The sequence below is a fragment of the Pseudomonas sp. UBA5706 genome, assembly GCF_002419965.1.
Lineage (GTDB): Bacteria > Pseudomonadota > Gammaproteobacteria > Pseudomonadales > Pseudomonadaceae > Aquipseudomonas.
This window is the reverse complement of sequence record NZ_DIHC01000048.1, coordinates 19,501-77,171: the sequence shown is the minus strand read 5'-3', so window position 1 is coordinate 77,171 and position 57,671 is coordinate 19,501. Positions and strand designations below refer to the sequence as shown.

Below are 57,671 nucleotides of genomic sequence, written 5' to 3'. Positions count from 1 at the left end.
CAGTGCGAAGAGAGGTGCACGTAACGCTTATAAAGCAGACGTTCTTCTGCCTCGCTCAGGCCGTAGGACGTGGTTTTGCCTTGGGCATAGGCCATCAGCTTTTGGGCGATGGGCACAAGTTCATCCGGCAGTGCCAGTCTTGTGTCGCTTTCGTCGATATCGTCAAAAGGCACGCCGTGTTGCACCGCTAGCTCGCGCATGATGCGCAGGTAGACGAGTGCCAGATCATTGCGCACCTCGCGCTGAACGCTGACGGCGGCATGAACCCGTTTGGCGCGGGAGCGGTCGCCTCTGACATTTGAAACGATGTCTTCATCCCACTGGCTTATTTCCAGCGGCAGGTCGTAACGGGAATAGCGTGCACGGAGTTTTTCCAGTTGTTCCTTGACGATTTTGTGAAGGGTGCTGCTCTTGAGCGCCGAGTGGAGCATTTCGTGGCTGGGTTTGCTGAGCAGCACGCGTTCGACCATGTCAGGCCGGTAACCGCCGCCCAGATCGGAATGCACGCCAGGCAAGGCGATGTCGGCGTCGGTTTTGTTCAGCGAGAAGTTGTAGCGGTGTTCGTCCTTGGCAATCAGGTGCACGATCTTTCTCGCGGCATTCGGCGACAGGCGGATATTGATGCCGGGGTTGTTGGCGTTATGGCCGCTGAAGTCCCCGTGCATCCAACCGGAAATCGCCGCGACCGTGTCAAAGATGCCGATGTAGTTGATGCAGAAGTCTGTTTGCGGCCGCCACACGAAGTTGTCAGCCAAAACAGGTGATCCGGCGGGCAAGGCTTTTGCCAGAATACTGCCATCGCCCTTTAATACCTCATTGGCAAAATCCCTGGCTGCCGCGGCGCCCCGGCTGAACCCGAAAATGTCGAATTCAATGCGTTTGATGCGCTTGTCGGGGTTATTCTGCCAAAAGGTTCGGAGGGCTTTGATGAAAAGTGCAGGACTTTCCTCTACGCGGGTTCTGACGCCTTGTGCGCCGAGCCCAGTGGCTGAGGAATATTTAGAGTCGGCTGTGGTGCTGCTGGTGCCAATGCCCTCAATGTAAATACGCAGTGATGCCTCTGTCTCCTCATCTGGAATTCGCGTATCGCTATCGTCCTTATAAAGCTCGTACAACTTAGCCACATTGCTGCTGTCGTTCCCATGACTGTCATCGGGCGCACTTCCGTTACCGTCAAAACCATATGTCGAACAGAACTGGCGAAGGGCCTCAGCCGACGCCCCCAGATGCACGTCGCGGGCAAAGCAGCTCTCGACCTTTTCAGTATTTTCCCGGTTGTTACCGGTGCCATCGAAAAACATGCCGATGCGCAGCGTGATCAACTGCTCCAGCTCGACTTCTTCTTCCTCTTCTTCTATCCCCATGTCGTCTTCGGTGAGTTCCAACAGCGGGCAAAAATCCGAGCCGAATCGTTTGGCTGCGGCCATGATGAACGGTGGTGCGAAGAGTCGTGGCTCGGATGGCGCCGGTCGCATTCCAGGTGCCGGCGCAACGGCAGCAGCGCCTTTGGCAGGCGCACCGCCGAGTTGTATCTCGGTGCTGCTGAATATCCCGCCCGGCCCGATGACGATGTGCTGACCACCACCTTTCAAGGTGATGCTCGCCCCGGCATCCAGAACGATGTTGGCCCCGGACTTGAGGTGCACCTGTTGTCCCGCCTCAACTACCAGCGTTTTCCCGACGCGGGTGTGGCTGCTCTGGGCCACGTCCAAATAATCATTGGCGTTGAGCTGGACCTTGCGGTCTGCCGTGACGGTACGTTGATCCTCGGCTTCCAGCACCACAATGCTGTTGCCCTTAATGGTTTCGTGGCGTTCGTTGCCCACTTCCAGCAGCGAGTCGTGTTCGACTTTCTGCTCAAGGTCACGCTGGGCTCGCAGGTAGATTTTCTCCTGCCCGGCACGGTCTTCGATCGACAGCTCGTTGTAGCCGCCGCTGGCCGGTGAACTATGGCTGCGCAGCACGGTTTTGGTTTTGTTGTCGGGCAGCGAATAGGGCACCGCCGTGACCTTGTTCGGCACACACCCGGTGATCAGCGGTTTATCGGGGTTACCTTCCAGAAAGGTCACCACCACTTCCATGCCGATGCGTGGAATGATCACCGTGCCAAAACCATCCCCCGCCCAGCTGGATGACACCCGTAGCCAGCAACTGCTTTTGTCGCTGCCTAGCTCGGCACGGTCCCAATGAAACTCGACCTTGAGCCGCCCATATTCGTCGCAGAAGATTTCTTCTCCGGCAGGCCCGGTCACTTGGGCGGTTTGGGCAACCAGCACGGGGCGGGGCGCGGGTATCGGGGGACGGTAGAACACGTGCCCGGCGATGGCGCTGAACGTGTTGCGATAGCCCTGGGTAAAGCCTTCCTTGGGGTTGTTGTTACCGGCGACCGACTCCTCAAGCGCCTGAGGTTGTTTGCCGGTGTGATGGACTCCGATCAACAGCCACAAGTCGTTGCACTTTTTGCGCGGGTGGTCGGTCAGGTCAAAAAAGTGGCCGCTGCGCAAAACGGGCTGATCGCTCTCACCTTCGGACAATTGATAATCGACACGGTGTCGTTCAAGGGCCTGTCGGGCAAGCAGGTTGCCGTGCTCTTCATTCTCGAACGGCTCAGGGTAGCGGTAGTCCTCGAGTGCAGGCTTGAAAGGGGCCTGGGATCGGCTTTCACGCAACAGGGTGGGGCGTTCGAAGGTGTAGTGCCGGCGAGTGGTACTGCTGGTACGGGTGCTGAAACGCATCGAAAACTGGCTGATCACCGGGTGATCTGCTGCCATGCCGGAGTCTTGCAGATAGGCCGTGGCGCCCAGTTTGGAAAACCCGGTCTGGTCATCGGTGAATATCAGGTGGTGGCCATCCGGGCTGTGCTGGTAATGCCAGGCAATCCCGTCCTCAGCGCACAAGCGCTGAATGAGCCGGAAGTCGCTTTCCAGATACTGCGTGCAGTAATCGCGCTCGGTGCTGGTCCTGGTGCGAAAGGTATACGCATCGGCCAGGATGCCATGCTGTTTGAGAACCTGCGCAATGATCTGCGGGACCGTCATCTGTTGAAAAATGCGCTGATTAAAGCTGAACTGCAGATAGTGCAGCACAGGCACCAAAGTCAGTTGGTACCGGGTCAAACGCTTGCCCGGCTCGCCGATTCGCACATTTTCGACGCGCCCGTGAATTCCCTCCCCATTTAAACCAAACTCAAGAAAAGCAGGCTGACTGAGCAGGCTTTCGAGATCGAAATCCGGGTACTCGCTGACCAGTTCGACTTCAATGGCGTAGAGGTCGCTGATGACTTCAAGGCCATCAAAAGCGAGCACTTTGAAGTCATTGCGTATGGCAGGGATCCGAAGCGTGAATTGCGCGGCGTTGAGAGGCGAGAACATGGGCTTGTCCCTAAGATTCAAGAAAAGACAAAACGCGATTCCCATGCCCGTCCGTGGCCTGAGCAAACTCACATTTGCGAGCACCCTAACAAGGAGGTTGAAGAAGGTATGCAGGACGTTTCCGAAAATTCGGAAATCGTAGATGAAGAGTCATTTCATCGGGTCAGAGGATGCGTTTGAGAGCGTACGCATCTGGGTGCTTGCCTCCAACAAGAGCAATCGCCAGACAAACAAAAACGCCCCGCCCGGCTTTCACCGGACGGGGCGTTTCAGGTCCCTAAACGTCAGGCGACGTTCATGGTCTTGTGGGTCTCTACCAGATGCGCCACCACGCCTGGATCGGCCAACGTGGAGATGTCACCGAGTGCATCGTACTCGCCGGTCGCAATCTTGCGCAGGATGCGCCGCATAATCTTGCCCGAGCGAGTCTTCGGCAGCCCCGGGGCCCACTGAATCACGTCAGGCGAGGCAATCGGGCCGATTTCCTTGCGCACCCAGTTGCGCAGTTCAATGCGCAGAGCCTCGTCCGGCACTTCGCCCCCATTGAGCGTCACGTAGACATAAATGCCCTGCCCTTTCAGGTCGTGAGGCACACCGACCACCGCAGCCTCGGCGACCTTCGGGTGAGCGACCATTGCGCTTTCGATCTCGGCAGTGCCCATGCGATGGCCGGAAACATTGAGCACGTCGTCCACTCGGCCGGTGATCCAGTAATAGCCGTCTTCGTCACGACGGGCACCGTCGCCGGTGAAGTACATGCCGCGGAACGTCTTGAAGTAGGTGTCGACGAAGCGGTCATGGTCGCCATACAGACTGCGCGATTGACCCGGCCAGGAGTCGAGAATCACCAGGTTACCCTCCGCCGCACCGTCGATAAGATTACCCAGATTATCCACCAGCGCTGGGATCACACCGAAGAAAGGACGGGTCGCCGAACCCGGTTTGAGCGCCGTTGCGCCTGGGAGCGGGCTGATCAGAATGCCGCCGGTTTCGGTCTGCCACCAAGTGTCAACGATCGGGCAGTTCTGCTTGCCGACGGTGTTGTAGTACCAGTTCCAGGCCTCGGGATTGATCGGCTCACCCACCGAACCCAGCAAACGCAGGCTTGAACCGTCAGCGCCTTCAACTGCCTTGGTACCCTCGGCCATCATCGCGCGGATGGCCGTGGGCGCGGTGTAAAGGATGTTGACCTTATGCTTGTCGACAATTTTCGAGACGCGGGTGATATCCGGGTAATTGGGCACGCCTTCAAACAGCAGCGTGGTCGCGCCGTTGGCCAATGGGCCATAGACAATGTAGCTGTGGCCGGTGACCCAACCCACGTCGGCGGTGCACCAATAGACTTCGCCGGGCTTGTAATCGAATACGCGCTCATGGGTCAGTGCGGCGTACAGCAGATAACCTGCCGTGGTGTGAAGCACGCCCTTGGGTTTACCGGTCGAGCCCGAGGTGTAAAGAATGAACAGCGACTCTTCAGCGCCCATTTCTTTCGGCGCACAGGTGCTGGAAGCCACTTCCAGCAAAGCGTGGTACCAGATGTCACGATGGCGGTTCCACTCGATGTCGCCGCCGGTGCGCTTGCACACGATGACTTTCTGCACGCTGCTGGTTTCAGGGTTGGTCAAGGCGCGGTCGACGTTGGCTTTGAGCGCCGTGCGCTTGCCACCTCGCAGGCCCTCGTCGGCAGTGATCACCACTTTGGATTCACAGTCGATAATGCGACCGGCCAGGGCCTCCGGCGAGAAGCCACCGAACACCACCGAATGAATCGCCCCGATGCGCGCGCAGGCGAGCATGGCGACCACCGCTTCCGGGATCATCGGCATATAGATGGTGACCACGTCGCCGCGGTGCACATCCTGGCCGCGCAGGGCGTTGGCGAACTTGCACACTTCTTCGTGCAATTCGCGGTACGTGATGTTGCGGCTTTCGGAAGGATCGTCGCCTTCCCAGATGATTGCGATTTGATCGCCGCGTTCGGCCAGATGACGATCCAGGCAGTTGTAGGAAACGTTCAAGGTGCCATCGGCGAACCACTTGATGTCGACGCGGTGATCGTCGAAGGAGGTCTGTTTGACGGTGGTGAAAGGCTTGATCCAATCCAGGCGCTGGGCCTGCTCACGCCAGAAGCCATCGGGGTTGACCACCGACTGCTGGTACATGGCCTTGTAGGTCGCTTCGTCAGTGAGCGTATTTGCTGCCACTTCAGGGCGGACGGGGTACAGGGAAGCCGCACTCATCTTTCTTACCTCGGTGAAAATGTTGTTGTTTTATGACCGTGTTGTATCTGCCGATGGCCCTGAAAGCCATTCGACGATGGTCTTACCGGACCTCAGCATAACGCTGAAACCCCCGGAAGTGCCCCGCTCATGGCAAATTCTTCATCCTGGCGCTACCCCCGAAAGCCGACCAGCGCCGCACCATCACGCAGGCTCAGCGATTGTTAACGAAACGCTCAACAGTCTTTATCAAAATGGTTTCTATATAACTTTCAGGCAGGGGCATAGAATTCATTCCGCCAACACGGCAACTGATTGACCCCCATAGCCCCCCACACGTCGGCTGGTCGATCACGCAACTTAACTTGCTAATCACTGGCTTCACACAAAGCCCTACAAGGGTTTTGCGCACCCGGCCGAACGCAATGGGCTGTTCGGCCGCGTTGACGAAGCAACTCAGAGGAAACTTGTAATGAAAGCTGCACTGGTTGTAATGGCTCTTTGTGGTTTCAGCGCCATGGCAATGGCAGAAGAATCTGGCGCCAAAGTTGCTGCACAGCAACAACGCGTCGAACACTACGCGTACTCAACCAAGCTGGACATCGCCAAGGTCATCTCGGTGGATGAGGTGCCCAATGTCTGCCGCGTCGTTCCACAGCACATGACATACGATGACTCTAAGGGCCAGCGCCATGTCATGGAGTACATGGTCATGGGCAACGGATGCAGTAATGGTTAATGACGGGTAGAACGTTAAGTGCTGTAACCGTACAGCTTGCCGACGGCGTTGTATTAACAATCGCCGCCTGGGCAAGCGGTACTGCAGCCAATCGGTTAATTGCAAGTTACGGCGACAGTTATTGGCGCCCGACTTCATAGTTCTTCAACTTATTGGCAATCGTTGTGTGGGATACACCCAATCGCTTTCCCAGTAACCGGCTGCTCGGGTGTGCGTTATAAAGTTGCTCGAGCACTGCTTTTTCGAAACGCCCGATAATATCTTCCAGCCCCCCCTCCAGTGAAAAATCTCCCAGTGGCTGACGCACGCCGTAATCCGGCAGGCGGATATGTTCGGCCTTGACCAGGCCTCCCTCACATAATGACACCGCCTGAAACAGCACGTTTTCCAACTGTCGCACGTTGCCAGGCCAGTGATATTGGCGCAGACGCTGGAGCGCAGCCGGCACGATATGGGGCAAGGCACAACCAATCTGCCGACTGGCCTGATCGAGAAAGTGCTGAACCAACGGGTCCAGGCCGTCGAGACACTCTCGAAGCGGCGGAATATGCAGCGAAAGCACATTCAGACGGTGATAGAGATCCTGGCGGAATTCTCCGCGCGCGCACAGCTCGGAAAGATCGACCTGGGTGGCACAAATGACCCGCACGTCCAGGTACACCTCTTCATCGCTGCCGACGCGGCGAAAGCAGCCTTCCTGCAGATAGCGCAGCAGTTTCGCCTGCAATCGCGCGCTCATTTCGGCTACGCCGTCGAGGAACAGCGTACCGCCAGCGGTCAGTTCCAGCAGGCCCAGCTTGCCTTCGGCCCGGGCACCTTCGAACGCGCCCGGCCCGTAGCCAAACAGCTCGGTCTCGGCCATGGATTCGGAAAGCCCCGCGCAATTGAGCGCCATCATCGGTGACTGGCCCCTAGGACTCGCCAGGTGGCAGGCCCGCGCCAGCAACTCCTTGCCCGTGCCGGTTTCCCCTTCTATTAATAATGGTGCATCCAATGGGGCCATGCGCCGGGCTTCACGCACCACCGCAGCCATCACCTTCGAACTCTGGAAGATACTGTCGAAGCCGCGCAGTTCCTGCTTGCGCACGTTATAAATGTGCTCTCCGACCCGATCGGCGCGATGCAGGGTCAGCACGGCGCCAGCCATCGCCTCGCTGTCTTCATGTTCGGATTGCAGCGGCGCGATGTCGGCAAGGAAAACGTCGCCCTTGACCTTGACCCGCAAGCCGTTGATGCGCGAACGATTGACGCGTATCAGTTGCGGCAGGTCGAAGTCTTCGGCATAGCGTGACAGCGCGATCCCGGGCACCTCGTCGACCCGCACGCCTAGCAGTTGCGCCGCCGCCCTGTTCGCCGCGACGATCGAGCCGCCCATGTCGATGGACAGCACCGGGAACTCCAGTGCACCAAGCAACGCATTCAGCTCCATGTGCCGACGCTCGCTAGGCATCAATCCCACGCGTTTAACGCCGAAAACCCCTGGGATCGTTTCAAACCTGGGCACCAAAGCCTGAAATTGCAGGTTGATCAGATTCGGGCAACGCAGATAGATCGCATCACCCTGCTCGCCCCCTACTTCGCCACTCAAAACGTTGACACCGTAGGCGACCAGCAACTCGAGGATATCGCGCAGAATACCGATGCGATTCTGACAATGCACTTTGATACGCATGCTGAGGCAACTCCTCTAAACGAGCGGACTTTTTGTAGTAATGCGAATTTTATCGTCAAGAAGTCGTTACAGCGCAAGGCCCCTCGATACCGGAATATCGCAGTGTCGCGCACGCAGGCCGTCATCTGTCAGGTTTTCTTTACGGCTGAGCCTGGATTGAACGGGCAGAACGAGAGAAGGCCGCCACCGCGAGCGGCTGTGAAAGGTTATTCATGGCGCTACGCAGGGACGAACCTGCACCCGCATTGCTCCAGATAAAAACAAGCCATTCAGGAGAGCAGCATGAACACGCAGTACCTCGCCCGTGAACCGGACGCCACCGGCTTCATCCATTACCCGGACACTGAACATGCAGTGTGGAACACCCTGATCACACGCCAACTGAAGGTGATCGAAGGCCGTGCCTGTCAGGAATACCTCGACGGCATCGAGCAACTGAATCTGCCCCACGATCGAATCCCGCAACTGGACGAAATCAATCAGGTGCTGGCTGCCACCACCGGCTGGCAAGTGGCGCGGGTCCCGGCATTAATTCCCTTTCAGACCTTTTTCGAACTGCTGGCCAGCAAGCGCTTTCCGGTGGCCACTTTTATTCGCACCGCAGAAGAGCTGGACTACCTGCAAGAGCCCGATATCTTTCATGAAGTTTTCGGGCACTGCCCGTTGCTGACCAACCCATGGTTTGCAGAATTCACCCACACCTATGGCAAGCTCGGCCTGGCAGCCAGCAAAGAGCAGCGCGTGTATCTGGCCCGCCTTTACTGGATGACCATCGAGTTCGGGCTGGTGGAAACCGCGCAGGGCCGCAAGATCTATGGCGGCGGGATTCTTTCCTCGCCCAAGGAGACGGTTTACAGCCTGTCGTCAACCCCGGAACACCAGCACTTTGACCCAATAGAAGCCATGCGCACGCCGTATCGGATCGACATTCTGCAACCCCTTTACTTTGTACTACCAGACCTCAAGCGGCTGTTCGACCTCGCTCAGCAAGACATCATGGGCATGGTTCAGTCCGCGACACAGCTGGGCCTGCACGCGCCACGCTTCGCCCCGAAAATGCAGCCACCTAAACCAAACGCCGCCTGAACAAGGACACCTTTTTATGACCGCCTCGAACACTAGCCCATTGAGTCAGGCCCGCTGTGAAGCCTGCCGCGCCGATGCCCCGCAAGTCAGCGAGGGCGAACTGCCGCAACTGTTGCGGCAGATTCCGGACTGGAATATCGAAATCCGTGACGGCGTGATGCAGCTGGAAAAGATCTTCACGTTCAAGAATTTCAAATTTGCGCTGGCGTTTACCAACGCGGTCGGCGAAATTGCCGAAGCCGAAGGTCATCACCCCGGTCTTCTGACCGAATGGGGCAAGGTGACCGTGACCTGGTGGAGCCATTCGATCAAAGGGCTGCACCGCAACGACTTCATCATGGCCGCCCGCACCGACGAGGTGGCCACAGGTGCCGAGGGCCGTAAGTAAATGCATTTTTCACTGATTCAGCGCGTACCCGACGATCCGATTCTGGGCTTGATCCAGGCCTATGCCAAAGACCCCAACCCGAACAAGTTCGATCTGGGCGTAGGCGTCTACAAGGACGCGCAGGGCTTGACCACCATTCCGCGCGCGGTGAAGTTGGCCGAGCAGCGTCTGGTGGATTCGCAGCCGACCAAGAGTTATATCGGTGGTCATGGCGAGCCACGCTTTGGCACGCTGATCTGTGAATTGGTCATGGGTGCCGATTCGTCACTGATTCAGCAAAAACGCGTTGGCGCCACCCAAACCCCTGGCGGCACCGGAGCGCTGCGCCTGTCGGCTGATTTCATCGCCAATTGCCTGCCGGGCAAAGGCATCTGGCTAAGCGATCCGACCTGGCCGATTCACGAGACCATCTACGCCGCCGCAGGACTGATGGTCAATCACTACCCGTACGTAGGCAGCGACAACACACTCAACGTATCGGCCATGCTCGAGACGCTGAACACGGTCCCGGAAGGTGACGTGGTGTTGTTGCACGCGTGCTGCCACAACCCCACCGGGTTCGACCTCAGCCACGATGACTGGTATCAGGTGCTGGAAATCGTTAAACGTCGCAACCTGCTGCCGCTGATCGACTTCGCCTACCAGGGGTTCGGTGAGGGTCTGGAAGCGGACGCATGGGCAGTTCGCCTGTTTGCCAGCGAGCTGCCTGAACTGCTGATCACCAGTTCCTGCTCGAAGAACTTCGGCCTGTACCGCGAACGCACCGGCGCGCTGCTGGTGTGCGCCGACAGCAGTGAGAAGCTTGCGGATGTGCGCAGCCAACTGTCGGCGACGGCACGCAACCTGTGGTCCAACCCGCCGGATCATGGCGCAGCGGTGGTCGCCGAGATTCTCGGCGATTCGCAGCTCAAAGCCTTGTGGACCGAAGAGGTCGAGGCAATGCGCACGCGCATTGCGCAACTGCGCAGAGGGCTCGTCGAGGCGCTGACACCGCTGGGTCTGGGCGAACGCTTCGCACACATCGCCGTGCAACGCGGCATGTTCTCCTACACCGGCATGAACGACGATCAAGTCGCACGCCTGCGCGATGAACACAGCGTGTACATGGTCGCAGCGGGGCGGGCCAACGTGGCAGGTATCGACGCTGCGCGGCTGGATGCACTGGCGGCGGCGTTTGCAGCGGTTTGTGCGGGCTGAAGCGTTTCTGAAGTCCCTGCCGCTTCTGCCCGGAGGGCGTGGCGGCCTGACTTGCCGGTGATCGAGTGGGGGACCGGCGGCGACATCAGCGACAGTGAACACTCTGACCCACCACCATCGCTGAGTTTGCTGCTGTTTCGCGCCAGATCGTCGGCAAGCCCGCCCCACGCCTCAGGGCAGAAACGGCGTGCATCGCGACCTGCGATGATGAAATTTGGCCACCAGATGACCAACGGCGCCGCATAAAAAGTCTGTTTGTCATTTGTTGTGCTGTATCCTCCTTTGGCGTTTTTGGACGCGCTGTGTGAATCAACAGCAAAAAAACTTGTGAGGAGCGACGATATGCATGAAATCCCAAACTTCCCCTTCCCAAGCCAAACCCAGCAAAGCGCAGCAGCCCGTCAGGAACTCGGTCAGCCGATCGAGATGAAAGCCGGCGCAAAAAGCAGTGAAAGCAAGAAAGCCCAAAGCCATCGCTGAAGGCTGATTTCAGCCCCTATGCAAGAGCGTCTATGAGGCGTACTTCCATAAGGGCTGAAACGTTCCGAGACCCGATACCCATGACCGAATTCACCGAAACCCAGGCCCAAGCCCTGATTGGCACGGCCGAGAAGATGATCGAAATCTGGGCCCGCCTGAGCCCGGAAAAACAGCAGGCTTTACTGGCACGCTTCGGCACCCAGGAAAACGCCCTTGCCGCCTTGGTGACCACGCAGCTTGTGGCACCCGCCGCCGAATAATGACTCCATTGGCTGCTTTCCACGCAGTTCAACCAACGGCTGCCATTAACGGAAAAGCGCCGTCATGTGCAGCATCGCTTGGCTTTCAAGCGTCCACGCTGCATTGAGCCTCTGCCCCGCTACACTTGCCCTGTCGTAATTCCTGGATTGATGCCCATGCCAGACGCTTCGAGCGCCGCCCCCCAACGACCTGCCGAACAAAGACCCATAGCGGTCACACTGCAAGTCGTCTCTATCGTTCTGTTCACGTTCATCGGTTACCTGAACATCGGCATTCCCCTGGCGGTGTTGCCAGGCTATGTGCACACCGACCTTGGCTTCGGTGCGGTAACCGCAGGTCTGGTGATCAGTGTCCAGTACCTGGCTACCCTGCTCAGCCGCCCCCACGCCGGGCGCATCATCGATAACAAAGGCCCCAAGAAAGCCGTGATCATAGGGCTGTTCGGCTGCGGCCTGAGCGGCGTGTTCATGTTGCTCGCCGGCTGGTTCGATGCCTGGCCGATGGTCAGCCTGATCAGCCTGTTCGTTGGCCGGCTGGTGCTGGGCAGCGCGGAAAGTCTGGTCGGCTCGGGCTCCATTGGTTGGGGCATTGGCCGGGTCGGCGCGGCGAACACGGCCAAGGTGATTTCCTGGAACGGTATTGCCAGTTACGGCGCGCTGGCCATTGGTGCGCCACTGGGGGTCGTGCTGGTCAACGCGTTGGGCTTGTGGAGCATGGGGGTCAGCATCATTCTGCTGGCGGCGCTGGGCATTTCCCTGGCCTGGAACAAAACCCCGGCACCGATCGTTCATGGCGAGCGCATGCCCTTCCTGCACGTGCTGGGTCGCGTGCTGCCTCACGGTACCGGCCTTGCACTGGGCTCGATCGGCTTTGGCACCATCGCGACGTTCGTCACCCTGTATTACGCCAGCCACACTTGGCCGAATGCGGTGTTGTGCCTGAGCCTGTTCGGCGCCTGCTTCATCGGTGCGCGACTGTTGTTCGGCAACATGATCAACCGTATCGGCGGCTTTCGCGTGGCAATCGCGTGTCTGTCAGTTGAGGCATTGGGACTGCTGCTATTGTGGCTGGCGCCCAATCCCAATCTGGCGCTGGCAGGTGCCGCGCTGACGGGCTTTGGTTTCTCCCTGGTCTTCCCGGCGCTGGGGGTCGAGGCCGTGAACCTGGTACCGGCTTCCAGCCGTGGCGCGGCGGTAGGTGCCTACTCACTGTTCATTGACCTGTCGCTTGGGATCACCGGCCCGGTGGCGGGCGCTGTGGCCGCAGGCTTCGGCTTCGCCTCGATTTTCCTGTTTGCGGCACTGGCGTCGCTGGCGGGGGTGGGGTTGAGCGTGTACCTGTACAAGCAAGCGAAAGCGATACGGGATAACGTCACCGATCTGTAATCCTGCCGGACCTAGGTAGCAGCACGGCATGCCGGCGGCAGCGTGTTTGAGATCGCCACCGGCAAGTAGCGCTGCTGCTATAGGGAATCTCGGCAGCCAGTCAGAAATCCACTTTGCCGCGCCCGGCCTTGATCGACCCGCGCTTGGACTTGGATTCCAGTCTGCGGGTCTTGGAGCCCAAGGTCGGTTTGGTAGGACGACGCTTCTTCTCCACCTTGGCCGCACTGACGATCAGCTCGCTCAGCCGTTCCAATGCATCGGCACGGTTCTGCTCCTGCGTACGGTATTGCTGGGCCTTGATGATCACCACCCCGTCGCCGGTGATTCGACTGTCACGCAACACCAGCAGCCGCTCCTTGTAGAACGGCGGCAATGACGACGCATGGATGTCGAAACGCAGATGCACCGCGCTGGACACCTTATTGACGTTCTGCCCGCCCGCGCCCTGAGCACGGATCGCCGTCAGTTCGACTTCATGGTCAGGCAGGTGAACGTTATTGGAGATAACCAGCACGGGCAGCCGCCTTACTTGATGATCGACGTTCGTTGCGCCATCGATTCTGCCTCGGCACGGCGTTTGTTCTTGATCACGTAGAACACCCACATCGCCACGAGCCAGACCGGGATCGCGTACACCGACACCTGGATCCCCGGAATCATCAGCATGATTGCCAGGATCAGCACCACGAACGCCAGGCACAGGTAATTGCCGTACGGGTACCACAGCGCCTTGAACAACGGCTGCAGGCCCTGGCGCGCCATGTGTTGACGGAACTTGAGGTGCGAGTAGCTGATCATCGCCCAGTTGATCACCAGTGTCGCGACGACCAGCGACATCAGCAGCTCCAGCGCGTTTTGTGGAATCAGGTAGTTGAGCAACACGGCAATCAGCGTCACCGCCGCCGACACCAGAATGGCTCGCACCGGCACTCCACGGCCATCAACCCGGGCCAGCGACTGCGGTGCGTCGCCCTGCTCGGCCATGCCAAACAGCATCCGCGCATTGCAGTAGGTGCCGCTGTTGTAGACCGACAGCGCTGCCGTCAGCACCACGAAGTTGAGAATGTGCGCAGCGGTGGTGCTGCCCAGCATCGAAAACACATGCACGAACGGGCTGCCGCTGTAGGCATCGCCTGACGCGCTCAAGTCAGCCAGCAGCGCATCCCACGGCGTCAGCGAAAGCAACACCACCAGCGAGCCGATGTAGAAAATCAGGATGCGGTAGATCACCTGATTAATGGCCTTGGGGATGATGACCTTTGGCTGATCGGCCTCGGCTGCGGTGAAACCGAGCATTTCCAGGCCGCCGAAGGAGAACATGATGAACGCCAGGGCCATCACCAGACCGCTCACCCCGTTAGGGAAGAAACCGCCGTGTGACCACAGGTTGCTCACCGCGGCATGGGGCCCTCCGCTGCCGCTGACCAGCATATAACTGCCCAGGGCGATCATGCCCAATATGGCCACGACCTTGATGATCGCGAACCAGAACTCGGCCTCGCCGAATACCTTGACGTTGGCCAGGTTGATGACGTTGATCATCACGAAGAACACTGCAGCCGATGCCCACGCCGGAATCTCCGGCCACCAGTACTGGATGTACTTACCAACGGCGGTCAGTTCAGACATGCCCACCAGAATGTACAGCACCCAGCAGTTCCAACCGGACAGAAAACCCGCGAAACCGCCCCAGTACTTATGTGCAAAGTGGCTGAAGGACCCGGCGACCGGCTCTTCGACAATCATTTCGCCCAACTGGCGCATGATCATGAAGGCAATGAAGCCGCATAGGGCATAGCCAAGAATCATCGACGGACCCGCCGATTTGAGAACGCCAGCCGAGCCCAGGAACAGGCCGGTGCCGATGGCGCCGCCCAGAGCGATCAGCTGGATATGACGGTTTTTGAGACCACGCTTCAAGTCTCCCGAATGGGACATGTGTTCACTCATTGAATAGTCACCTTGTTGTTCTTGTCTGTGACGGAATCGAACCCGACGCGCTCATGACGCGGCGGAGTGAAACGGAGCGGATAACCCCGAATTTTTGTGGCGTCCATACGCCGATGGATCACAGAAAAAACGCCGCGCATTGTACACCGTCACGCGTGCCGATGGCCGAGAAAACCTGCGCGCTCGGTCAGCCACAGGCGCGTCGAATGAGGAGGGTTTGCAAAGGATGTAAGTTACACGACAGATAACAGCCCGATAATATTAAATGCATCTGTTCTCTATTGTTTGACTAAACTGTGCTGCATAAACACTTATTTCATCGTGAACTGCGCTGCCCATGCATGGACAATGAAATGGGTCAAGGTATTAGGTTGTAAGGACCGTGACAGAAAGCTAATATTCGAATCGAGACAGCTGCCGCACGACAACATCATGGAGGAAATAAAAATGGCTATTTCGATAACCGGTGCAAATGTAAGCCTGAGTAAACAGGACGATGGGTATCACATCAAAAATCCCAACCAGGTCAAAACCGAATTCACAATCACATCAGAGTATGAAGCGGCTCGAACGCTGAAACTTAACAACCAAGAAAATATTAATGATTTAAAAAAGTTCTTGAAAGGCTATGACATGACTAACGTTAGCACCGATGAATTAAAAACAATCGCGGCCGCACTTTACAAACACGACCTGATAACTGATCGAGTTTGCGGATCCCTTATTGGAGGCAATCTGGCATTCGACGTTAACGGAGAGGAAACCGACACAGATAAAAAGTTTAACGCGATTGCCATGTTTAACGAAATGCTTGAAGACAACGTGGCATTTTTTAATGCATATCCTCAATATGCCAATCAGGAATCAGTCATCGTTTGCAGACAAAGTCTGATTGCGGTTAACCAGGCGATCAGCGCGTTGGCATATTTTGCTAACTCCAGCAACAGCACGCTGGCGGTCTATGAAAAAGCGTGAAGGTTGCAAAGTCAGTAGACGCGCCAAGGGCAACCCTTGGCGCCTCATATCAACCGTGATTACCGACCGTATCCGGTTGAGCCAGAGTAGGTTGTTGAGACAGTTTCGCGGTTCTCCTGGCGAACCCGATAAGTACCGAGCGGGCCCAAGTACGATGCGTTGTTGCCAGTATTACCCGCCACTGGTATCCAGCTGGCGCCCTGTTGGCGTTCAATATATAGCTTAGGCGTTGGCCCCACGCCAACAGCTGAAACGGATGCAGTAATGTTCGCCTGAGAACACCCATTCACACTGGTAATAGTGAAAGGGCCGTAGGCAACAATTTTCGAGTTAGCTGCCATGGTGCCGCTATAGCTGTTGGTAATTTTCAAACATAGGGCGGACGCTTGAAAAGAAAGTGCTGCCAGTGAAACAAACGATATGGCTAGTAAACGTTTCATGTAATGACTCCAATAATCAGGTGCACGTACGTGCTGAGCAAGCGTTATAACGTCGAGCTCAAAAGTACGGGATTGGCAATGTGCGAGCCCGGTCTTAACTTTAAGAATGCCGAACAGTCTGCTCCACGTTGCCAGACAGACTGTGTCGCTCGTGCGCTTACTTCATCGTGAACTGAACAGCCCACTCATGACTGCCGAAGTCGGTCGAAGTAACGGTGGCCGTGCAGGTAGCGCCGCCGCTGGGTGTAGCGTCCCTGGTCCACTTGGGGATCTTGACGCCGCCAGCGCCGATCGTATTGGGTACGTGGTGCTGAACGCGCAGGTCTTGCCGCCGATGGTGTAGCGGACAAGTGCATAGTTCAGCTCCGGGGAAATTCTGCTTTGGACTCTGTAGAGATCGCTCTCGCCACCATTGACAGAAGTCTTTGGCTTGGGGCTGGCATTTATATTGGTACTGCTCTCATTCGAGTTAGTGACGATGTTAATCGCCTCATCCGAACCGGCAGCACCGAGATGTTTAAAGTTTACGTTAACCGCAGGCCCAGCATAAACAGCGCCTGTGGCAAAACATGCAGTTATCGCCAAACTGGCAAACAGTGGTTTACGAATAATCATGAGGATATCTTCCCTGTTAAAGTTAAATGCAATAGCGACATGACTTCGCCATTGCCGAGTACGCAATCCCGGCGCAATGAGGCCGAGACCGCGAATTTGAGAACCAAGCGCTGCGCATCCATGGCGCACCGCTTCGGAACGATTAAGGTGCGGTCGTTCTTACATATCCCGGCTGTAAGCCAGTGACTTCCACGCCCTGGGGCACAGCCATGCCCAAGGTCACCGGAACACGCTGAGCGGGCTCATCCGGGGTAGGCCTGTAAATCACGTAAACACCGTCGGCATCCTGGTTCAGCGCCTCGGCGGGCACCGCCAGTCCACTGCCGTTGCGATAGGTCGTCAGGGTCAACCGCGCACTCATCCCCAGTCGTACCCGCGGCTGCTGCTCGGCAGTCAGCCTGTCGATTGAAACTATGACTTCGTAATAACCTCCGCCGGGGTTCTGCGCTGCCAGGGACTGAGCGCCGATGGAGCGAACATGACCTTGCAGCGTGAGACCCTCGAAGCCGTCCCCGGTAACCTGAACCGGCATGCCCTCATGTATCTGGTGAAGGTCGGCCTCCTGAATACGGGTGACTGCGTTTATCTGTTCCAGGCTGACCAGTTCGAACAACGGAAAACCCTGAGGCACATGCCGGCCGGTTTGAATAACGGGCGCGCTTGCCGGGCCATCAGTTTTCTGTGGTCGCAATACGACGCCGGTAAACGGCGCGTGAAGTTCACGCTGTGCCCGTTGGGATAACAGGCTGTCATGGCGCGCCCGAGCATTGGCCAGCTCCATGTCGGCGATTTGCCGATTTTCGTGATCACCTCTTGAACACGCCGCACGTAACTCGGCCTTCGCTGCCGCCAGATCCAGCTGCTGTAATTTGACTTGCTGCTCCTGCGCCTCAACTTCCATACGCGCGACTATCCCACGTGCCAACAAGCGGCGAGAGTCACCCAGTCTGGCCTGGCTGTCATTGAGGTTGAGTTCGGCGTTGGTCACGGCACGCCGTGCACGGGCCACCTCATCACTGGTGCCCCAGTCCTGCATGTCTCTTGCCGTGCGCCGAGCCTTGAGCAATTCAGCCGACGCCTGGCGTATCTGGATATCCAGCTGGGTTGTGTCCAGTACGAGCAATTTGCTGGATCGTTCCACCTGCTGGCCTTCGCTCACGGTCAATTGCTCTACGCGCCCTTCGAACGGTGCGGACAGCGTTTGCTTGTTGGCCGCTTCGATACGTCCCACCAGGCCGAGCTGACGTTCCAACACCTGTGGCTGCATAGCTAACCAGTGCCCCTGATCGACCGCTTCAGAGGCATTGAACATCCCGATAGCGGCCAGTGTTGCGACGATCGCCACTGCCGTCCCTAACCCGATTGCCAGGCGGCCGATGCTCGAATGCTCAGTCATTGAGTTCGATATCCCAGCTTGCCAGGGTCGTGCCGAGGTGCTGATCGAGTGTGCTCTGGGCGTTGAAATACGCGATAAGGGCATCCAGCCGAGTGCTTTCGGCCCCACGCAGGTCGGTTTCGAAACTGATAACCTGAAAGTTGCTGGAACGCCCCGCGGTGAGCTTTTCGCGCTCAATGTCCAGTTTGCGTCGTGACAGGTCTCGGGCGCGCTCGGCAATTTCGTACTGACGCCATCGCGCATTTAAATCCCGCACCGCATTTTCAACGTCTCGCTCCAACAGTTGACGACTGTCGGCCACGCGGATGAGCTGGTTGGCAACCTGTACCTGAGCGCGCACTTTGGCCTGGCGGCGCGAAAGGTCATTGATCGGAATGTCGATCTGAACACCGGCATAGCCCTCCCAACTGCGCTCGGTCTTTCGCTCGCCCGCTTCCCGGTATCGATCACGCACCTGGGTCGCCCCGCCGATCAAGGAGACATCCCACTGCTGTTCATTGTCCGCAAGCCTGAGATTGATATCCGCCTGCTCACGCGCGATGAGTTGCATCAGGTAGTTAGGCTGCTGCTCTCGCGCCGCATTCAGTGCTTGTGCCAGCGGAATGTCGATTCGTTGAGGCGCCAGGGTGTCGACGGCTCGAACCGAGGTGTTCAAGCTCAGCGCCAGCAGATGCAACAGCCCAAGGCGAGCGGCATCCAGTTGATTGATGGCTTGCTCCACGGCGAGCTCCTGGCTGGCGACATCGGCTTCGCTTTGCACCCGCTCGAATGCCGCCATTCGACCCGCGGCAATCATCGCCTGGTTGGCTTCCAGAAAATGACGCGACCGCAGAAGGGCATCATTGGCGATCTGCAGTTGAGCCTGGGCGCGCAATAATTCCCGGTAAGCGAGGATGATCTGCGTGATCGCGTCCGAGACCGTGGCTTTGAGGTTCAGCTTGTTGAGTTGCTCGCCGAGGCGGGCCAGGCGCAATGGCGCGGTGCTCACCTCCCGGCCTGCGCCGCGTAACAGGGGCTGAATGACGCTGAAGGTAGCGCCATCATTGCGTGCGCGACCGGCACCGTTGGCGACCGACAACTGGTTGCTCCAGGCCATGCTGAAGCGTGCTCCAGATGGTGTCTGCCAAGTGGTCTGCGGCAGCAATTCGGCTTGGCGATAGCGGTCGCTCTGGTTGCGATAGGCGACCTGTCGGCCGCTGAGCGTCAGTTTGGGCGTGAAGCGGTCCTCTTCAACCCGCAGGTCGAATTTCTGCGCAATGCGCTCCAGGTACACGCTGCGGATCGATCGGTTATCGCGCAGGCCCAAATAGATAGCGTCGCTCAGAGTCAAGTCGAGGGTCCCGCCGACCCATGAGATCGTGCGTGCCGGCATGTAGGCGTGTGACGGCGCAAGGGGTGCCGCCTGGGCGACGCCGGAGCAACTGAGCAGGTACAACGACACGAGTCCTGTCGTGATGTTTCGGTAATCAGTCATCACGCAGGGCCTGTACCGGTAACAACCGGGCCGCCGCCAACGCAGGCTGCAAGCCGAAAAACAGGCCGATGATCAGGGCGCCAAAAACGCCCAACGGCAGCGACAGCGGCGACACACTGAAAGCCCAGCCGGACACCTTCACGAAGACCCATGTGGCGATCAGGCCACAAACGGCACCGACCAGCGCTCCTGCACACGACAGCACGGCTGCCTCGCCTAAAAACAGGTTTCTGATGTCCGTGGCTCGCGCACCCAGCGCCATGCGCACACCGATTTCACGACGGCGCTGCGCCACGTTCATCAGCATCACATTCATCACGCCAACACCGCCGACCAGCAGCGATATGCCACCCAGTCCCGCGAGCAGCCAGGAAAAGGTACTGGCTTGCCGGCTTAGCCCCTCCAGCAATTGCTGGGGGATCTGGACATCGACCTCGCGTTCGTCAAGCACCTCTTGCAGGTACCTTTTCAACACGGTCGCCGTGGCCGAAAGTGTCGAACTGTCGCTCCCCCATGCAAGAAGGCTGGACAGCTCCGGCACGGGTTGGAACCGGCGCATCCCTTCGATGGGGATCAGCACCGACTCGTCAGGTGCCATTGCTACTAACGGATTGAGCGGCTGGGCGGTCAGAATGCCGATGACTTCAAAAACGTAGTGTTCGGCCTGCAACCGGCTGCCCACATGAATGTTCAGCTTTTTAGCGATGCTGGCGCCCACTACGGCATGGGTCGAAGCCCGATCGAAAAATGCAAGAAATCGCCCGACCTCGACTTTCAAATCCAGAATATTCAACAGCTCGGCAGTGGTGCCGATGATGTACGCATCGGACCTGTGCCCGGCGTGACCGAGTTGCGACGAATGCACGACCAGGGGAGCTGCGTACCTGATACCTGGGGCCCGTTTTTTCAGCGCAGCAATGTCGAGCGCCGCAGGTGCCGCCCGGGTGCCGTCCGACACGGGGGAAAACGACACCACTAACGTGCTGGCGCCCAGCCCTTCGAAGGCTGCGATGGCATGGTCGGCAGCCGCCTGCCCAATGTTCAACAACGCAACGACTGCCGCACATCCCACGGCAATACCCAGCAATGCAAGCAATGAGCGTCGTCCCAACAGGCGCAGACTGCCCAGCGACTCACCCAGGCTTTGACGCAGCGTCATGCGCTGAGCTTTCAACCTTCTTTTAGGCATGCCGAGCGTCTCGCAGCAGAATGTGGCCGTCCTGAACATGCAGACAGTGGTCCAGGCGTCGAGCCAGGCAGGTGTCATGCGTCACCATGACCAACGTCACGCCATCGTCGCGGTTCAGCGTCAGCAGCAGGTCCATGATGTCGGCAGCGGTGCCACTATCAAGGTTCCCGGTGGGTTCGTCCGCCAGGATCAGTGCCGGTTCACCGACCAATGCCCGAGCAATAGCGACACGCTGGCGCTGGCCGCCAGACAAGTCGGCCGGGCGATTGAGCATCCGTTCGCCAAGCCCGACACGTTGCAGTTGCCGACCTGCAGACAGGCGCGCTTGCGTGCGCGAAATACCCCGGTAGAGCAGCGGCAACGCAACGTTATCCAGCGCATTGAGCTGTGGCAGCAAATTGAAACTTTGAAACACGAAACCGATGCAGCGGTTACGCAGGTCGGCGCGCTGGGCCGGGGTGAACGCTTGTACGTCGAGTCCGTCGAGCTGGAACCTCCCTGCAGAGGGGCAATCCAGCAAGCCGAGAATATTGAGCAGGGTACTTTTGCCCGAGCCGGACGCTCCAGTGAGGGCGTAACTGCGTCCTCGCACTATCGCTAGCGAAACGTTGTGCAGAACCCGGTGCGATGCGCCTGCCATCCGATAGTCATGACAGATGCCCTGCAGCACGATGAGATCACTGTTGCCAGGCGCGAGATGCCGATTGGAATACGTCACTTGCGCATTAACCGACACTGCCAAATCCTCCGGAGGCGGTTGAGCCCGATGGCGCTCCGTTCGCCGAGGATAGATTTGACGAGTTACTCGCTGCCTGACGGGTTAGGTTATTGGAGTCCAGGCCGATTTGCTGGCGCAGGCCAGCCACATAACTTTGCGGGTACTGCGCTCGCTCAATGGCCGGCAGCGATTCGTAATGATCGAGCACTTCAGCGAAGAAACGGGGCGTCTTGCCGGTGGCTGCGGATTCGGCCGATGCCTTTTGAACGACCTGTCGCCTCCAGACCTGTTCTTGGGCATAGGCTTCGCTCCAAGCAGCACGACGTTCATTGACGGTAAACTCACCACCTTCGTCGTAGGCAATCAAGGCAAGTTGATCGCCAGACAAACCTCTGAAGGGGTTGGAATCGTTCCCGTAGACAAAAGCTGTAGCCTGGCGAGCGCGGGCGAGCAACTCAGGGTCATCCGTATCAGGTACTTCGGCATTGTTCCGGGCCTTGTCGGCTTGGTAGTTATCGCCTGTCAGTTGATCGGTGATGCGCGCAGCCAACTGTCCCAGCGCCTTGAAATCGATCGTCGCATCCCTGAGCTCTGCCCGTTTTGCCGCATTACTCAGTTGGCGCGCCAATGTAGAAACAGCAGGGCCAGTGCTGGTCGGGGTGTCGGTTGTTTCTGTCTTGTCAGTGCTAGCAGTGGCTGGAGGTTGGATGTTTGCTGTCGCTGCGGTGGCGATTGAACTGCTGCCTGACACTGCACTGGCAATTCCGATCATGACGATTCTCCTTAATCCGAGCCACTCGGTCCTCGTGCAATAACAATCTCTATGAGAGCGTCACCGCGATGTGGCGAAATACTTCAAGCCGTCAATGAACGTACAACCCGACTCTTGATTGAATGCAGGGCAATCAGCGTCTGACTATCGAGTGAACGCGGCAATTGAAGTATTCGCGCCTGATGACGTGCCACTTGCTGTCGACAGGTTCGGCGAGTTGCTCGTTGCCTGACTGCTTGTGTAATTGGAGTCCAGGCCGATTTGCTGGCGCAGGCCAGCCACATAACTTTGCGGGTACTGCGCTCGCTCAATGGCTGGCAGTGATTCGTAATGATCGAGCACTTCAGCGAAAAAACAGAGCGTCTTGCCGGTGGCGGCGTATTCATCTGATGCTTTCTGAACGACCTGTCGCGCCCAAGCCTGTTCCTGGGCATAGGCTTCGCTCCAAGCCGCGTGACGTTCATCAATAGTGAAGTCGCCGCCTTCGTCATACGTAATCAAAGCAAGCTGCTCGCGCGATAAGCCCCTGAAGGGATTGCTGTCAGTGCCTTTGATAAATGCGGTGGCCTGACGGGCACGCGCAAGCAACCCAGGATCATCCGTGTCAGGGACCTCGGCGTGATTCTTGGCTCTATTGGCCGAATAAGTATCGCCGATCAATTCATCGGTGATGCGACCCGCCAGCTGTCCCAGCGCCTTGAAATCGATCGTCGCATCCCTGAGTTCTGCCCGTTTTGCCGCATTACTCAGTTGGCGCGCCAATGTAGAAACAGCAGGGCCAGTGCTGGTCGGAGTGTCGGTTGTTTCTGTCTTGTCAGTGCTGGCAGTGGCTGGAGGTTGGATGTTTGCTGTCGCTGCGGTGGCGATTGAACTGCTGTCTGAAACTGCAGTGGCAATTCCGATCATGATGATTCTCCTTAATCTGCCCTACTGTATCCCTGTTTGATGATGAGTAATTCACTGGAGTTAGCCGCTACAAAACATGCTTTGGACAGGTGATAAAAAAGATTTAAATCAGACGTTGCTCGTAGACCGGTCACACGGCTCGATTACCCTACACAATGCACGCCACGTAATAAATAAACAGTTGTGATTATTTTCAAGATAACGCATATACATTGCGTTTAATTTCAGACCAATACAGAATTTATACATAATCGATGCAGGGCTTATATATCTAACTGCGTAATAACCGGCCTAATTCAACTCGTTTACTGCGCGCCTGCAACTACCGAAAACGCCCAATGACCGTGGCTTTATGCGGACTTAAAACAGCTATGCCCTCGAACCACCGTGCATAAACGTGGCCACCATAGGCAAACGAATAGCGCAGGTAAAAAAAGGACATCCGTAAGGACTGGCATTGTTATTTCAGTACACGATGACTGGCCGATCCCGAAGCGCTCATGACGCGTCGCAGCAAAGCTGACTGAATAAGCCCGGTTTTTTGGTGGCGTCCATATGCGGACTCACGGAAAAAACATGGCGCGTCGGCCACCAGCTCGGTTGCAGCACGCCAGAAAACCCTACGCGCGGTCACATACTGCTCCATAAGACACACTGATAAAGCGCTGGGGATGGCCCTCGGAACCATCATTTTAAAGACGATTGTTTAAAACTCGACGTAATTGCGTCGAAAAAAATTTTAAACAGAAACGGTTCACCTGGGTTGTTGTTTTCCTGCAAGTTTTTGTTTTTTTAGACAAAATGCCAGCATCGCGACGCGTATAAAAATTTTGCAACAAGCGGATTCATGCACTAACTTTTTCAACGCCTGCTGGCCAAGAAGGTCAGCGTGCTTCCCCGACGAGGCAGTCACCGGTACCGGTCCGATTGTCTCGTCGTATTCGGCAAGTAAGTATTCTCAGGAGATTCATATGCAATCAACAGCGGAACGTACCCTGGAAGAAGAACTGCAACTGGACGATTGGTTTGAAGCACCAACGCATGACGCTGCCGTGGAGATGATGCAAGCCGACGCTGTGGTGCCGTTTGGCACCGCGATGTGGCCGCTCTAAGGCAGAAACTGGGCGAACGGGTCTGACCCGTTCGCCCTTTCAGTTTTCAGCATCTGCAGCGGAGCGCCCTTATGGATCAGAACAGCGCAATCGACCACTTTCTCTACTACCTGCACCACCATCCCGCCATCGCGCACCTTCCCTCACCCAACGTTCTGCTGGCCCACACTGAAAGTTATGACACTCTGATCGCAGAGATTGTCGAACATCCAACTGCCCGTGACACCTTCCAATTCAGCACGATGCCTTTACAGACGTCGTCCACCGATCAACTGACTCAAGCCATCATTGAAGCTGATCTGTATGTCCTGTTCTACGACGCCTCCACACTGCCCAATCCGCGCGCCGAAGGGCCGGATTTCATTCGTGCTTTGCAGGCGGTGATGTCGGAACACTGGAAAAAATCGCTGCTATTCAAGGATTACGGCAGTTACTTCTACGACACCTTCAGCGTCAAACCGCTACGCATCGCACAGTTGAATGCTGCGCTCATCGAGAACATGAACCGGGGTGAAATCCTGACTTTCAGCGACGAGCACGGCTCGCATTTCGACGTCCCGCTGGGTGAGCTGAAGAAGTGGACCAACATCAACGGTGTCGGAAACTATGATATTGCGCCTGGCGAGATCGCGACGCACAGTGAGTCCATCAACGGCCAGGTGAAGTTCGTCGGCACCTTTCTAGGCACCATTCCCTTTGCACGCAAGTACGGAATCCTCGAGTCCCCTCTGCAACTGTGGATCGAAAACTCCACCATTACCCGCATCGCGACGCAGGTGCCAGGGCTGGAGAACGACTTCAACAAGTACCTCGACGCCAACCCCTCCAACCGCCGCGTCGAGGAACTGGGGATCGGCACCAACGAGGGCGTCAGCCAGCTGTATGCACGCAACGCAGGCTTCGAGGAGCGCCACTGCGGACTGCATCTGGGCCTGGGAGGTGGCGCCAAGGGCAGCCATCACCTGGATCTGATTTTCAGCAGCGGAACGCTGGCTGTGGATGGGCGCGTGCTGTTCGATGGCCTTCGGTATATGAATGTCTAATCGGCCGATGCAAATGAAAACGCCAGTCACAAGACTGGCGTTTTTCATTGCAGGTCGCGATCACTCAGGCTTGCGACGACCGAAGCCCGGACGCTGACCGACACCGGCCGGGGCACCGCGACGCTTGCCCGAGGGGGTCTTGTCGTCGTCCACCAGCTTGATGCCTGGACGCGTGGTCTTGGGCTTGGCCGGGCGCTTGTTCATCTCGCTCGGCCGCTCGGCCACTGGCGTACCGCGGCTGCTGTCGGTGCGACCGCCAGCAGCTGGACGCGGGGTGCGCGCCGGACGACCGCTGTCAGCTGGCTTGCGTGCCGGACGCTCGCCGTCGGCCAGACGCGGCTCACGGGCGGGACGATCGGACGGTGCGGCATCCTTGGCAGGACGCAGTTGACGCACACGCTCGCCTTTGCCCAAGGGACGCGAAGACTGGCGTTGCAGGCGCTCCAGTTTGTCCTTGGTCTTGGCGTTCATTTGCGGCATGGCGACAGGCTTCAGGCCGACTTCGGCGCTGAGGATGTCGACCTCCTGCTGGCTCATTTCGCGCCAGCGCCCCATCGGCAGGTCGGAGTTGAGGAACACCGGTCCGAAACGCACGCGCTTGAGGCGGCTAACCACCAGGCCCTGGGATTCCCACAGGCGACGAACCTCACGGTTACGGCCTTCCATCACCACACAGTGATACCAGTGGTTGAAGCCTTCACCACCGGGCGCTTGCTGGATATCGGTAAAACGCGCCGGGCCGTCTTCGAGGATCACGCCGTTCTTCAAGCGCAGCAGCATGTCGTCATCAACCTCGCCACGCACGCGAACGGCGTATTCGCGGTCCATCTCGAAGGATGGGTGCATCAAGCGGTTGGCCAGTTCACCGTCAGTGGTGAACATCAGCAGGCCAGTGGTGTTGATGTCCAGGCGACCGATGTTGATCCAGCGGCCCTCTTTAGGGCGCGGCAGGCGGTCGAAAACGGTCGGGCGGCCTTCCGGGTCGTCACGGGTGCAGATTTCGCCGTCTGGTTTGTTGTACATGATCACGCGGCGTACGGTTTCAGCCGCTTCTTCGCGACGGATGACACGACCGTCAACCGTGATAGCGTCGTGCAGGTCAACGCGCTGCCCCAGGCTGGCCTGTACGCCGTTGACCTTGATGCGGCCTTCGCCGATCCAGGCCTCGACGTCACGGCGCGAACCGACGCCAATGCGCGCCAGCACCTTTTGCAGTTTTTCGCCTGCTGGGCCGATCTCTTTGTCCTGCTTGTCTTGTTCACTCATCTGGGCACCTCCCGGTGTGTCGAATCAGGGCGTGCGCGAGTGGGCACGGCCTGTTGCCCCAATCGCTGGGCGAGCGTGAAAGCTCGGCCCGGCAGGGCTGAAAACTGAAACTAGTGGCGAGTGTGGATCGCCAAAAGGTCGCGAATCATACGCTCATGCCACACGTTGCGCATCAGAGACTAGACAAAAATACAGGGTGCTACAGCTTGGCTACTTCTTTTTCCGCCGACCGGCGCCCTTAAGCTTGATCAGGCGCATGGCCGACTCGGCCAGCACCGAGCGTTTCTCGTCCTTGTCCATTTTCTTCCACGACTTGATCTCCCGCTTGCTGCGACCGCAGCCGATGCAGATGTCGTCGGTGAATTTGCAGATACTGATGCAGGGGTCTTTGGTGCTCATGAAATCGCCTGAACTGGATGGGAGGGCGCCGCACGCAAGGTAGCCGTACGACTTATCGACCACTGCGATCTCGATCACGCCCCCACGGGCGAGCCGGCTGGTAAAGCGGTCAGTGGCGAATGGAGAGTGCGTTAGCGCAAATCTTCGTCGCCTTTACGCTCGTCTTCCAATTCAGACTCTTTATCGGCCTCATCGCGCAATATATCGTCGAAGTCGATCTTCAACCCTTCTTCCATAGTGTCCAATTCAGCCAACAGGCTGCGGAAGCTGGTTTCGTCCCGTGGTGCCTCGGGCGCAGGTTCGGCGCCCGGCTCCAGCGTTGCGTCGGCCAAGGCCTGCAGATGCGCAGGGACCGGCGCGTCGTCGAAGTCCAGGACCGGTTCGGTTTCCATTTCCCGAAGGTCGGCCAAAGGTGGCAGCTCGTCCAGGCTTTTGAGGTTGAAGTGGTCGAGAAAACCTTTGGTGGTCGCAAACATCGCCGGTTTACCCGGCACATCGCGGTACCCAACGACCCTGATCCACTCGCGCTCCAGCAGCGTCTTGACGATGTTGCTGTTGACCGCCACGCCACGCACATCCTCGATCTCGCCACGTGTGATGGGCTGTCGATAGGCGATCAAGGCCATGGTTTCCAGCAAGGCACGTGAATAGCGTTGCGGGCGCTCCTCCCAGAGCCGCCCGACCCAAGGCGCGAATTTTTCACGGATTTGCAAGCGATACCCCGAGGCGACTTCCTTGAGCTCAAAGGCCCGGTTGTCGCAGGATTTGCCCAACAGCGTCAGGGCTTTCTTGAACACCGCAGGTTCCGGCCGTTCGGCATCCTCGAACAGCTCGTACAATCGCTCCAGCGATTGCGGTTTACCGGAAGCCAGCAGGAAGGCTTCAAGCAGCGGCGCGAGTTCACGGGGTTCGTTCAGGTTCATCGATCAGCTCTTGCTGTTTATTCGGCTCGCGCGCGCACATGGATCACCGCGAAAGGTTCGTTCTGCACCAGTTCCACCAGTTGCTCCTTGACCAGCTCAAGCACCGCCATGAAAGTCACGACCACGCCCAGGCGCCCCTCCTCTGCCGTGAACAATTCGGCGAACGGCACGAAGCCGGCCCCTTTGAGCCGCTCCAGCACGTCGCTCATGCGCTCGCGGGTGGATAACGCTTCCCGGCTGACCTGATGACTTTCGAACATGTCACCGCGGCGCAGCACCTCGGCCATGGAAATCAGCAGTTCTTCGAGCGCCACGTCCGGGAGCAGCTTGCGCACGCGGGCTTCAGGGGCGTCGAGTTTGGGCACCACCACGTCCCGACCGACCCGGTTCAAGGTATCAATGCCTTCAGCGGCGGCCTTGAAGCGTTCGTACTCCTGCAGACGGCGAATCAGCTCGGCGCGAGGGTCGTCCTCTTCCGCTTCGGCGACCTCCGAGCGCGGCAATAGCATGCGCGACTTGATCTCAGCCAGCATCGCGGCCATCACCAGATACTCTGCAGCCAGCTCCAGACGCACGGTTTTCATCAGCTCGACATACCCCATGTACTGGCGGGTGATCTCCGCCACCGGGATGTCGAGGATGTTGATGTTCTGCTTGCGGATCAGATAAAGCAGCAGGTCCAGAGGGCCTTCGAAGGCTTCAAGAAAGACCTCTAGCGCATCCGGCGGAATGTACAGGTCGACCGGCATCTGCATGACAGCCTGCCCGTAGACCATCGCGAATGGCAGCTCCTGCTGGGCGTCGGCCTGCGGGTCCGGCGCCTGTACGTCGCTCACTCGACTTCAGCCCCGAACGGCGTCGGGTCACCACAGCCGACGCGCACCACTTGCGGCTCGGCTTCGGTCAGATTGATGACCGTGGATGCGGATATTCCGCCCTCGCCACCGTCGATGATCAAATCCACATCGTGTTCGAGCTTCTGGCGCATCTCGTAGGGATCGCTCATGGGGAGGGCTCCACCCGGCATGATCAGGCTAACGCTCATCAGCGGCTCGCCCAGCTCCTGCAGCAGCGCCTGGGCGATAGGATGCTTGGGCACCCGCAGGCCGATGGTGCGTCGCTTTGGATGAAGGACCAGCCGCGGCACTTCACGGGTGGCACCAAGAATAAAGGTGTACGGGCCGGGGGTATGCGCCTTGAGCAGTCGAAATGCAGCAGTGTCTACCTTGGCGAACAGGCCCAATTGCGACAGGTCGCAGCACATCAGGGTGAAATTATGCTTGTCGTCCAGATCGCGAAGGCGGCGGATGCGATCCAGGGCCGCCTTGTCGCCCATCTGGCAACCCAGCGCGTAAGAGGAATCGGTCGGATAAACCACCAGCCCGCCGGCCTTGATGATGTCCACGGCCTGCTTGATCAGGCGCGCTTGCGGGTTTTCCGGGTGGACCTGGAAAAATTGACTCACGGTATCTTCCTGTTCAGACGGCAGTAGGCTGGTCATGTTTGAATCGCCCCCAAAGTGGCGGCAGGTCCTCTGGTAACGGGCGGTAGACGCCGATTTCGGACCAGGCGCCAGGCGCATGGAAATCACTGCCGGCGCTGACCAGCAGACCGAACTCACGGGCCAGAATGGCCAGGCTGCCCACTTGTTCGGCAGGCTGCAGGCCATTGACCACTTCTATCGCGTGACCGCCCGCCTGAAGGAAATCGGCGACCAGTTTGCGGCGTTTGCTGCGGGTGAAGTCGTAATGCGAAGGGTGCGCAAGGCTGACCCACGCGTTCGCTGCGCGCAAGGTCGCGACGGTATCTTGCAGGGTCGGCCAGTGCTGCTTGACGTCGCCGAGCTTGCCGGCGCCCAACCATTTGCGAAATGCCTCGGCGCGATCCTTCACAAACCCTTCGTTGATCAGGAAGTCCGCGAAATGCGGACGGGCCGGCGCGTTACCACTGTCACCGAGCGCTTGCTGCACCGCCCGGGCACCTTCCAGCGCTCCGGGCATACCTTTCATCGCCAATTTGCGACTGATTTCTTCGGCGCGCAGCCAGCGACCGGTGTGCAATTGCTCAATGGCATCCAGCAACGGTCGGGCATCGACATCAAAGCCATAGCCCAGAATGTGGATCGTGGCGCCGCCCCAGGTGCACGACATCTCGACCCCGTTGATCAGTTGCATATCCAATGGATGCGCCGCCGTTCGGGCTTCTTGAAGGCCTTCGATGGTGTCATGGTCGGTCAGCGCAAGTACCCGTACGCCGTTATCAAAGGCACGGGCGACGAGTGCCGCGGGCGACAGGGCGCCGTCGGAGGCGGTGCTGTGACAGTGCAGGTCGACATTCATAGGGGCGCTTTCGCAGTCATTGATGTTTGTTATTATGCCGCCACATCCAGCTTCTGGCTCTTACTGTGAAACAATTCATCGACTTCATCCCGCTCATCCTGTTTTTCATCGTCTACAAAATCAGTCCCCAAGCCGTCGACATCCTCGGCCATAGCTTCATGGTTGGCGGGATTTTCAGCGCCACCGCGGTGCTGATCGCCAGCTCCATCGTGGTCTACGGCATCCTTTATATACAGCAGGGCAAGCTGGAGAAAAGCCAGTGGTTGACCCTGGCCGGTTGCCTGGTATTCGGCAGTCTGACACTGGCCTTCCACAGCGAAACCTTCCTCAAATGGAAAGCCCCTGTCGTCAACTGGGTGTTCGCGCTGGTGTTCGCCGGCAGTCACTTCGTCGGCGACCGGCTGCTGATCCAACGCATCATGGGCCACGCGCTGACCTTGCCACAGGCCATCTGGACCAGGCTGAACATTGCCTGGATCGTCTTCTTCCTGTTTTGCGGCGCGGCCAACCTGTATGTCGCCTTTACTTACCAGGCGTTCTGGGTTGACTTCAAAGTTTTTGGCAGCCTGGGCATGACCCTCGTGTTCCTGATTGGCCAGGGCATCTACCTGGCACGTCACCTTCACGATGCCGAGGCATCGACACAGCCTTCAACAAAAAAGACCGAGGACTGACATGCTTTACGCAATCGTAGCAACGGATGTCGCCAACTCACTGGACAAACGCCTGCAAGCACGTCCCGCTCATCTTGAGCGCCTGAACGCGCTGAAAAACGAAGGCCGCATGGTGTTGGCCGGGCCCTTGCCCGCCGTCGACAGCAATGATCCGGGCGCCGCAGGTTTCACTGGCAGCCTGATCGTCGCCGAGTTTGCCTCCCTGAGCGCAGCACAGGCTTGGGCCGATGCCGATCCCTATATAAAGGCCGGTGTTTACGATCACGTGGTGGTCAAGCCGTTCAGGCAAGTCCTGCCTTAAGCACCTGGCCCGGTCTCTTCGCGAGGCCGGGTTCGCCTCTGCAGCCCTGATTGCTCATTATTTGCACGCCTGTGCCGATACCCTGCCAAACGCCCATTAAATCGGTGCGCGGGTCAGGTGCCCTTGCAATCAGGAGTTCAGATGCGTCCACGTCCATGGTGTCTACTGGCAGTCGCGCTGGCCGTTTCAGCGATCAGTGTCGAGGTTCAAGCCGATGAAGCCAACGATGCCGTAAGCCAAACCTTGCCATTGTCCACCACTGCCAGCGAGTTGAACGACCTGCATCAGCGTCTGGCCGAGAGCGAAAAACAGCGGGACCAATTGACCCGCCAACTGTCCAATGCCAACACCGAGCGGGAAAGTATTCTGCTGGGACGCCTGCGTCAGGAGAACCAAAGGCTTAAACTGCAGCTCAAAGAAGCACAGTCGGTGCCGCCTGCGCGCGCACTGACCGAGCAACAACAATGGTTCGTCACAGGGGGCGGTGTTGCAACGATTGCCCTGCTGTGCGGTATCTTTGCCAGCGGCTGGCGCCGACAGCGTCGGCAATGGCTAAATTGAGTGAGTCATGAGCGAGCTGTTACTTATTGATGATGACCAGGAGCTGTGCGAGCTCCTGAGCAGTTGGCTGAGTCAGGAAGGCTTCGTGGTGCAGGCCTGTCATGATGGCCAGAGCGCCCGCAAGGCGCTTGCCGAATCCGCCCCTGCCGCCGTGGTACTGGATGTGATGCTGCCCGACGGCAGTGGTCTGGAACTGCTCAAACAATTGCGAACCGACCATCCCGAGCTGCCGGTGCTGATGCTCTCGGCCCGCGGCGAGCCGCTGGACCGCATTCTCGGTCTGGAACTGGGTGCCGACGACTATCTTGCCAAGCCCTGCGATCCTCGCGAACTGACCGCCCGCTTGCGCGCCGTGCTGCGTCGCAGCCATCCAGCGGCGGTGTCCAGCCAGATCGAACTGGGCGACCTGTGTTTCAGCCCGGCGCGGGGGGTAGTGACCATCGATGATCAGGAATTTACCCTGACCGTTTCCGAGGCGCGCCTGCTCGAAGCCCTTTTAGGGCAGCCCGGCGAGCCGCTGGAAAAGCAGGAACTGGCGCAACTGGCGCTGGGTCGCAAGCTGACGCTCTACGATCGCAGCCTGGACATGCATGTCAGCAACCTGCGTAAGAAGATCGGGCCTCATGCCGATGGCCGGCCGAGGATCGTCGCGTTGCGCAGCCGTGGGTACTATTACGCGGTTTAAGCTTAGGAAACCCGGACCCACGAGGTGCGACATGACATACGGTACGCGTAGCAGTCCGGCGGGCTGGCCGCGGCGACTCCAAAGATGCCAACGCCGACCAGCCGCACTGCCAGGCTCAGCGTAAATGCAACGCCCAGCGTCTGTAAGCGTCCTGACAAATCCTCTTTACCCAAGCTTTACCCGCCCCTGACCTCGGTTGACCTTGATCTCCCTAAACTGGCCACAACCGGCACAGAGCCGGATTCGAGACAAGGAGATACACCATGCGTAAGACTCTGATGGCTTTGATGTTCGCTGCTGCCGTGCCGACCGTTGCGATGGCGATGCCTCCAGAAGGTGGTCCGATTGCAGGCCCCGGCGGCCCGGGCTTTGATGGTCCTGGCATGCATCACCGCAAAGGCCCGTTCGACACGTTGAACCTGACCCCGGAACAACGTCAGCAAGTCGGTAAACTCATGGGCGATCAATGGCGCGGTCGTTCCGAGATCACCCAAAAATACCTGGCAAAGCTGTCGCCAGCCGATCAGAAAGCCATGCAGGATGAGCTGGCGGCCAAACACGCGAAAACCCAGGCCGACATTCGTGCGATGCTGACCCCTGATCAGCAGAAGACGTTCGACCAGATCCAGAAGGATCAAGCGCAACGTCGTGCCGACCGCGCTGAGTTCGAAGCCTGGAAAGCGCAAAAAGCGCAAAAGACTCAGTAACAGGCTGCCAGCGCGGCATGATACTCCCCGACCCGACACGCTCTTCCCCGGCGTGTCGGGATTTTTCGTTCAAGGCCCGTTTAAAGGGCTCAATCGAGGGCTACACGTGCGTTCACTGTTTTGGCGAATCCTCGCAAGCTTCTGGCTGGCGATCGCGTTGGTTGCGGGCCTGTCGATTCTGCTAGGGCATATGCTCAACCAGGACGCATGGATTCTCAGTCGCCATCCCGGCCTGCATAACTTGCCGCAAAAATGGACGCAGCTCTACGAAGATCGGGGCGAGGGGCCGGCGCAGGCGTTTCTGCAGGATCTCAAGCGCAAATACCATATTGACGTTCAGGTGCTGAACGACAGCGGTGAGGCCGTGATCCCCGGCACCTTCCCGCCGCGCGCCGCAGCGTTCGAAGAGCGGCAGAATGACGACACCCGTCCCTTGCCATGGCGGCGCCTGACGGCTGAATACACCAGCCCGAAAAGCAACGAAACCTATCTGCTGATCTACCGAATCCCCCATCCCGAGCTGGACGCCTGGCACCGCGAAAGCCTGCTGTGGCCGCTCAGCGCCCTGGGTATCGCGCTGGTGGTGCTGACGCTATTCAGCCTGCTGGTGACCCTGTCCATTACGCGTCCGCTGAGTCGTCTTCGCGGCGCAGTGCACGACCTGGGTCAGACCACTTATCAACAGAACAGCCTGGCGCGACTGGCTAACCGGCGTGATGAATTCGGTGTGCTGGCTAATGACTTCAATCGCATGGGCGCGCGGCTGCAAAGCCTGATCGGCAGCCAGCGGCAACTGCTGCGCGACGTCTCCCACGAGCTGCGCTCGCCACTGGCGCGGCTGCGTATCGCACTGGCGCTGGCCGAGCGCGCCGAGCCTGCGGAGCGTGAAAAACTCTGGCCACGACTGACCCGCGAGTGCGACCGGCTGGAAGAGTTGATCAGTGAAATCCTCGCCTTGGCACGGCTTGATGCAGACATGGGCAATGCAACGCCGATTGATCTACCCGGTCTGCTGCATCATCTCAAGGCCGAGACCGAAATGACCGGCACCGAGCAAACCGTCCAGGTCGAATCTGCACCGGGCGTTCAACTGCAAGGCTGGCCGAACGTGCTGGAGCGCGCGCTGGATAATCTGCTGCGCAATGCCCTGCGCTTCAATCCGGCGGGGCAGCCGATCGAACTCAGTGCGCGCAACGAGAGCGGCGATCTGTTCGTCAGTGTGCGTGATCATGGCCCGGGGGTGAGCGCCGAGCATCTTGGGCAGTTGGGAGAGCCTTTTTACCGAGCGCCGAACCAGACTGCGCCGGGCTACGGCCTGGGGCTGGCCATCGCCAAGCGCGCCGCAGAGAAACATGGCGGGCATCTGCTGCTGCAGAATCATCCACAGGGCGGATTCATTGCCAGCATCGTAGTACCGCGGGAAATAAACGACTAACGCTTGTCGCTCGTCAGCTCGGCTTACCGGCGATAGCGATTTCACATACGCCATCGCCGGCAAGTCGTACTGCTACCCGGTCAGAGGCATGTCAGGAAGTGGCGATCAAGCGTTCGCCAGCCGCTGGCCACTGGCTGACGAACGCTGCGACATCTGGTTTCGGCGCTTCGCGCAGTGGATTCTGTGGTGTGCCCAGGTACAGGAAGGCAATCACCTCTTCATCCGCTGCCAAGCCTAGGCCCTTCGCCACATGCGGTGAATACGACAATTCTCCGGTGCGCCATACCGCGCCCACTCCCAGCGCATGAGCAGCCAACAACACTCCGTGCGCCGCGCAGCCGGCGGTGATCAGTTGCTCTTTGTTCGGCACCTTGAAGTGATCGTTCAAGCGGGCGATGACCACCACCACCAACGGCGCTCGCAAAGGGCCAAGACGGGCCTTCTCCAGCGCCTTCTCATCCGCTCCGCCACCACTTTCGATCAGCGCCTGGGCCAGCAAGTCGCCCATCCGATTACGCGCTTCGCCTTCCACGGTCAGAAAACGATAGGGCCGCAATGCGCCGTGATCGGGAGCACGCAAGGCGGCGGCAAAGAGGATTTCGCGCTGGGCGGCATCGGGTGCCGGCTCGATCAGTCGAGGGACGGACACGCGATTGAGCAGTAGATCGAGCGCTTGCATTGAAAGGATCTCCTGAAAATAGGTGAGGCATTGTAGTGCCGCAGCTGCGTTGCTGAACGCCAATAACGAATGGCAAGGACAATTACTTACCTGACAGCCGGAAAAGCCTTCGGTTTACAGGGATGAGCCCACGGGTAGAATGATCGGCCCTCCCACTACCTGATCAGAGCGACTGCATGGCGTTGCCGACTCTTCGCATCATCGGTTTCATTATCGGCATCTTTCTCATTACCCTGGCCATCGCCATGGTGGTGCCCATGGCCACGCTACTGATCTTCGACCGCTCAAGCGACATGCCCTCGTTCCTCTGGTCGAGCCTGATCACCTTTATCGCCGGGCTGGCGCTGGTGGCTCAGGGCCGACCGGAACACGTGCACCTGCGACCACGAGACATGTACCTGCTGACCGTCAGCAGTTGGGTGGTGGTCTGCGTGTTCTCGGCCCTGCCCTTCCTGCTGACCCAGCACATCAGCTATACCGACTCCTTCTTCGAAAGCATGTCCGGCATCACCGCCACCGGCTCCACGGTGCTCAGCGGGCTGGACCACATGTCGCCGGGCATCCTCATCTGGCGCTCACTGTTGCACTGGCTCGGTGGCATTGGCTTCATCGGCATGGCGGTGGCGATCCTGCCGCTATTGCGCATTGGCGGGATGCGGCTGTTTCAGACCGAGTCATCGGACCGCTCGGAAAAGGTCATGCCGCGCTCGCATATGGTCGCCAAGTTCATCGTGTTGGTGTACGTCGGTTTTACGGTGCTGGGCAGCCTGGCATTCTGGTGGGCGGGCATGAGCCTGTTCGATGCGATCAATCACGCGATGTCAGCGATTTCCACAGGAGGCTTTTCCACCTCCGACCAGTCCCTGGCCAAATGGCCGCAGCCAGCGGTCCACTGGGTGGCAATCGTGATGATGATTCTTGGCAGCCTGCCGTTCACCCTGTATGTCGCTACGCTGCGCGGACATCGCCAGGCATTGATCAAGGATCAACAGGTGCAGGGCTTCCTCGGGTTGCTGCTGGTCACCTGGCTGGTCATGACGGTCTGGTACTGGGCGACCACCGATCTGCCGTGGTATGAAGCCCTGCGGCATGTGGCGTTGAATGTTACCTCAGTGATCACCACGACCGGCTTTGCCTTGGGCGACTACAGCCTTTGGGGCAATTTCGCGCTGATGTTCTTCTTCTATCTTGGCTTCATCGGCGGCTGCTCCGGGTCTACAGCCGGCGGGGTAAAGGTGTTCCGGTTCCAGGTGGCCTATACCCTGCTCAAAGCCAACCTCCACCAACTGATTCACCCTCGGGCGGTGATCAAGCAGAAATACAACGGCCATCGCCTGGATGAAGAAATCGTGCGTTCGATCCTGACCTTTTCGTTCTTCTTCACCTTCACCATCTGCCTCATCGCCCTGCTGCTTTCCTTGCTGGGCCTGGACTGGATGACGGCCCTGACCGGTGCTGCGAGCACGGTGTCAGGCGTCGGACCGGGCCTGGGTGAAACCATCGGGCCAGCGGGCAATTTCTCCACCCTGCCAGATGCGGCCAAATGGATTCTGTCGGTAGGAATGCTGTTGGGGCGGCTGGAAATCATCACGGTGCTGGTGTTGTGCATTCCAGCGTTCTGGCGGCATTGATACGCCCACCTACGCGCACCCTTCAGCACTGGGGCTTGCCGGGGTTGGACTGATGGGGCGCTGTCGCCGGCCGGACGGTTACAGGCGGATGAGCGTCAGCTCAGTCCTTTGCGCAACCGATATTCGCCCGGGGTTTCGTCGAACCAGCGGCGGAAAGCCCGGAAGAAATTACTGGGATCAGCGAAGCCCAACAGGTACGCGATCTCCAGCAGGGTCATCCGCGGCTGCGCCAGGTACTGCTCGGCCAGTTCGCGTCGGGTGTCGTCGAGCAGGGTTTGAAAGCTGGTGTTCTCCTCCTGCAGACGGCGCTGCAAGGTTCGCTGCGACAGGTGCAGGCTGCGGGCCACGACTTCGCGCTTGGGTTCGCCTTGGGGCAGCAACCGGCATAGCACCTGGCGCGCCTGATGGGTCACCCGATTGCTGGCAAAGCGTGCGAGAAACTCCCCGGCAAAACGGTCATGCAGCCTGGCCATCGCTTCGTCGGCCGTGGGCAGCGGCGCCTCCATGTCGGCTTGCTCGAACACCAAGGCATCGTAAGGGGCATTGAAGGTCAAAGGCGCGTGGAAAAATTTATTGTAGGGCTCGACATTCTTCGGCTGATCACCCTGGATGAGTACTTGACGCGGGTGCAGGGCCCGGCCGGACAGCCAGCTGCAGAACGCCAGTGCGAATGCCAGCGAAGCCTCGGCGCTCTGCCGCGTGGGCGGCAACCGGTCGCCATGTACGGTCAGAATCAGCGCATAACCCTCGGCAAGCAGGCGCAGACTCAGGTCAGCGCTGTCGGCAATGATGCGCTGATAACGTATCAGCCGTTCGAAGCCCTCTTTGAGCGTGCGGCTGGACATCAGGGCATAGCCGGCCACGCTGACGGACGCCGGGCGCACGACCCTGGCCATGTTCAGTCCAATCGCCGGGTTGCCGGACAGCTCCACCGCACGCGTCCAGAGACGGGTCATGGAATCCTGCGCGAAGCGGGCGTCAGGGTTCTCCAGATCGGCGTACACCAAACCCAGCTCATCGAACAGGGCTCGACAGTCAAGGCCGTCCATTTCAAGGGATTTGACGATTCCCATCGCCCAACTTGAAGAAGTCGTTTTTTCCATGGCCTGTCTTTTGTGTCAGCCCAGTCACCCCCTGCGACTGATTGCCAAAGGATACTACGTTGGCACCTATTGTCACTGCCCACCGCAAGTGCTCGGCTAGACTCAAGGCACTCAACCTGCAAGAGAGGATCGCCGTGGATAAGGTCAAGTCATTTGAGGGTTTTGCCGATTTCTACCCCTATTACCTGCAGGAGCACCGGGACAGCACATGCCGTCGCCTGCATTTCATCGGTACCACGCTGGTGCTGTTGATCATGGCGATCGCAGTGATCAGCGGCAACTGGCTGCTGCTGTGGGTCATGCCGCTGGCAGGCTACGCGTTCGCTTGGGTCGGGCACTTCTTTTTCGAAAAGAACCGACCGGCTACGTTCAAGCATCCGTTCTACAGCCTGCTCGGCGATTTCGCGATGTATCGGGACATGCTGATGGGCAAGGTGCGATTTTGATCCCGGCTGATCCTACCGGTTTGTCGCGCCGCTGCGAGTGGTGTCTGTCACCAGGGCTGCTGGTGGCACTGAGCGGCATGACACCGCCGCGGCAAGCCGCGCTGTTGCCCATACGTCCGATACAAACCCGCTTAGGTCAACACGAAATCCACCGGTTCGAGCAACGGCGGCAACGGCCTGACACCCAAGGCATCGAGAACATCACGCTCGACGATCCGCACCAGCGCGTCCAGTGGCAGGTCGTTTTCATCGTAGCCAAAGGGGTCCTCCAGCTCGTTGCCGATGGCATCCAGGCCGAAGAAGGTGTAGCTGACGATGGCCATGAACAAGGGTGTCATCCAGCCCAGCGGTTCGGCCATGGCAAAGGGCAGCAGGATGCAAAACAGGTAAATCGTGCGGTGCAGCAACAGGGTGTAGGGAAACGGCAAGGGGGTGTGCTTGATGCGGTCACAGGTGGTCACGACCCGGCTGAGCGTGCTCAGGTGACCGGCTAGCAACGTGTAGCGCCATTCGTTGATTTGCCCCGTTTCGCTGGCTTGCGAGCACTGCCGGCCCACTTCGCGCAGGACCCTGTCACAGAAGTTGGCACTGTCGGCCGGCGGCATGTGACTGAGCCAGGGTTGCGCGGCTTCCTGCACATCCTGATGGCGCAGGGTGGCGTTGAGCGCGTGGGCAAAGCCGCCCAGATCCCGCAGGATACTGCCGCGCAGCGCGTGATCCTTGATCCCTTGGGTTTCGCGAATGATCGAGCGCGTTTCGGTGATCACCTCACCCCAGGCCTTGCGGGCTTCATACCAGCGGTCGTAGCAGGCGTTGTTACGAAAGCTCATGAAGATCGATAGCGACAGGCCCAGCAAGGTAAACGGCGTGGCACTGACCTTGGCAAAGTAATCCGGATGCAGGCTCTCTATCAGCACGATGACTGCCGCCAGCGACGTCACCATCACAGCGCGCAGGGCAATGCGCCGGGCAATCGAGCCCTTTAGGGCGAGCAGCACATTGAGCAGATTGGGATGGGGGCGAACGATCATGACTCAGTCCGCGCCAGGGCTGGCGCGGCGTTCGTTATGGCCGAGATCGCGCTCGGGATCGATACGGTCGCGCACCCGTTGCTTGAGCACCTTGGCTTCGGGAAACCCGCCATCGGCCTTGCGCTCCCAGATTTGCACGCCGTCACAGGTGATTCGAAACACTCCCCCTGTGCCGGGCACCAGCGACACCTTGCCCAAGTCATCGCCAAAGGTGCTGAGCAGCTCCTGCGCCAGCCACGCTGCACGCAACAGCCATTGGCATTGCGTGCAATAGGTGATGTCGATTTCCGCTTTGCCGGGCATGGGTCAACCCAGCCCGGCGAGCAGATCGCGCGCGGTTTGCTGCGGGCCGTCGTCGGATTCGTCGATGACCTCCTGAAGCAAACGGCGGGCGTCATCGATGTGGCCCTCGTCGATAAGCACCTGCGCTTCGTTGATTTTGCTCAAGGGCTCCTCCTCAAGGTCCATCAGATCGAACTGGGCATCGTCGGTCATGAAGCTGTCGAGGAAGGCATCGTCCATCAGATCGCTGCTGGTTTGGGCGACGGACTGCGGCTCCGGCTCAAACTGCACCTCAATCTCGGGCGTCTCCTCGTCCTCGGCAAAATCGCTCAGGAACTGCTCCTCAGGCATCTCGAAGACTTCCGGCAACTGGGTGAGGTCCGACGCGAAATCGGGGTCAAGTTCTGCCTCGGCGTTCACAACAGGCTTGCGCGGAGCTGGCGTGCTGTCGAAAGGATCGACCAGATCCCAGTCGGCGTCCATGGACAGGTCGTCGAGATTGAGCTGGAAGTCGTCGGCAGGGTCCGGGTTAAGCGACGCGGCTGTATTTTCGTCCAGCCCGGCCGGAGCGGGTTCACCGGCGACCGCCGCATCCGCAACCAGCGCTGCACTCGTCGCAGGCGCCTGGACAACAGCAGGCGGCTCCTCGATGGGCACCGGCGCAGTTGGCGCAGGTGCCAACTCAAGCTTCGGATAACGCGCGCGGATGTCCTGGAGCGTCTGCGGTTCGACGCCCTGCTTCAGCAGTATTTGTTCCTCTTCGTCGAACCCGGCGATATCGCCCTGCTCGCCGAGCAGTTCAAGGATACGCATGCGCACGTCGGTACGTTGCGGTTGGCGGTCCAGTGCCTCACGCAGGATCGCCTGCGCTTCGGCAAACCGGCCGTAGGCGATATAAATGCTGGCGCCGTCCAGAGCATCCGTCGCCGCCCCCGCCAAACGCTGACCGCCGGTTGCCGCTGCACCGGGGCTTGGCGTCGCGATGGCGGCCGGACGTGGCGTCACCGCCGGAACTTCGAAAACTGGGGTCACCGTCGCCTGTGCCGGTTTGACGATCGGCTCGACCGGCCTGGGCTCCAGGGCCAACTGGTTCTTGATTCGGTTACGCCGCACCGACCAGGCCAGCGCTAGCAGCAGAACCAACAGCAACGATCCCGCCAGGAGGGTCGTCCATGGCAGGTCGTCATCCTGGGCAACCGCAGCCGGCGCGGGTGTAGGAGCGGGCGCAACGGAGATCGCCGCTGGGTCGGATTTCTGAACCGGGGCGGTCACAGGCGGGGGCACTGGAGCGGGTCGAGCAGCCTGCGCCGTCACTTCGGCCAGTTGCGTCTGCAGCTCAATGATCTGTTTGTCCTTGTCCGCATCGTCCTCGCTAAACTGCTTGACCTGCCCTTTCAGGTCGTCGACGGTTTTGGCCAGTTGCTGGTTTTCCATCGCCGTGGCGGTCAGTTGCTCAGCAGTAGTCGACGCCGCCGCCGCAGGCGTCACCGTTGCGGGGATGGACGTCGGCGTAGAAGCAGGCGCATCGGCTGCAGTAACCGTCGGAGCGGCCTTGGGCTCGGCAGCGCTGTCCGGCAACAACAGGCTTTGGCCGATTTTCAATTGACTGCGCTCCCCGTTGGGAAACGCCTGTGGGTTCAGCGCCTGGATGCCGCTGATCAACTGAGCGCTGGAGGTCTTGCCGCCGGGCACCAGCGTCCGGCGCGCGATGCCAGCCAGTGTGTCGCCGGAAACCACGGTGTAGCGCTTGCCCTGCACCGCTTTGGGTGGCGCCACGGGAAGTCGGGACTGATCGCTTTTGATGTCGCTCGCCGGAGATTGCGCACGGCTACGGGTTGCAGCCAGGCCGGCGGCGGAATTGGGCGGGTCGAGCAGCACGGTGTATTCGTGCAACTGATCGCCGTTGGGCCGTGACAGCCGCACGACGAAGTCCATGTAAGGCTCGGTCACGGCCTTGTGCGACTCTACGTGCACCACAGCCCGATTGCCGCGAACGACGGGGGTGAAACGCAGGTCGTTGAGGAAGAACACCCGCTCGACGCCGGCTTTGGCGAATGCGTCGGCTGGGGCCAGCGCGACCACGATTTCTTCAGGGCTCAGGCCGCCTGCTTCGATCAGTTCAATGTCAGCGTTGAAAGGCTGACCCAGCGCCGAATGCAGCGTGATGTCGCCAAGGCCCAGCGCCACCGCCATGGTGCTGTGCAGCACTGAAGCCGAGGCGACTGCCAGCGTCAGCAACCCTGTGCGAAGGCCCGACTGAACGCGAAATGATCCGTGACTCCCGCGCCGGCTACCGGCCTGAAAACTCTTCAGCATGCGAACCCTTATGAGGCAGGCTTCCCTGCAATGTCGTTGTACGGACACGATGTCCGGGCAAAATCAGTATGGGTGCAAATAGAACAGGATGTTTCGACAGGTTCAACGTATTTGTCGCAGGCACAGGGCCATAGCGTCAGGATTTCTCCAGATTGACCAGAATTTTCGAGTGGACCGCCAGACAGACCCGCAGATCTTCTTCAGCAATGCCTTCGAACAACTCGTGGCGCAGGGCCGTGGCGATGGTCTCGATTTTCTGAATCAGCGGTAACGCGGTGTTGCTGAGCAGGATCTTCTTGGCACGACGGTCTTCCACAACCGCCTGACGGCGGACCAGGCCCTGACTTTCCAGGCTGTCAAGCAACCGAGCCAGAGTCGGCCCTTCAACACCCACGCTTTGCGCCAGTTCGCGCTGGGTCGGCGGCTCGGAAAACCGCGCCAGATGCAACAGCACCAGCCAGCGGGCCTGGGACAATCCAAGTTCGGCCAGACGACGGTCAAGCTCGGCACGCCAGCCACGGGATAGATTGGCCAGCTGCATGCCAAAGCGATGTTCTTCTGTTAAAGGCATAGGTAACTCGATGGTTAATGGCTGTTCCTAATTAATAGGCAGCTAATCATGGAGATACTGACGACGCAAGTAGACAGATGTGGTGATTCGTCGCACGGCAGCATGCCAGACCGAAAGGCGGCGGATTTGCCCTGATGGCCGCTCAAGGTGTCGGGCGGACCTAACACGGTTGCGCGGCAAACGCTGCAGATCACGGCTTGCCGCTGAAATGGGACTTGCGTTACACCTCGAACTCGGACTGCAGCGCTGCGCGCACGCAATACAGCACGCCTTCGGGAACGCGACCGGTGAACATCTCGGCGATGGCGGCCACCGGCGGCAGTTCGCCTTCACCGTCGAGGAAGGCGTCTTGAATCTCGCTGAGCAGGTCTTCGGGCAAGTCCAGTGCCTGATCCAGCGACAGCTGCTGCTTGCCAATCGCCTCGGCCAGCATCGAGTAGACGTTCTTCTCCGAGCACTGCAACTGCCCGGCGATCTGCATCGGGGTCATGCCGGCGCGCGCCAGGCTGATCAATTCGTGCCGCAGGTCGGTGACCACGCGTGGCGCAGGCGCTGCACCACCGAGGACTTCCAGAAACGCCTCGCCATACCGCTCCAGCTTGCGCGCGCCGACGCCGCTGACCCGCCCCATTTCCGCCATCGTGCCGGGCTGGCTGCGCAGCATTTCCAGCAGGGTCGAATCCGGAAAAATGACGTACGGCGGCACGCCGTGTTCTTCCGCCAGTTTGCGCCGCAGTGTACGCAGGGCTTCCCACTGTTCGCGCTCTTCGCCACGCACCAACTGGCTGGCCGGGCTGCCGGAGGCTTTTGCCGTGGTCTGCGGCTTGAGGTCACGGCGTAACTCAAGGGTGACCTCGCCGCGCAACAAGGGTCGGCAGGTATCGCTTAGACGCAGGCCGCCATAGCCCTCAAGGTCGATATCCGCCAGACCGCGGGCTACCAATTGGCGAAACAAAGAACGCCAATCGCCTTCGCTGCGCCCCTTGCCGACACCGAAGACCGCCAGCTTCTGATGGCCGAAACTCTGTACCTTGTCGTTGTCCTTACCCAGCAAAACGTCCACCAGGTGCCCGACCCCATAACGCTGGCCAGTGCGGTAGATCGCCGACAGCGCCTGACGCGCGGGCTCGGTCGCGTCCCAGGTCTGAACGCCATCGACGCAGTTGTCGCAATGTCCGCAAGGGTTTGGCATGTGTTCGTCAAAATAGGCCAGCAGCGCCTGACGCCGACAGCGCGTCTCTTCACACAGCGCCAGCATGGCATCGAGCTTGTGGTGCTCGACGCGTTTGTGACGCTCGTCACCCTCGGAGTTCTGCAACATCTGCTTGAGCATCAGCACATCTTGCAGACCGTAGGCCATCCACGCATCGGCCGGTAGACCGTCGCGCCCTGCCCGACCGGTCTCCTGATAGTAGGCTTCCAGCGACTTGGGCAGGTCCATGTGGGCAACGAACCGCACGTTGGGTTTATCGATACCCATGCCGAACGCGATGGTCGCGACCATGATCAGGCCTTCTTCATTAAGGAAGCGGCGCTGGTTTTCGGAGCGGGTCTCGATGGGCAGACCGGCGTGGTACGGCAGAGCCGGGTAGCCGTTATCGCTGAGGAACGCGGCGGTTTCCTCAACCTTCTTGCGTGACAGGCAGTACACGATCCCCGCGTCGCTGCGACGCTCGGAGAGAAACGCCAGCAACTGCTTTCGCGGCTGTTCCTTTGGCACGATGCGGTAGAAGATATTTGGCCGGTCGAAGCTGGAGAGGAAACGCTCGGCGTTCTGCAGGTGCAGGCGGGTGACGATTTCTTCGCGGGTGCGCTTGTCGGCGGTCGCGGTCAGAGCGATACGCGGCACGTCCGGGAACAGCTCGGCAAGCTGCCCCAACTGCAGGTACTCAGGACGGAAATCATGGCCCCATTGTGAAACGCAGTGCGCTTCGTCGATGGCGAACAGGGCGATCTTTAGATTTTGCAGAAACGCCAACATGCGCGGCTGAACCAGGCGCTCCGGGGCCAGGTACAGCATTTTTACTTCGCCCAAACGAATCCGGTTGGCCAGGTCGCGTTGCTGGTCGGCACTGAGGGTCGAGTTCAGCGCAGCGGCAGAAACGCCGAGTTCTTCAAGGGTGGCGACCTGATCATCCATCAAGGCAATCAAGGGCGATACCACCACTGCCAATCCGTCGCGCAACAAGCCGGGCACCTGAAAACACAAGGATTTACCGCCGCCGGTGGGCATCAGCACCAAAGCATCACCACCGCTGGCCACGCGCTCGATAATGGCACCCTGGCGACCACGAAAGCTGTCGTATCCGAAGATGTCTTTAAGTACGCGTTGAGCCTGGTCGAGCATAAGTACCCCGAATGGTGCCGCTGCAGCGGATGAAGATTCGCTGTGGAAATCGCAAAGCGCGGCAGTATACCGGAGCGCTTCGCACGATTGGTCAGCGGCGACACCAGTGGTCGAAATTTAACGCAATGCCGATTCTGTAGGCCTCGCCGCTGGCGCGCAGAGTCCTCAGGGCCTAGAATTCAGCATCGTTTATTTCCAAGGTAGTCTGTCCATGTCCTTCGCTGAGCAATTACACCGCCTGCAAGCCTTCCTCGACGCCGATGAGCTGCATGACGAAGCGCTGGACTACGTAGCCGGCCACGGCTATCTGACCGCGCTGTCGATCTGTGCCGAAACGGTGCCCGACCGCGAATGGATCGACGCGCTGTTCGCCGAGCCGCCGCATTACGCTGATGAAGCCCAGCATCAGGAAATCGAATCCACGCTGATCAAGCTCAAGGAGCATATCGCTCGGCAATTGGCCTCGGATGAAGAATTCGAGCTGCCTTGCGATCTGGACCTGGGCGATGACCCGGATGATTCGGAACTGCGTGGCTGGTGCATCGGCTTCATGGAAGGTGTGTTCCTGCGTGAGTCGGCCTGGTTCGAGAACGACGAGGACGAAGTCAGCGAGATGCTGCTGCCGATCATGGTCGGTTCGGGCTTATTCGATGAGCAGCCCGAGTTCTCCGACATCGCGGCGGATGCGAACCTGATGGACGATATGATCGTGCAGATTCCGGAGGCGCTGACTGCGCTGTATCTGTTGTTGCATGCACCGGATGAAAAGCCGGCAATCCTCAAGCCCCGCCACCATTGAGTCGGCGCCTATGGCGCATGGCGGTCCGTTGATTCAACCTGCGCACGAGTCGTTCCCGGCTCGTGCGTTATCTCTTGCAAGGGTGCGGCTGGCTGAGTGTGGGGCTTGGCATGATCGGGATCGTTCTTCCGGTGCTGCCCACCACTCCGTTCCTGCTGTTGGCCGATACCTGTATCGCGCGTAGCTCTCCCCGTTTTTATCACTGGCTGGTCGATCACCCTCGGCTCGGCCCGTGGATTCGTGGGTATCTGAAGCGTTTGTATCGCCCGGACTTGCGTGCAAGAAGATCAAAAGCGCATCAGAACTGAACTTCAGCGCTGCAGCTGTGGGAGCTGCTGGAGCTGTGCGACAGTGGCGAACGCGGAGTTCAGGCGACTTATCTAGCATAGGTCCACCGCGTTCGCTGCCGTTGCGACTTAAACCGTATCCACTTTCAACGAATGATCCCCCAGCATCCCGTTGATGATCGACGCCGTATCAAGCCCGCCAGCCACCACACCTCCGGCCCCTGGCGAAACGCCGTAGTGCTGAGCGAGGTCGACCCCCGCCAGGTCAATGGTCTGCGTGGCCGCCCCGCCCGCCACACTGCTCACATCGATCGACGACACCAGCGATGCGCCATTGCCGCTCACACTGAAATGCAGGAAATTGTCCAGCGAATTCGCATCCCCCTGCTCGCCCTGCAACAACTGCGACAGATCCAGCTTATCCACGCCAAAATGGAAATCGGTGATCGTATCGTGCCCGGTATTGCCGGCCTGATAAAGGAAAGTGTCACTGCCTTCCCCACCGGTCAGCGTGTTGTTCCCCGGCCCGCCGATCAGAATGTCGTCACCGGCTCCTCCATTGAGAACGTCATTGCCCAAACCGCCGTTCAACACGTTATTGCCCTGATCGCCCGTCAGATGATCGTCGTAGTTCGAGCCGGTCAAATTCTGGATATTGACCAGCGTATCCACCCCTGCTCCACCGGTATGCTGAGCGCCGGTTTCAGCCGTGCTCACCGTCACTCCCGCGGTTGCCAGCGAGTAGTCGGCCGTGTTGTTGCCTGACCCGCCATCGAGCAGGTCGTTGCCCGGTCCGCTGAAGAGCGTGTCGTTGCCATTGTCGCCGTACAGCTCGTTGTCACCCGGCCCTGCGACCAACACGTCATTGCCATCGCCGCCGTGCAACTGGCTGTTGGCGGCGCCGATCAGCACGTCATCGCCTGGGGTGCCCAGCACGGTGTGGCCATCCTGATGGCTGATGTCCACTGGCGCCGTGCTGCTGCCTCCGTGGGCGTCGGTCACGGTATAGCTGCCGTGGACATCCGGGGTGGTATTGACCGCCGCCGTGTCGATGCTCAGGTGCAGGTCGTAGTTGCCTTGCAGATCCGGATCGGCCTGGTTGACCACGATCAACCGGTACACGCCGTCTTGCGCTGCGGTGAACGAGCCGCCTTCGGCGAGGCTGTGATAGGCGCCGTCTTCGAACTTCCAGCTCATGCCCAGCACATCGTTGGTCAGGTTGTGGTCGACCGTGACGGTTTCCCCCGCCTTGAGGTGCACGCTGTACAGATCCTGAGCGTTGGACGGTGAAGCATTGACCGCGCCGAGGTAGCCGCTGATCACCAGCAAGGCGGTGGTGGCGGTGTTGCTGTAGAAGTCGCTGCGGCTAAGGTTCTTTAACTGGTTGGCGTCGTCGTCCGAAACACCGCTGAAGTTAAGTGTTTTTAGCGCGCTGGCCTTGAAGTCCGCACCTTTGGTCGTCCAGCCGGTGGTGAAGGTTGTCGGCGAAACGCTCAAGGCACCGCCATTGCCCGCCACATCGTTAACCGCCAATGCTGCGCCCGGAATGACGATGCTCGAACCGCTGAGGTTGGTGATAACGTTGTCCGCCACCGCCACCGGTGCATCGTAGACAGGGGTTGGCGTCGAGGGCGCCGTGGCCTCCACATGGACGTTCAGATCGGCCGCCGCCAGGTCGCCATCGGCGTCGCTGAGCACGTAGTGAATATTCTCGGTTACCGATTGCGTCAGGCCCGCCGCAGGGGTGTAGCTGTAGTCGCCATTGCCCATGTTGACCACTAGCGTGCCGTGCTCGCCGGTCACGGTCAGCGTGTTGCTGCTGCCATCGAAGCTGCCATGATTGACGCCGCCGCTGGTGGTTACGCCACTGTGCTGGCTGCTGGCGTTCGGATCGAAGGTGTAAGTGGTACCGTCAACGGTGACGGATTTGATGAAGCCCTGATCCGCACCGAAGGTGCCACCTTCCAGCAGGCTGCCTTGCACCCCGCCCTGCACCGTGCCGCTGAGCACAGCATTCAACTGACCGAGGTCGGTGACGATCACCGCATTGGTGTCACTGCCCGTGGCGCCGTTGTGGGCGACCGGGTCCAGGTACGTGCTGGTGACTTCGGTGCCAACGCCGATGGCGTAGGCGTTGATGTGATGGCTATCGAGGAACGCAGTCCAGGTCGCCTCTTCGCTTGCGTCGATACCATCACCGCGTTCCGGGTGTGGCACGCGGTCGGGATCGGTGTGCTGCGGCGAGGTGGTCGGGTTGCCATCGGAGAAGAAGTAGGCCAGGTTCTGTCCGCCTGCGATCGCGCCCTTTTCAACGAACGCCTGCTGTGCAGCGGCCAGGGCGGCGTCGTAATTGGTGCCGTTGCCGGCATTGATAGCGTTGACCATGTTTTTGGCAGTGGCGACATCGACCCATTCATTGCTGCCAATGTTCGCCTGGCTGTTAAAGGTCACCAACTGCACACGTACGTCGCCCAAGGCGTCGTACTTATTCAATAGCTCGACGATGGCTTGTTTTTCCAGGTCCAGTCGAGACAGCCCGTTGACGCCCGACGCCTCGTTCATGCTCGCCGAGTTATCGACGATCAGCATCAGGTTGCTGTTGACCGGGTCGGTGGTCGCGGTTTTTTCGATGCTGGCCGCCTGTGGCTGATCGTCGACGATATTGACCACAATCTGCGCAGTCGACGACCTGCCCACCGAATCGGTGACGGTGTAGTTGAACGCCTCGTGGGTGATGTTCGGCCCATCGTTGGCGGTCGGCGTGGTTTTCGGTGCCGAGGTCAGGGTGTAGGTGTAGCTGCCATCGGCGTTGAGGTGCAGCACGCCGTATTGCCCCTGCACGGTGCCATTCTGTGCGCCTTCGAGGCTGAAGGTCAGCGCACCGCTGCCACCCTGTACCGAGTCGGCGAGACTGCCGGTGCCGGTTTCCGCAGTGGATGCGGGGTTGCTGCCGGTGACCTTGCCAGGCGCCAGATCCTGGCCATCCTTGTGGGTATCCAGGGCACTTTCCTGCACCGTGACGTCGTTGTCGTTGCAGGCCACGAGCGGACAGGGAGGCGCTACATTGACCGTTACTGTGGTGGTGCTGGTGTCGCCGTCGGCATCGCGGATGGTGTAAGTGAACACGTCCTGCTCGCCCTCAGCTCCGACCCGCGTCGAGTCGCTGTGGTAGGTCGCATTGCCCTGACTGTCGACGATCAGCGTGCCATACAGCCCGTTGATGACAGTGTTGAGACCACCGCTCGCCGGCGATGAAGTGTCACCGCCAGCACGCACGCCGACGATCAGCCCGTCAGGACCGGCGCCATCGGCACCGGCGTTGTCATTGAGCAACAGGTTGCCGCTGACATCCCCACCCGCCACGACGTTGCCGATATCGCAATGGGCATGTGGCGTGTCGTCGAGAATCTTGACCACCACGCTGCCATCGCTCGGGTTGCCGTTGTTGTCGACTGCATGCACGGGGATTGGATCGTTGAGCGAGGTGCCGTCGCCCTGGCCATGATCTTCTGCGTGATTGAGGGTGTAGGTGTAGGTCACCTCGCCCGTGGCAGGGTCGTAATGCAGGATGGTCAGCGTGCTGCCGGAGGGTAAGGTGGTCGATTGTGGCGATGGGCTCGGCTGGCCGTGATCGATCACGTTGATACCGCCGACGGTCAAGGTTTGCAGGCCGTCCGGCGCGGTGACCTTGAGAGTGCCGGTCTGGGTCAGCGCGTCGTGGTTCGGATGGGAGCCACCGGGCAGGTTGGCCTCATCGACCGTGCATTCGCCGCCACCGATGATGACCCCGTCGCTATGGAACACGTTGACGGTGATCGTGGTGGTGCTGGTGTCGCCATCGGCATCCTGGATGCTGTAGGTGAAGATATCCTTGACGTCGCCATGACCGCCCGAATTCGGGTTGGCCATGTAAGACGCGTGACCGCTCTGATCCACAGTCAAGGTGCCGTACACCCCCTGAATGACCGTGCCGACGCCGCCGCTGACCGGGCTCGTCGTGTCGCTGCCAGCCCGCACGCCAATGATCAAACCACCTGCACTCGGTCCATCGGCACCGGCCTGGTCATTGGCAAGGATATTGCCGCTGGTCTCGCCCCCTTCCAGCACATAGCCAATGTCCGCGGTCGCCTGAGGAACATCGTCGGTCACGTGGACATTGATGTTGCCGTCGGCGGTGTCGCCATCGCTGTCCACGGCATGCACGGCGATCTGTTCGTTATTGACGGTCCCGTCACCCTGATTATGGGTTTGCGCGCCATTGAGCGTGTAGCTGTAGCTCACCTCGCCCGTATCCGGGTTGTAGCCGATGACGGTGAACGTGTTGCCCGATGGCAGTGTGATCGACTGCGTCGAGGTCAACGGCACACCATGGTCAACCACATTGATGCCGCCGACGGTCAGGGTTTGCAGGCCGTCAGGTGCAGTGACCTTGATCGAACCGGTCTGGGTCAGCGCGGCGGGGTCAGGATGGCTGCCATCGGCAAGACTGGCTTCGCTGACCGTGCAATCGCTGCCACCGATGACCACGCCATCGTTGTGGAACACGTTAACGGTAACCGTGGTGGTGCTGGTGTCACCGTCGGCATCGCGAATGGTGTAGGTAAAGATATCCTGGGCGTCGCCATGCCCGCCGGAATTAGGGTTGGCCATGTAGGACGCCTGACCGCTGGCGTCCACGGTCAAGGTGCCGTACACGCCCTGTATCACCGTGCCAACGCCGCCGAAGACCGGGCTGGAGGTGTCGCTGCCCGCACGCACGCCGACGATTAGCCCGCCCGCGCCAGCACCATCGGCACCGGCCAGGTCGTTGCCCAGGATGTTGCCGCTGGTTTCGCCGCCCTCCTTCACATAGCCGATATCGGGGTTGGCCTGGGGTACATCGTCGAGCACATGCACGTTGATGCTGCCGTTGGCGGTGTCGCCGTTACCGTCCACCGCGTGCACCGCGATCTGCTCATCATTGACCGTGCCGTTGCCCTGGTTGTGGGTCTCGGGCCCGTTGAGGGTGTAGGCGTAGCTCGCCTCGCCCGTGAGCGGGTTGTAGCTGAGGATCGTCAGCGTATTGCCCGACGGCAAGGTAACCGACTGCGGCGAGTTGAGCGGCACGCCGTTGGTCACGACGTCGATGCCGCCAATGGTCAGGGTCTGTAGCCCGTCGGGGGCGCTGACCTTGATCACGCCGGTCTGGGTCAGGGCGCCCGCGTCCGGCGCACTGCCGTTGGCCAGATTGGCCTCGTTGAGCGTCACGTCGCTGGCGCCGAGAGTCACACCCTGGTTAGCCGGTGGCGTGGGCGGATCCGGCGGCGTCACCACCGGTGGCGTGACGACGGGCGGCGTCACGACCGGAGGTGTGACGACGGGCGGTGTCACGACCGGGGGTGTGACCTCAGGCGGCGTCGTATCAGGAGGACTGACTTCAGGAGGCGTCACTTCGGGAGGAGTGACTTCTGGAGGACTGACCACCGGCGGCGTAACGACTGGCGGTTGATCAGGCGGGGTTACCAGGACCGGAGGCAAGGCGTTATCGCCACCGCGGTCTGGATCGCCCATCACCCGGCCATCAGGTACTTCGAAAGTAGCGGTCAAGCCGGCCGTGGGGAAGCCGATGGTCGGCGTTACCGCGCCTGCGGTTTCGGTCAACAGCACGTAACTGTGACCGCCACCCAGTGCCGACGGGGCGCCACCAGGGTTGGCATTACCGGCGGCGGGCGCATCGGCGACCTGGCTCGGGTCGGCACCGGCGGCAATCACTTGCTGCAGCTGCTGCACCTCGGCCAACTGCCACTGGCTCGGTGCAGTGGCATCGGGGGTGTCAATGTGAGTCGCGTGGTTGGCGAGAATTTCCGGGGTCAGCGCCATGCTGCTGTCACGGCCCAGGGTCAATTCGCCGCCCTTGGCCAGATGAACCGCCACCGCACCCGTAGCACCGGTTTCCAACTGCTCGCCGGCATACACCTTGTCGCCTTCGATCACCAATCGCTTGGTGCCATTGCTCGCCACCGCAAAAACTTCGCCTGCCACCGCCCGCACAGTACCGATCAACCTGGCCATATCCACTCCCTTGTTGCATAAACCCGATCAGAAAATGTTACGAATCCAACAAAAAATGTTTGAAACGCTAACCAAGCGGCGCAAGGCCATCATCTAGCGACAATTTTATGTCGCTGAATCTTTTCAAGTTTTTCACTCGAAAAACCACTTGATCGCACTCCGTCAAATTTTCGCAGGAACCTGAATATCGACTTGATTACACCTGTAAAACCTTGAATACAGGGAATTCATGGACGCAACCATCGCTTGGTTAGGCAAAAACCCATAAGTTTTTTTTGGAATAAGACTTATGAAAAAATCGTCTGAGCATTTATGAAAGTTGTTCTTAGCTGTGATGTTACAAACCTGATACGGTTTTAACAGCAAAATTCGACGGTTTTTTGGCGTAAGCAGCACAACAATTATCCAGGGAGAGTTTTAATGCGCGATTTGACCCCGCTTTACAGTGCAGTTGTGTTGGCGGTGGCCTGCGCCCAAGCGCAAGCCATGTCGCTGAATCAAGCGGTTCAGAACACCATCGACAATCACCCGGAAATTCACTCCAACGTGAACAACCGATTGTCAGCAGACGAAGACGTAAAATTTGCCAAGGGAGGCTACCTCCCTACCGTGGACGTCATCGCCGCCTATGGCCGCGAGCACACCGACAGCCCCACCACCCGTTTTGTGGGCAACCACAACGAAGAAACCCTGAACTACACCCAGTCTGAATTGCGCCTGCGGCAGATGCTGTTCGATGGCTTCAATACCCAGAACGAGGTGGGCCGCACACAGGCGGTGGTCAACTCACGGGCGTATTACCTGCGCGGTACCTCCGAAGACCTGGCACTCAGGGCCATCGAGATTTACCTGGAAGTGCTCAAACGCCGGGAGCTTCTGGACCTTGCCAAGAACAACCTGCAGGCGCACTTGCGCATCAACGATCAGATCGGCTTGCGCACCAACCGTGGTATCGGCAGCAACGCCGACAGCGATCAATCCAAAGCCCGTCGTGCACTGGCGGAAAACAACTTTTACACCGCACAGGTGGATCTGGCCGATGCAGAGGCCAACTTCTTCAGTGCCGTGGGCCGGATGCCCGATGAACTGGAAGCGCCGCCCTCGATCAAGGGGGAAGTGCCGGCCAGCCTGACCGACGCCAAGCAAAGCATGCTCGCGAACAATCCCTACCTGAAATCGGCCCAGGCTGACGTCAACGCTGCCGAAAAGCAGTACGAGGTCGCCAAGTCGCCGTTTTATCCGCGCTTCGACGGCGAGCTGGCGGTGGGTGCAAACAACAATCTGCAAGGCGAGGAAGGCCACGACAACGAATGGCGGGCCGCCGTGGTGATGAATTACAACCTGTTCAACGGCAACCGTGATAAAGCCCGCCTGAACTCCGACTCCTACAAGACCGGTCAGGCCATGGACATTCGCAACAACGCGCTGCGCATGATCAACGAGAACCTGTCGCTGGCCTGGAACGCCATGAGCAACGCGCGCATTCAGACGCCCATCGCCCGTGAATACGCTGACACCACGACCAAAGTCCGTGCGGCCTATCAGGACCAATTCGGTCTGGGCCAACGCACCCTGCTCGACCTGCTGGACAGCGAAAACGAGCTGTACAACGCTGCGCGCCGCTACACCGAACTGCGTTACACCGAGGAGTACTCGATGTATCGGGTGTTGGCCACCGAAGGCGAGCTGCTGAACAAAGCGCGCGTGATATTGCCAGCCGCGGCAGTCGCCCTGACGGAAGTCAAAAGCGAAGCCCGACTGCCCGAGATGAAGTAGTGAAGTAGCGCGCGAGCGCTGGGAGAAGTCTGTGACCAGCATGGAATTGCCAATTTTAGAACCCGCACCGTTCGATCCGCGTTCGAGCTTCGATGACCCGCTGCTCGATGGCTTGCTCATCCTCTGCAGACTTCACGATTGCAGCGCCAGCCGCAGCAGCCTTAGTGCCGGCCTGCCCTTGGCGCAGCAGTCTCTGAGCGTTGAGCTTCTGCCGCGCGCCGCCGCCCGCGCAGGTCTGCAGGCGCGCATCCTGCGCCGCGACCTGAATGCGATCGACGGCCTGAACCTGCCGGTGCTGCTGCTGCTTAAGGGCAATCGCTGCGCGATCCTGCGGCGTTGGGAAGAGGACGGTCAGGCACTGATTCTGCCCAGCGAAGCCGACGGCGGAGAACAGCGCGTCAGCCGTGAGGAACTGGCGACGCTCTACACCGGTCAGGCGCTGTACGCTCGCCCTCGCCACGAACTGGAAAACCTGCGTACGCCCTTGGTGCCACGGGTCAACGCCTGGTTCCGCGACACCCTGAAATTGTCCCGAGGGTTGTACAGCGACGCGATTCTCGCCAGCCTGCTGATCAACCTGCTGGGCCTGATGGTGCCGTTGTTCGTCATGCAAACCTACGACCGCGTCGTGCCCAATCAGGCAACCTCGACGCTGTGGGTGCTGGCGATTGGGCTGCTGATCGGCACCGGTTTCGAACTGACCCTGCGCCTGGTACGGGCGCGTTTGCTGGATCAGGCCGGAAAGAAGACGGACGTGATTCTCTCGGCGACGCTGTTCGAGCGTATTACCGGCATGTCGATGAAGGCGCGGCCGGCCACGGTCGGCGGTTTTGCCCAGAGCATTCATGACTTCCAGGGCCTGCGCGAATTCCTCACTGCTGTCACCCTGACCAGCCTCATCGACCTGCCATTCGCCGTGCTGATGCTGGCGGTGATAGGGCTGCTGGGCGGCTGGCTGGTGGTGATTCCGCTGGTGGCGTTTCCGGTCACGATTCTGTTCGCCTGGGTCATTCAGATTCGCTTGCGTGACACGGTGGAGCGCAGCCTGGCGCTGGGCGCCGAACGCCAGGCGCTGCTTGTTGAAACCCTCGGCGGTCTGGAAACCCTCAAAGCGTGCGGCGCCGAAAGCGAGCGCCAGCACAAGTGGGAATCGACTCACGGCGCGCTCACCCGTCTGGACAGCCATGCCCGTGACCTGTCGGCACTGGCCAGCAATGGCACCCTGTTCATCCAGCAGTTCTCGGGCATGGCGACCATTATCGCCGGCGTTTACATCATCATCGCCGGCAACCTTACCGTCGGCGCGCTGGTGGCCAGCTATATGCTCGGCAGCCGGGTGCTTGCGCCACTGGGGCAGATCGCCGGGCTGATCACGCGCTATCAGCAGGCGCAGACCACGATGAAAAGCACCGACGCGCTGATGGCCTTGCCGCAGGAACGCGAACCGGGCAGCAATCCGCTGCAACACACCCAACTCAAAGGCGCGATCCAGGTGGTCAATGCCAGCTTCGCCTATGGCGGGCCGGGCACGGCAGCAGCACTGCATGACGTAAGCATCAGCGTCAGGCCCGGCGAGCGGGTCGGCATTATCGGCCGCAGCGGCTCGGGCAAAAGCACCCTGGCGCGGCTGATGATGGGCTTTTACACACCAGACCAAGGGCAGCTGTTACTGGACGGGCTGGACCTGCGGCAGATGGACGTCGCCGATCTGCGCCAGCAGGTGGGGTACGTGGCCCATGACCTGCCGTTACTGGCGGGCAGCCTGCGCGACAACCTGACCCTCGGCGCGCGCTACGTCACCGATGCACGGATGCTGGAGGTGGCCGAGCTGACTGGCGTGACCGAGCTGGCGCGCAATCACCCACTGGGCTTCGACCGGCCGGTGGGTGAGCGCGGCCAGTTGTTATCGGGCGGCCAGCGTCAGGCGGTGCTGATGGCACGTGCGCTGTTGCTCGACCCGCCGATCATGCTGCTCGACGAACCGACCAGCCACATGGATAACGCCAGCGAGGACGTGCTGCGGCACAAACTTTTTGAGCCGATGCAGGGCAAAACACTGCTGCTGGTCACCCATCGCATGTCGATGCTCAGCCTGGTGGATCGGCTGGTGGTATTGGACAACGGGAAGGTGGTCGCCGACGGTCCCAAGGAGCTCGTCGTCGAAGCACTGCGCAAGGGCCGTGTCGGCCCGACCACGGTTTAAGGAGCGTTACTCATGTCATCCGCTCACAGTTATTTTCACCCTGGTCGTCAGGTCGACAGCGAGTTCATGCCGGAAGTGGCAGGGGTCGCAGCGCAGGACTCGTCCCGAGCGTCCCGGCTCACCGTATGGATTGCCGCTGGTTTGATTCTCACCGCGCTGGTCTGGGCCAAATTTGCAGTGTTGCAGGAAGTCACCATGGGCGAAGGCAAGGCGATTCCGTCGAGCAAGGTTCAGGTGATCCAGAACCTGGAAGGCGGCATCGTTACCGAAATCTTTGTTCGCGAAGGGCAGATCGTGAATAAAGGCGACACCCTCCTGCGCCTGGACGACACGCGGTTTCTGTCGAACAAGGGCGAAAGCGAGGTGGACAGGTACACGCTGATGGCCCAGGTGGATCGTTTGTCCGCCGAATCCGAGGGGCGTGCCTTCAAACCCTCCGCCGAGGTGCTGAGCAAGGCGCCGCAAGTCGCGACCGACGAGCAGTCGCTGTACGACTCGCGTCAGCGCCGCCTGGCCAGCGAACAGCGCACGTTACAGGAGCAGTTGCGGCAGAAGACCCAGGAAGTCGCCGAGTTTCGCTCCAAGCAGGAGCAGTACCGCAATCAACTGGGCTTCATTCAGCAGGAACTGAGCATGTCCGCTCCCCTGGTCAACAGCGGCGCGGTGTCGCCGGTGGAAATCATCCGGCTCAAGGGCAAGGCGTCTGAAGCACGGGGCCAGATGGATGCAACCTCACTGGCAATTCCTCGCGCGGAAGCGGCAATCAATGAGATCAGGAGCAAGATCCAGGAATCGCTGGACAGCTTCCGTTCCGACGCCACGAAAGACCTCAACGACAAGCGCTCGGAGTTGGCCAAGGCCGGCGCCACCAGCATTGCCATCGACGATCGCGTGACCCGCACTACTGTAACCTCGCCGGTCAAGGGCATCGTCAAGACGCTCAAAGTCAACACCATCGGCGGCGTGGTTCAGCCCGGCAGCGACATGGTGGAGATCGTCCCGCTGGAGGACAACCTGCTGATCGAAGCAAAGGTTCGCCCGCAAGACGTGGCCTTTCTGCATCCGGGCCAGAAGGCAATGGTCAAGTTCAGCGCCTACGACTACACCATCTACGGCGGCCTGCCAGCGAAACTGGAACTGATCGGCGCCGACACCACCACCGATGACAAAGGCAACACCTTCTACCTGATCCAGGTCCGCACCGACAAAAACCACTTGGGCAGCGAAGACAAACCGCTGTTGATCATCCCCGGCATGGTCGCCACCGTGGACATTATCACCGGCGAAAAAAGCGTGATGGATTATCTATTGAAACCGGTGCTCAAAGCGCGGACAGAAGCGTTGCGGGAGCGGTGATAGCGACACTATGAAGCTCGATTCGCAGGTCATGACCACTAAGTCGTGGTACATGACCTTTGATGCTCTGCAGTCAATGGCTTTTGACTCTGATCGCAGGCCGTAGGAGCGAGCT

48 protein-coding genes and 1 pseudogene (1 of these 49 running past the window's edge) are annotated in these 57,671 nt (G+C 59.5%); 23 read left to right on the top strand and 26 right to left on the bottom strand.

The window, feature by feature from the left end; all coding sequences use genetic code 11:
* Together tssI and acs are read right to left on the bottom strand one after the other, a co-directional pair.
* On the bottom strand, positions 1-3,371 hold the 5' portion of the coding sequence (tssI, locus tag B3I26_RS24630; RefSeq protein ID WP_296261571.1) for a type VI secretion system tip protein TssI/VgrG. 94 nt of this gene lie to the left of the window's left edge; only the first 3,371 of its 3,465 coding nucleotides appear in the window; it begins with the start codon at positions 3,369-3,371; its stop codon lies beyond the left edge, outside the window.
* 284 nt (positions 3,372-3,655) lie between these two features.
* Complete coding sequence (gene acs / locus B3I26_RS24625) at positions 3,656-5,611, bottom strand: acetate--CoA ligase (protein WP_296261570.1); 1,956 nt, start codon at positions 5,609-5,611, stop codon at positions 3,656-3,658.
* A 451-nt stretch (positions 5,612-6,062) separates the two neighbouring features.
* Between acs and B3I26_RS24620 the strand changes: the two genes are divergently transcribed.
* Entirely contained in the window at positions 6,063-6,329 is a 267-nt protein-coding gene (locus B3I26_RS24620; RefSeq protein ID WP_296261569.1) for a DUF2790 domain-containing protein, read from the top strand.
* 118 nt (positions 6,330-6,447) lie between these two features.
* Here the strand turns inward: B3I26_RS24620 and B3I26_RS24615 are convergent, their stop codons facing one another.
* Complete coding sequence (locus B3I26_RS24615; protein WP_296261568.1) at positions 6,448-8,001, bottom strand: sigma-54-dependent transcriptional regulator; 1,554 nt, start codon at positions 7,999-8,001, stop codon at positions 6,448-6,450.
* Positions 8,002-8,283: 282 nt separating this feature from the next.
* Here B3I26_RS24615 and phhA point away from each other — a divergent pair, with 282 nt between their 5' ends.
* From phhA to B3I26_RS24585, 6 genes are all read left to right on the top strand, one after another.
* The gene (phhA, locus tag B3I26_RS24610; RefSeq protein WP_296261567.1) at positions 8,284-9,087 is read left to right on the top strand and encodes a phenylalanine 4-monooxygenase; all 804 of its coding nucleotides are present in this window, start codon (positions 8,284-8,286) and stop codon (positions 9,085-9,087) included.
* A 16-nt stretch (positions 9,088-9,103) separates the two neighbouring features.
* On the top strand, positions 9,104-9,475 hold the full coding sequence (locus B3I26_RS24605; protein ID WP_296261566.1) for a 4a-hydroxytetrahydrobiopterin dehydratase: 372 nt from the start codon (positions 9,104-9,106) through the stop codon (positions 9,473-9,475).
* On the top strand, positions 9,476-10,672 hold the full coding sequence (locus B3I26_RS24600) for an amino acid aminotransferase (protein WP_296261565.1): 1,197 nt from the start codon (positions 9,476-9,478) through the stop codon (positions 10,670-10,672). It begins immediately after the preceding gene.
* Between the two features lie 342 nt (positions 10,673-11,014).
* Positions 11,015-11,152 (top strand): hypothetical protein, encoded by a 138-nt coding sequence (locus B3I26_RS24595; protein ID WP_296261563.1) that lies wholly within the window; start codon positions 11,015-11,017, stop codon positions 11,150-11,152.
* Positions 11,153-11,232: 80 nt separating this feature from the next.
* Positions 11,233-11,412 (top strand): hypothetical protein, encoded by a 180-nt coding sequence (locus B3I26_RS24590; RefSeq protein ID WP_120126978.1) that lies wholly within the window; start codon positions 11,233-11,235, stop codon positions 11,410-11,412.
* Positions 11,413-11,568: 156 nt separating this feature from the next.
* On the top strand, positions 11,569-12,798 hold the full coding sequence (locus B3I26_RS24585; RefSeq protein ID WP_296261561.1) for an MFS transporter: 1,230 nt from the start codon (positions 11,569-11,571) through the stop codon (positions 12,796-12,798).
* Positions 12,799-12,898: 100 nt separating this feature from the next.
* Here B3I26_RS24585 and arfB read toward each other — a convergent pair whose 3' ends face one another.
* Together arfB and B3I26_RS24575 are read right to left on the bottom strand one after the other, a co-directional pair.
* A complete protein-coding gene (gene arfB, locus B3I26_RS24580) occupies positions 12,899-13,312 on the bottom strand; it encodes an alternative ribosome rescue aminoacyl-tRNA hydrolase ArfB (RefSeq protein ID WP_296261560.1) in 414 nt (137 codons plus the stop codon).
* A gap of 11 nt (positions 13,313-13,323) precedes the next feature.
* Positions 13,324-14,748 (bottom strand): amino acid permease, encoded by a 1,425-nt coding sequence (locus tag B3I26_RS24575; RefSeq protein ID WP_296261558.1) that lies wholly within the window; start codon positions 14,746-14,748, stop codon positions 13,324-13,326.
* 447 nt (positions 14,749-15,195) lie between these two features.
* Here B3I26_RS24575 and B3I26_RS24570 point away from each other — a divergent pair, with 447 nt between their 5' ends.
* Positions 15,196-15,723, top strand: coding sequence for a hypothetical protein (locus B3I26_RS24570; RefSeq protein WP_296261556.1), 528 nt, complete (start codon positions 15,196-15,198; stop codon positions 15,721-15,723).
* Between the two features lie 59 nt (positions 15,724-15,782).
* Here B3I26_RS24570 and B3I26_RS24565 read toward each other — a convergent pair whose 3' ends face one another.
* The 7 genes from B3I26_RS24565 to B3I26_RS24535 all read right to left on the bottom strand — a co-directional run bounded on the left by B3I26_RS24565 (position 15,783) and on the right by B3I26_RS24535 (position 23,233).
* Positions 15,783-16,163, bottom strand: coding sequence for a hypothetical protein (locus B3I26_RS24565; protein WP_296261554.1), 381 nt, complete (start codon positions 16,161-16,163; stop codon positions 15,783-15,785).
* 757 nt (positions 16,164-16,920) lie between these two features.
* Positions 16,921-18,174, bottom strand: coding sequence for an efflux RND transporter periplasmic adaptor subunit (locus B3I26_RS24560; protein WP_296261552.1), 1,254 nt, complete (start codon positions 18,172-18,174; stop codon positions 16,921-16,923).
* Positions 18,167-19,648, bottom strand: coding sequence for a TolC family protein (locus B3I26_RS24555; protein ID WP_409521991.1), 1,482 nt, complete (start codon positions 19,646-19,648; stop codon positions 18,167-18,169). Before B3I26_RS24555 ends, B3I26_RS24560 begins: the two co-directional genes overlap by 8 nt.
* The gene (locus tag B3I26_RS24550) at positions 19,641-20,807 is read right to left on the bottom strand and encodes an ABC transporter permease (RefSeq protein WP_296261550.1); all 1,167 of its coding nucleotides are present in this window, start codon (positions 20,805-20,807) and stop codon (positions 19,641-19,643) included. Before B3I26_RS24550 ends, B3I26_RS24555 begins: the two co-directional genes overlap by 8 nt.
* A gap of 22 nt (positions 20,808-20,829) precedes the next feature.
* Entirely contained in the window at positions 20,830-21,477 is a 648-nt protein-coding gene (locus B3I26_RS24545; protein ID WP_296261580.1) for an ABC transporter ATP-binding protein, read from the bottom strand.
* A gap of 85 nt (positions 21,478-21,562) precedes the next feature.
* Positions 21,563-22,327, bottom strand: coding sequence for a hypothetical protein (locus tag B3I26_RS24540; RefSeq protein ID WP_296261548.1), 765 nt, complete (start codon positions 22,325-22,327; stop codon positions 21,563-21,565).
* 144 nt (positions 22,328-22,471) lie between these two features.
* Entirely contained in the window at positions 22,472-23,233 is a 762-nt protein-coding gene (locus tag B3I26_RS24535; RefSeq protein WP_296261547.1) for a hypothetical protein, read from the bottom strand.
* 971 nt (positions 23,234-24,204) lie between these two features.
* On the opposite strand from B3I26_RS24535, the gene B3I26_RS24530 reads away from it, so the two are divergent.
* Positions 24,205-24,345, top strand: a complete 141-nt coding sequence (locus tag B3I26_RS24530) for a hypothetical protein (protein WP_296261545.1) — start codon at positions 24,205-24,207, stop codon at positions 24,343-24,345.
* Between the two features lie 71 nt (positions 24,346-24,416).
* Positions 24,417-25,388, top strand: a complete 972-nt coding sequence (locus B3I26_RS24525) for a leucyl aminopeptidase (protein WP_296261543.1) — start codon at positions 24,417-24,419, stop codon at positions 25,386-25,388.
* Between the two features lie 60 nt (positions 25,389-25,448).
* Here B3I26_RS24525 and rluB read toward each other — a convergent pair whose 3' ends face one another.
* The 6 genes from rluB to B3I26_RS24495 all read right to left on the bottom strand — a co-directional run bounded on the left by rluB (position 25,449) and on the right by B3I26_RS24495 (position 30,315).
* A complete protein-coding gene (gene rluB, locus B3I26_RS24520; protein ID WP_296261542.1) occupies positions 25,449-26,654 on the bottom strand; it encodes a 23S rRNA pseudouridine(2605) synthase RluB in 1,206 nt (401 codons plus the stop codon).
* A gap of 210 nt (positions 26,655-26,864) precedes the next feature.
* On the bottom strand, positions 26,865-27,053 hold the full coding sequence (locus B3I26_RS24515; RefSeq protein WP_296261540.1) for a DUF1289 domain-containing protein: 189 nt from the start codon (positions 27,051-27,053) through the stop codon (positions 26,865-26,867).
* Positions 27,054-27,184: 131 nt separating this feature from the next.
* Complete coding sequence (scpB, locus tag B3I26_RS24510) at positions 27,185-27,976, bottom strand: SMC-Scp complex subunit ScpB (protein WP_296261538.1); 792 nt, start codon at positions 27,974-27,976, stop codon at positions 27,185-27,187.
* 17 nt (positions 27,977-27,993) lie between these two features.
* Positions 27,994-28,752, bottom strand: a complete 759-nt coding sequence (locus B3I26_RS24505) for a segregation and condensation protein A (RefSeq protein ID WP_296261578.1) — start codon at positions 28,750-28,752, stop codon at positions 27,994-27,996.
* A 56-nt stretch (positions 28,753-28,808) separates the two neighbouring features.
* A complete protein-coding gene (locus tag B3I26_RS24500; protein WP_296261536.1) occupies positions 28,809-29,441 on the bottom strand; it encodes an L-threonylcarbamoyladenylate synthase in 633 nt (210 codons plus the stop codon).
* Positions 29,442-29,454: 13 nt separating this feature from the next.
* Positions 29,455-30,315 carry a PHP domain-containing protein gene (locus B3I26_RS24495; RefSeq protein WP_296261534.1) on the bottom strand — a complete coding sequence of 287 codons (861 nt, stop codon included), beginning with the start codon at positions 30,313-30,315 and terminating at the stop codon, positions 29,455-29,457.
* 65 nt (positions 30,316-30,380) lie between these two features.
* Between B3I26_RS24495 and B3I26_RS24490 the strand changes: the two genes are divergently transcribed.
* The 6 genes from B3I26_RS24490 (at position 30,381) to B3I26_RS24465 (ending at position 34,678) form a co-directional block, all read left to right on the top strand.
* Positions 30,381-30,989, top strand: coding sequence for a septation protein A (locus tag B3I26_RS24490; protein WP_296261531.1), 609 nt, complete (start codon positions 30,381-30,383; stop codon positions 30,987-30,989).
* Position 30,990: 1 nt separating this feature from the next.
* Entirely contained in the window at positions 30,991-31,290 is a 300-nt protein-coding gene (locus B3I26_RS24485) for a YciI family protein (protein WP_296261529.1), read from the top strand.
* A gap of 141 nt (positions 31,291-31,431) precedes the next feature.
* A complete protein-coding gene (locus B3I26_RS24480) occupies positions 31,432-31,851 on the top strand; it encodes a translation initiation factor 2 (RefSeq protein WP_296261528.1) in 420 nt (139 codons plus the stop codon).
* Between the two features lie 7 nt (positions 31,852-31,858).
* The gene (locus B3I26_RS24475) at positions 31,859-32,536 is read left to right on the top strand and encodes a response regulator transcription factor (protein ID WP_296261526.1); all 678 of its coding nucleotides are present in this window, start codon (positions 31,859-31,861) and stop codon (positions 32,534-32,536) included.
* A gap of 263 nt (positions 32,537-32,799) precedes the next feature.
* Positions 32,800-33,243, top strand: a complete 444-nt coding sequence (locus tag B3I26_RS24470; RefSeq protein ID WP_296261525.1) for a Spy/CpxP family protein refolding chaperone — start codon at positions 32,800-32,802, stop codon at positions 33,241-33,243.
* A 106-nt stretch (positions 33,244-33,349) separates the two neighbouring features.
* Positions 33,350-34,678, top strand: coding sequence for a sensor histidine kinase (locus tag B3I26_RS24465; protein ID WP_296261522.1), 1,329 nt, complete (start codon positions 33,350-33,352; stop codon positions 34,676-34,678).
* Between the two features lie 91 nt (positions 34,679-34,769).
* Here B3I26_RS24465 and B3I26_RS24460 read toward each other — a convergent pair whose 3' ends face one another.
* Positions 34,770-35,357, bottom strand: coding sequence for a nitroreductase family protein (locus B3I26_RS24460; RefSeq protein WP_296261520.1), 588 nt, complete (start codon positions 35,355-35,357; stop codon positions 34,770-34,772).
* A 176-nt stretch (positions 35,358-35,533) separates the two neighbouring features.
* Here B3I26_RS24460 and B3I26_RS24455 point away from each other — a divergent pair, with 176 nt between their 5' ends.
* On the top strand, positions 35,534-36,988 hold the full coding sequence (locus B3I26_RS24455; RefSeq protein WP_296261518.1) for a TrkH family potassium uptake protein: 1,455 nt from the start codon (positions 35,534-35,536) through the stop codon (positions 36,986-36,988).
* Between the two features lie 95 nt (positions 36,989-37,083).
* Here the strand turns inward: B3I26_RS24455 and B3I26_RS24450 are convergent, their stop codons facing one another.
* The gene (locus B3I26_RS24450; RefSeq protein WP_296261517.1) at positions 37,084-38,091 is read right to left on the bottom strand and encodes an AraC family transcriptional regulator; all 1,008 of its coding nucleotides are present in this window, start codon (positions 38,089-38,091) and stop codon (positions 37,084-37,086) included.
* 134 nt (positions 38,092-38,225) lie between these two features.
* Between B3I26_RS24450 and B3I26_RS24445 the strand changes: the two genes are divergently transcribed.
* Positions 38,226-38,537: a DUF962 domain-containing protein gene (locus B3I26_RS24445; protein WP_296261576.1), complete on the top strand. Its 312-nt coding sequence runs from the start codon at positions 38,226-38,228 to the stop codon at positions 38,535-38,537.
* Positions 38,538-38,668: 131 nt separating this feature from the next.
* Here B3I26_RS24445 and B3I26_RS24440 read toward each other — a convergent pair whose 3' ends face one another.
* The 5 genes from B3I26_RS24440 to recQ all read right to left on the bottom strand — a co-directional run bounded on the left by B3I26_RS24440 (position 38,669) and on the right by recQ (position 45,084).
* Positions 38,669-39,568 (bottom strand): bestrophin family protein, encoded by a 900-nt coding sequence (locus tag B3I26_RS24440; protein WP_296261515.1) that lies wholly within the window; start codon positions 39,566-39,568, stop codon positions 38,669-38,671.
* Between the two features lie 3 nt (positions 39,569-39,571).
* A complete protein-coding gene (locus B3I26_RS24435) occupies positions 39,572-39,871 on the bottom strand; it encodes a SelT/SelW/SelH family protein (protein ID WP_296261512.1) in 300 nt (99 codons plus the stop codon).
* Positions 39,872-39,874: 3 nt separating this feature from the next.
* Entirely contained in the window at positions 39,875-42,166 is a 2,292-nt protein-coding gene (locus B3I26_RS24430; RefSeq protein WP_296261510.1) for a FimV/HubP family polar landmark protein, read from the bottom strand.
* 136 nt (positions 42,167-42,302) lie between these two features.
* The gene (locus tag B3I26_RS24425) at positions 42,303-42,737 is read right to left on the bottom strand and encodes a MarR family transcriptional regulator (protein ID WP_296261509.1); all 435 of its coding nucleotides are present in this window, start codon (positions 42,735-42,737) and stop codon (positions 42,303-42,305) included.
* 220 nt (positions 42,738-42,957) lie between these two features.
* Positions 42,958-45,084: a DNA helicase RecQ gene (gene recQ, locus B3I26_RS24420; RefSeq protein ID WP_296261508.1), complete on the bottom strand. Its 2,127-nt coding sequence runs from the start codon at positions 45,082-45,084 to the stop codon at positions 42,958-42,960.
* Positions 45,085-45,295: 211 nt separating this feature from the next.
* Between recQ and B3I26_RS24415 the strand changes: the two genes are divergently transcribed.
* Both B3I26_RS24415 and B3I26_RS24410 read left to right on the top strand, forming a co-directional pair.
* A complete protein-coding gene (locus B3I26_RS24415) occupies positions 45,296-45,883 on the top strand; it encodes a YecA family protein (RefSeq protein ID WP_296261506.1) in 588 nt (195 codons plus the stop codon).
* 38 nt (positions 45,884-45,921) lie between these two features.
* Positions 45,922-46,134 (top strand): annotated as a pseudogene (locus B3I26_RS24410) (YbaN family protein); the annotation flags it as partial.
* Between the two features lie 165 nt (positions 46,135-46,299).
* Here B3I26_RS24410 and B3I26_RS24405 read toward each other — a convergent pair.
* Complete coding sequence (locus B3I26_RS24405) at positions 46,300-52,221, bottom strand: retention module-containing protein (protein WP_296261505.1); 5,922 nt, start codon at positions 52,219-52,221, stop codon at positions 46,300-46,302.
* 420 nt (positions 52,222-52,641) lie between these two features.
* On the opposite strand from B3I26_RS24405, the gene B3I26_RS24400 reads away from it, so the two are divergent.
* From B3I26_RS24400 to B3I26_RS24390, 3 genes are read left to right on the top strand one after another with little or no spacing between them, the layout of a single operon-like run.
* Positions 52,642-53,997 (top strand): TolC family outer membrane protein, encoded by a 1,356-nt coding sequence (locus tag B3I26_RS24400; RefSeq protein ID WP_296261503.1) that lies wholly within the window; start codon positions 52,642-52,644, stop codon positions 53,995-53,997.
* Positions 53,998-54,037: 40 nt separating this feature from the next.
* Positions 54,038-56,200: a type I secretion system permease/ATPase gene (locus B3I26_RS24395; protein ID WP_296261501.1), complete on the top strand. Its 2,163-nt coding sequence runs from the start codon at positions 54,038-54,040 to the stop codon at positions 56,198-56,200.
* A 12-nt stretch (positions 56,201-56,212) separates the two neighbouring features.
* The gene (locus B3I26_RS24390) at positions 56,213-57,556 is read left to right on the top strand and encodes an HlyD family type I secretion periplasmic adaptor subunit (protein WP_296261500.1); all 1,344 of its coding nucleotides are present in this window, start codon (positions 56,213-56,215) and stop codon (positions 57,554-57,556) included.
* Positions 57,557-57,671 lie beyond the last annotated feature (115 nt).

What these genes read in the sequence shown, in the direction of transcription:
- recQ (WP_296261508.1), bottom strand. Translation starts at nt 45,084, where the DNA reads ATGCTCGACCAGGCTCAACGCGTACTTAAAGACATCTTCGGATACGAC.
- B3I26_RS24395 (WP_296261501.1), top strand. Translation starts at nt 54,038, where the DNA reads ATGGAATTGCCAATTTTAGAACCCGCACCGTTCGATCCGCGTTCGAGC.
- B3I26_RS24425 (WP_296261509.1), bottom strand. Translation starts at nt 42,737, where the DNA reads ATGCCTTTAACAGAAGAACATCGCTTTGGCATGCAGCTGGCCAATCTA.
- B3I26_RS24550 (WP_296261550.1), bottom strand. Translation starts at nt 20,807, where the DNA reads ATGACGCTGCGTCAAAGCCTGGGTGAGTCGCTGGGCAGTCTGCGCCTG.
- B3I26_RS24400 (WP_296261503.1), top strand. Translation starts at nt 52,642, where the DNA reads ATGCGCGATTTGACCCCGCTTTACAGTGCAGTTGTGTTGGCGGTGGCC.
- B3I26_RS24575 (WP_296261558.1), bottom strand. Translation starts at nt 14,748, where the DNA reads ATGAGTGAACACATGTCCCATTCGGGAGACTTGAAGCGTGGTCTCAAA.
- B3I26_RS24475 (WP_296261526.1), top strand. Translation starts at nt 31,859, where the DNA reads ATGAGCGAGCTGTTACTTATTGATGATGACCAGGAGCTGTGCGAGCTC.
- B3I26_RS24595 (WP_296261563.1), top strand. Translation starts at nt 11,015, where the DNA reads ATGCATGAAATCCCAAACTTCCCCTTCCCAAGCCAAACCCAGCAAAGC.
- B3I26_RS24605 (WP_296261566.1), top strand. Translation starts at nt 9,104, where the DNA reads ATGACCGCCTCGAACACTAGCCCATTGAGTCAGGCCCGCTGTGAAGCC.
- B3I26_RS24430 (WP_296261510.1), bottom strand. Translation starts at nt 42,166, where the DNA reads ATGCTGAAGAGTTTTCAGGCCGGTAGCCGGCGCGGGAGTCACGGATCA.
- B3I26_RS24590 (WP_120126978.1), top strand. Translation starts at nt 11,233, where the DNA reads ATGACCGAATTCACCGAAACCCAGGCCCAAGCCCTGATTGGCACGGCC.
- B3I26_RS24515 (WP_296261540.1), bottom strand. Translation starts at nt 27,053, where the DNA reads ATGAGCACCAAAGACCCCTGCATCAGTATCTGCAAATTCACCGACGAC.
- B3I26_RS24560 (WP_296261552.1), bottom strand. Translation starts at nt 18,174, where the DNA reads ATGACTGAGCATTCGAGCATCGGCCGCCTGGCAATCGGGTTAGGGACG.
- B3I26_RS24615 (WP_296261568.1), bottom strand. Translation starts at nt 8,001, where the DNA reads ATGCGTATCAAAGTGCATTGTCAGAATCGCATCGGTATTCTGCGCGAT.
- B3I26_RS24415 (WP_296261506.1), top strand. Translation starts at nt 45,296, where the DNA reads ATGTCCTTCGCTGAGCAATTACACCGCCTGCAAGCCTTCCTCGACGCC.
- B3I26_RS24460 (WP_296261520.1), bottom strand. Translation starts at nt 35,357, where the DNA reads ATGCAAGCGCTCGATCTACTGCTCAATCGCGTGTCCGTCCCTCGACTG.
- B3I26_RS24600 (WP_296261565.1), top strand. Translation starts at nt 9,476, where the DNA reads ATGCATTTTTCACTGATTCAGCGCGTACCCGACGATCCGATTCTGGGC.
- B3I26_RS24485 (WP_296261529.1), top strand. Translation starts at nt 30,991, where the DNA reads ATGCTTTACGCAATCGTAGCAACGGATGTCGCCAACTCACTGGACAAA.
- B3I26_RS24505 (WP_296261578.1), bottom strand. Translation starts at nt 28,752, where the DNA reads ATGGTCTACGGGCAGGCTGTCATGCAGATGCCGGTCGACCTGTACATT.
- acs (WP_296261570.1), bottom strand. Translation starts at nt 5,611, where the DNA reads ATGAGTGCGGCTTCCCTGTACCCCGTCCGCCCTGAAGTGGCAGCAAAT.
- B3I26_RS24440 (WP_296261515.1), bottom strand. Translation starts at nt 39,568, where the DNA reads ATGATCGTTCGCCCCCATCCCAATCTGCTCAATGTGCTGCTCGCCCTA.
- B3I26_RS24585 (WP_296261561.1), top strand. Translation starts at nt 11,569, where the DNA reads ATGCCAGACGCTTCGAGCGCCGCCCCCCAACGACCTGCCGAACAAAGA.
- B3I26_RS24535 (WP_296261547.1), bottom strand. Translation starts at nt 23,233, where the DNA reads ATGATCGGAATTGCCACTGCAGTTTCAGACAGCAGTTCAATCGCCACC.
- B3I26_RS24455 (WP_296261518.1), top strand. Translation starts at nt 35,534, where the DNA reads ATGGCGTTGCCGACTCTTCGCATCATCGGTTTCATTATCGGCATCTTT.
- B3I26_RS24495 (WP_296261534.1), bottom strand. Translation starts at nt 30,315, where the DNA reads ATGAATGTCGACCTGCACTGTCACAGCACCGCCTCCGACGGCGCCCTG.
- B3I26_RS24435 (WP_296261512.1), bottom strand. Translation starts at nt 39,871, where the DNA reads ATGCCCGGCAAAGCGGAAATCGACATCACCTATTGCACGCAATGCCAA.
- B3I26_RS24525 (WP_296261543.1), top strand. Translation starts at nt 24,417, where the DNA reads ATGGATCAGAACAGCGCAATCGACCACTTTCTCTACTACCTGCACCAC.
- B3I26_RS24570 (WP_296261556.1), top strand. Translation starts at nt 15,196, where the DNA reads ATGGCTATTTCGATAACCGGTGCAAATGTAAGCCTGAGTAAACAGGAC.
- B3I26_RS24405 (WP_296261505.1), bottom strand. Translation starts at nt 52,221, where the DNA reads ATGGCCAGGTTGATCGGTACTGTGCGGGCGGTGGCAGGCGAAGTTTTT.
- B3I26_RS24530 (WP_296261545.1), top strand. Translation starts at nt 24,205, where the DNA reads ATGCAATCAACAGCGGAACGTACCCTGGAAGAAGAACTGCAACTGGAC.
- scpB (WP_296261538.1), bottom strand. Translation starts at nt 27,976, where the DNA reads ATGAACCTGAACGAACCCCGTGAACTCGCGCCGCTGCTTGAAGCCTTC.
- B3I26_RS24565 (WP_296261554.1), bottom strand. Translation starts at nt 16,163, where the DNA reads ATGAAACGTTTACTAGCCATATCGTTTGTTTCACTGGCAGCACTTTCT.
- B3I26_RS24545 (WP_296261580.1), bottom strand. Translation starts at nt 21,477, where the DNA reads ATGGCAGGCGCATCGCACCGGGTTCTGCACAACGTTTCGCTAGCGATA.
- B3I26_RS24470 (WP_296261525.1), top strand. Translation starts at nt 32,800, where the DNA reads ATGCGTAAGACTCTGATGGCTTTGATGTTCGCTGCTGCCGTGCCGACC.
- B3I26_RS24480 (WP_296261528.1), top strand. Translation starts at nt 31,432, where the DNA reads ATGCGTCCACGTCCATGGTGTCTACTGGCAGTCGCGCTGGCCGTTTCA.
- B3I26_RS24450 (WP_296261517.1), bottom strand. Translation starts at nt 38,091, where the DNA reads ATGGAAAAAACGACTTCTTCAAGTTGGGCGATGGGAATCGTCAAATCC.
- B3I26_RS24620 (WP_296261569.1), top strand. Translation starts at nt 6,063, where the DNA reads ATGAAAGCTGCACTGGTTGTAATGGCTCTTTGTGGTTTCAGCGCCATG.
- phhA (WP_296261567.1), top strand. Translation starts at nt 8,284, where the DNA reads ATGAACACGCAGTACCTCGCCCGTGAACCGGACGCCACCGGCTTCATC.
- rluB (WP_296261542.1), bottom strand. Translation starts at nt 26,654, where the DNA reads ATGAGTGAACAAGACAAGCAGGACAAAGAGATCGGCCCAGCAGGCGAA.
- B3I26_RS24540 (WP_296261548.1), bottom strand. Translation starts at nt 22,327, where the DNA reads ATGATCGGAATTGCCAGTGCAGTGTCAGGCAGCAGTTCAATCGCCACC.
- B3I26_RS24390 (WP_296261500.1), top strand. Translation starts at nt 56,213, where the DNA reads ATGTCATCCGCTCACAGTTATTTTCACCCTGGTCGTCAGGTCGACAGC.
- B3I26_RS24555 (WP_409521991.1), bottom strand. Translation starts at nt 19,648, where the DNA reads ATGACTGATTACCGAAACATCACGACAGGACTCGTGTCGTTGTACCTG.